This window comes from Methylomonas sp. MgM2, assembly GCF_054172045.1.
This window is the reverse complement of record NZ_JBSYXO010000020.1, coordinates 1-57671: the sequence shown is the minus strand read 5'-3', so window position 1 is coordinate 57671 and position 57671 is coordinate 1. Positions and strand designations below refer to the sequence as shown.

The 57671-nt window shown below is 51.1% G+C and carries 46 protein-coding genes, 3 pseudogenes and 1 other annotated feature (1 of these 50 running past the window's edge); of the genes and pseudogenes, 5 read left to right on the top strand and 44 right to left on the bottom strand.

Translation table 11 applies throughout. From position 1 onward, the window contains the following. The 3 genes from ACW73I_RS15105 to ACW73I_RS15095 all read left to right on the top strand — a co-directional run. Window positions 1-271: the 3' portion of a gamma carbonic anhydrase family protein gene (locus tag ACW73I_RS15105; protein WP_458030240.1), read on the top strand. The gene continues 266 nt to the left of window position 1, outside the view; the window shows 271 of its 537 coding nt (coding positions 267-537); its start codon lies off the left edge, out of view; it ends in the stop codon at window positions 269-271. A gap of 263 nt (window positions 272-534) precedes the next feature. Further along, the gene (locus ACW73I_RS15100) at window positions 535-735 is read left to right on the top strand and encodes a hypothetical protein (RefSeq protein ID WP_458030239.1); all 201 of its coding nucleotides are present in this window, start codon (window positions 535-537) and stop codon (window positions 733-735) included. A 3-nt stretch (window positions 736-738) separates the two neighbouring features. Further along, window positions 739-1095 carry a hypothetical protein gene (locus ACW73I_RS15095; RefSeq protein WP_458030237.1) on the top strand — a complete coding sequence of 119 codons (357 nt, stop codon included), beginning with the start codon at window positions 739-741 and terminating at the stop codon, window positions 1093-1095. Between the two features lie 94 nt (window positions 1096-1189). Here ACW73I_RS15095 and gspD read toward each other — a convergent pair whose 3' ends face one another. The 39 genes and pseudogenes from gspD to ACW73I_RS14900 all read right to left on the bottom strand — a co-directional run. Next, the gene (gene gspD, locus ACW73I_RS15090) at window positions 1190-3469 is read right to left on the bottom strand and encodes a type II secretion system secretin GspD (protein WP_458030236.1); all 2280 of its coding nucleotides are present in this window, start codon (window positions 3467-3469) and stop codon (window positions 1190-1192) included. Next, the gene (locus ACW73I_RS15085) at window positions 3466-4059 is read right to left on the bottom strand and encodes a hypothetical protein (protein ID WP_458030235.1); all 594 of its coding nucleotides are present in this window, start codon (window positions 4057-4059) and stop codon (window positions 3466-3468) included. Before ACW73I_RS15085 ends, gspD begins: the two co-directional genes overlap by 4 nt. Next, window positions 4056-4634: a type II secretion system protein GspM gene (gspM, locus tag ACW73I_RS15080; protein WP_458030234.1), complete on the bottom strand. Its 579-nt coding sequence runs from the start codon at window positions 4632-4634 to the stop codon at window positions 4056-4058. Before gspM ends, ACW73I_RS15085 begins: the two co-directional genes overlap by 4 nt. Beyond that, a complete protein-coding gene (locus ACW73I_RS15075) occupies window positions 4631-5839 on the bottom strand; it encodes a PilN domain-containing protein (protein WP_458030233.1) in 1209 nt (402 codons plus the stop codon). The genes gspM and ACW73I_RS15075 overlap by 4 nt, the downstream gene beginning before the upstream one ends. Continuing rightward, window positions 5811-6797 (bottom strand): general secretion pathway protein GspK, encoded by a 987-nt coding sequence (locus ACW73I_RS15070; RefSeq protein ID WP_458030231.1) that lies wholly within the window; start codon window positions 6795-6797, stop codon window positions 5811-5813. The genes ACW73I_RS15075 and ACW73I_RS15070 overlap by 29 nt, the downstream gene beginning before the upstream one ends. Further along, window positions 6781-7464: a prepilin-type N-terminal cleavage/methylation domain-containing protein gene (locus ACW73I_RS15065; protein WP_458030229.1), complete on the bottom strand. Its 684-nt coding sequence runs from the start codon at window positions 7462-7464 to the stop codon at window positions 6781-6783. Before ACW73I_RS15065 ends, ACW73I_RS15070 begins: the two co-directional genes overlap by 17 nt. A gap of 2 nt (window positions 7465-7466) precedes the next feature. After that, complete coding sequence (locus tag ACW73I_RS15060) at window positions 7467-7853, bottom strand: hypothetical protein (RefSeq protein WP_458030228.1); 387 nt, start codon at window positions 7851-7853, stop codon at window positions 7467-7469. A 25-nt stretch (window positions 7854-7878) separates the two neighbouring features. Next, complete coding sequence (locus tag ACW73I_RS15055) at window positions 7879-8436, bottom strand: GspH/FimT family pseudopilin (RefSeq protein WP_458030275.1); 558 nt, start codon at window positions 8434-8436, stop codon at window positions 7879-7881. A 5-nt stretch (window positions 8437-8441) separates the two neighbouring features. Then, a complete protein-coding gene (gene gspG, locus ACW73I_RS15050; protein WP_458030227.1) occupies window positions 8442-8867 on the bottom strand; it encodes a type II secretion system major pseudopilin GspG in 426 nt (141 codons plus the stop codon). A 13-nt stretch (window positions 8868-8880) separates the two neighbouring features. After that, on the bottom strand, window positions 8881-10098 hold the full coding sequence (locus ACW73I_RS15045; RefSeq protein ID WP_458030226.1) for a type II secretion system F family protein: 1218 nt from the start codon (window positions 10096-10098) through the stop codon (window positions 8881-8883). Window positions 10099-10328: 230 nt separating this feature from the next. After that, complete coding sequence (hflC, locus tag ACW73I_RS15040) at window positions 10329-11291, bottom strand: protease modulator HflC (RefSeq protein WP_458030225.1); 963 nt, start codon at window positions 11289-11291, stop codon at window positions 10329-10331. Next, window positions 11288-12265, bottom strand: a complete 978-nt coding sequence (gene hflK, locus ACW73I_RS15035) for an FtsH protease activity modulator HflK (protein ID WP_458030224.1) — start codon at window positions 12263-12265, stop codon at window positions 11288-11290. The genes hflC and hflK overlap by 4 nt, the downstream gene beginning before the upstream one ends. 358 nt (window positions 12266-12623) lie before the next feature. Continuing rightward, window positions 12624-13103 carry an FKBP-type peptidyl-prolyl cis-trans isomerase gene (locus ACW73I_RS15030; RefSeq protein ID WP_458030222.1) on the bottom strand — a complete coding sequence of 160 codons (480 nt, stop codon included), beginning with the start codon at window positions 13101-13103 and terminating at the stop codon, window positions 12624-12626. A gap of 341 nt (window positions 13104-13444) precedes the next feature. Continuing rightward, on the bottom strand, window positions 13445-14245 hold the full coding sequence (locus ACW73I_RS15025; RefSeq protein ID WP_458030221.1) for an alpha/beta hydrolase: 801 nt from the start codon (window positions 14243-14245) through the stop codon (window positions 13445-13447). 154 nt (window positions 14246-14399) lie between these two features. After that, complete coding sequence (gene dnaE / locus ACW73I_RS15020; RefSeq protein WP_458030220.1) at window positions 14400-17888, bottom strand: DNA polymerase III subunit alpha; 3489 nt, start codon at window positions 17886-17888, stop codon at window positions 14400-14402. A gap of 6 nt (window positions 17889-17894) precedes the next feature. Continuing rightward, complete coding sequence (gene rnhB, locus ACW73I_RS15015) at window positions 17895-18488, bottom strand: ribonuclease HII (RefSeq protein ID WP_458030218.1); 594 nt, start codon at window positions 18486-18488, stop codon at window positions 17895-17897. After that, window positions 18463-19233: an acyl-ACP--UDP-N-acetylglucosamine O-acyltransferase gene (gene lpxA, locus ACW73I_RS15010; RefSeq protein WP_458030217.1), complete on the bottom strand. Its 771-nt coding sequence runs from the start codon at window positions 19231-19233 to the stop codon at window positions 18463-18465. Before lpxA ends, rnhB begins: the two co-directional genes overlap by 26 nt. Further along, on the bottom strand, window positions 19230-19676 hold the full coding sequence (gene fabZ / locus ACW73I_RS15005; RefSeq protein WP_458030274.1) for a 3-hydroxyacyl-ACP dehydratase FabZ: 447 nt from the start codon (window positions 19674-19676) through the stop codon (window positions 19230-19232). Before fabZ ends, lpxA begins: the two co-directional genes overlap by 4 nt. 81 nt (window positions 19677-19757) lie before the next feature. Beyond that, window positions 19758-20258 (bottom strand): OmpH family outer membrane protein, encoded by a 501-nt coding sequence (locus ACW73I_RS15000; RefSeq protein ID WP_458030216.1) that lies wholly within the window; start codon window positions 20256-20258, stop codon window positions 19758-19760. An 80-nt stretch (window positions 20259-20338) separates the two neighbouring features. Next, entirely contained in the window at window positions 20339-22612 is a 2274-nt protein-coding gene (gene bamA, locus ACW73I_RS14995; RefSeq protein ID WP_458030273.1) for an outer membrane protein assembly factor BamA, read from the bottom strand. Between the two features lie 217 nt (window positions 22613-22829). After that, a complete protein-coding gene (locus ACW73I_RS14990; RefSeq protein ID WP_458030215.1) occupies window positions 22830-24125 on the bottom strand; it encodes an FCSD flavin-binding domain-containing protein in 1296 nt (431 codons plus the stop codon). Then, on the bottom strand, window positions 24122-24430 hold the full coding sequence (locus ACW73I_RS14985; RefSeq protein ID WP_458030214.1) for a c-type cytochrome: 309 nt from the start codon (window positions 24428-24430) through the stop codon (window positions 24122-24124). Before ACW73I_RS14985 ends, ACW73I_RS14990 begins: the two co-directional genes overlap by 4 nt. Continuing rightward, window positions 24427-25176, bottom strand: coding sequence for a 23S rRNA (guanosine(2251)-2'-O)-methyltransferase RlmB (rlmB, locus tag ACW73I_RS14980; protein WP_458030213.1), 750 nt, complete (start codon window positions 25174-25176; stop codon window positions 24427-24429). Before rlmB ends, ACW73I_RS14985 begins: the two co-directional genes overlap by 4 nt. After that, window positions 25176-27485 carry a ribonuclease R gene (gene rnr / locus ACW73I_RS14975; protein ID WP_458030211.1) on the bottom strand — a complete coding sequence of 770 codons (2310 nt, stop codon included), beginning with the start codon at window positions 27483-27485 and terminating at the stop codon, window positions 25176-25178. The genes rlmB and rnr overlap by 1 nt, the downstream gene beginning before the upstream one ends. A gap of 51 nt (window positions 27486-27536) precedes the next feature. Beyond that, window positions 27537-29132 carry a hypothetical protein gene (locus ACW73I_RS14970; RefSeq protein ID WP_458030209.1) on the bottom strand — a complete coding sequence of 532 codons (1596 nt, stop codon included), beginning with the start codon at window positions 29130-29132 and terminating at the stop codon, window positions 27537-27539. Between the two features lie 154 nt (window positions 29133-29286). Next, complete coding sequence (locus ACW73I_RS14965; protein WP_458030208.1) at window positions 29287-29739, bottom strand: hypothetical protein; 453 nt, start codon at window positions 29737-29739, stop codon at window positions 29287-29289. A gap of 80 nt (window positions 29740-29819) precedes the next feature. Next, a complete protein-coding gene (locus ACW73I_RS14960) occupies window positions 29820-32744 on the bottom strand; it encodes a DUF748 domain-containing protein (protein WP_458030207.1) in 2925 nt (974 codons plus the stop codon). 15 nt (window positions 32745-32759) lie between these two features. Further along, window positions 32760-34538, bottom strand: a complete 1779-nt coding sequence (locus tag ACW73I_RS14955; protein WP_458030206.1) for a hypothetical protein — start codon at window positions 34536-34538, stop codon at window positions 32760-32762. 119 nt (window positions 34539-34657) lie between these two features. Next, complete coding sequence (locus ACW73I_RS14950; RefSeq protein ID WP_458030205.1) at window positions 34658-35056, bottom strand: RNA-binding S4 domain-containing protein; 399 nt, start codon at window positions 35054-35056, stop codon at window positions 34658-34660. Then, window positions 35049-35408, bottom strand: a complete 360-nt coding sequence (locus ACW73I_RS14945) for a rhodanese-like domain-containing protein (protein ID WP_458030204.1) — start codon at window positions 35406-35408, stop codon at window positions 35049-35051. The genes ACW73I_RS14950 and ACW73I_RS14945 overlap by 8 nt, the downstream gene beginning before the upstream one ends. 41 nt (window positions 35409-35449) lie before the next feature. Continuing rightward, window positions 35450-36406 carry a 4-hydroxy-3-methylbut-2-enyl diphosphate reductase gene (ispH, locus tag ACW73I_RS14940; protein WP_458030203.1) on the bottom strand — a complete coding sequence of 319 codons (957 nt, stop codon included), beginning with the start codon at window positions 36404-36406 and terminating at the stop codon, window positions 35450-35452. Between the two features lie 38 nt (window positions 36407-36444). Further along, window positions 36445-36930, bottom strand: a complete 486-nt coding sequence (gene rraA / locus ACW73I_RS14935; protein WP_458030201.1) for a ribonuclease E activity regulator RraA — start codon at window positions 36928-36930, stop codon at window positions 36445-36447. Between the two features lie 12 nt (window positions 36931-36942). After that, the gene (gene trhP / locus ACW73I_RS14930) at window positions 36943-38301 is read right to left on the bottom strand and encodes a prephenate-dependent tRNA uridine(34) hydroxylase TrhP (protein WP_458030200.1); all 1359 of its coding nucleotides are present in this window, start codon (window positions 38299-38301) and stop codon (window positions 36943-36945) included. A gap of 416 nt (window positions 38302-38717) precedes the next feature. Continuing rightward, window positions 38718-40613, bottom strand: coding sequence for a cation:proton antiporter (locus tag ACW73I_RS14925; RefSeq protein ID WP_458030199.1), 1896 nt, complete (start codon window positions 40611-40613; stop codon window positions 38718-38720). Window positions 40614-41003: 390 nt separating this feature from the next. Beyond that, complete coding sequence (locus ACW73I_RS14920) at window positions 41004-41126, bottom strand: hypothetical protein (protein WP_458030197.1); 123 nt, start codon at window positions 41124-41126, stop codon at window positions 41004-41006. A 78-nt stretch (window positions 41127-41204) separates the two neighbouring features. Next, window positions 41205-45815: an EAL domain-containing protein gene (locus ACW73I_RS14915; protein WP_458030196.1), complete on the bottom strand. Its 4611-nt coding sequence runs from the start codon at window positions 45813-45815 to the stop codon at window positions 41205-41207. Between the two features lie 316 nt (window positions 45816-46131). Beyond that, window positions 46132-46629 (bottom strand): annotated as a pseudogene (locus ACW73I_RS14910) (IS3 family transposase); the annotation flags it as partial. Window positions 46630-46696: 67 nt separating this feature from the next. Then, on the bottom strand, window positions 46697-47938 hold the full coding sequence (gene ltrA / locus ACW73I_RS14905) for a group II intron reverse transcriptase/maturase (RefSeq protein ID WP_458030194.1): 1242 nt from the start codon (window positions 47936-47938) through the stop codon (window positions 46697-46699). Window positions 47939-48450: 512 nt separating this feature from the next. Further along, window positions 48451-49193, bottom strand: a pseudogene (locus tag ACW73I_RS14900) (IS3 family transposase); the annotation flags it as partial. Next, window positions 48793-48909 (bottom strand) — a sequence feature (AL1L pseudoknot). It overlaps the preceding pseudogene by 117 nt. A 50-nt stretch (window positions 49194-49243) precedes the next feature. Between ACW73I_RS14900 and ACW73I_RS14895 the strand changes: the two are divergent. Both ACW73I_RS14895 and ACW73I_RS14890 read left to right on the top strand, forming a co-directional pair. After that, window positions 49244-49714: pseudogene (locus ACW73I_RS14895) on the top strand (IS3 family transposase); the annotation flags it as partial. 38 nt (window positions 49715-49752) lie between these two features. After that, window positions 49753-50151, top strand: coding sequence for a LysR substrate-binding domain-containing protein (locus ACW73I_RS14890; protein WP_458030193.1), 399 nt, complete (start codon window positions 49753-49755; stop codon window positions 50149-50151). A 34-nt stretch (window positions 50152-50185) separates the two neighbouring features. Here the strand turns inward: ACW73I_RS14890 and ACW73I_RS14885 are convergent, their stop codons facing one another. From ACW73I_RS14885 to ACW73I_RS14865, 5 genes are all read right to left on the bottom strand, one after another. Next, window positions 50186-50923 (bottom strand): 4'-phosphopantetheinyl transferase family protein, encoded by a 738-nt coding sequence (locus ACW73I_RS14885; RefSeq protein WP_458030192.1) that lies wholly within the window; start codon window positions 50921-50923, stop codon window positions 50186-50188. Then, the gene (locus tag ACW73I_RS14880) at window positions 50904-54005 is read right to left on the bottom strand and encodes an efflux RND transporter permease subunit (RefSeq protein ID WP_458030190.1); all 3102 of its coding nucleotides are present in this window, start codon (window positions 54003-54005) and stop codon (window positions 50904-50906) included. The genes ACW73I_RS14885 and ACW73I_RS14880 overlap by 20 nt, the downstream gene beginning before the upstream one ends. A 10-nt stretch (window positions 54006-54015) precedes the next feature. Then, entirely contained in the window at window positions 54016-55155 is a 1140-nt protein-coding gene (locus ACW73I_RS14875; RefSeq protein ID WP_458030188.1) for an efflux RND transporter periplasmic adaptor subunit, read from the bottom strand. Then, complete coding sequence (locus tag ACW73I_RS14870) at window positions 55152-56546, bottom strand: efflux transporter outer membrane subunit (RefSeq protein ID WP_458030186.1); 1395 nt, start codon at window positions 56544-56546, stop codon at window positions 55152-55154. Before ACW73I_RS14870 ends, ACW73I_RS14875 begins: the two co-directional genes overlap by 4 nt. A 97-nt stretch (window positions 56547-56643) precedes the next feature. Beyond that, window positions 56644-57671: alpha/beta fold hydrolase (locus ACW73I_RS14865; protein ID WP_458030185.1), on the bottom strand; the 1028-nt coding region annotated here is incomplete at its 5' end.

Here is a 57671-nt window from a genome sequence, read left to right as displayed (position 1 = left end):
CCGGGCAGTCGTGCATGGCTGCACGATTGGAAATCATTGTCTGATCGGCATAGGCGCCATTGTGATGGATGGCGCCGAATTGGCTGACTATGTCATGTTGGGGGCCGGCGCTTTGGTTTCGCCGGGCAAGAAATTGCAAAGCCGCTATCTGTATATCGGCGCTCCGGCCAAGCCTGTCAGGGAATTAAGCGATTCCGAAATCGCCTTTTTGGAATATTCCTATCGACACTATGTTCACCTGAAAAACGAATATTTATCAAGCAGCCGATAAACAGCAAACAAATATCGATACGATACATATTTGACAAGGCGCAAGTTTTCTATTATTGTTTCGACTCGCTACTAACATAAAAAGGGGGTCGAATATGTCAAAGAGCGTTTTTTTAGATATCCGATGGCTTTGGATATCATGCATCCTCCACCATCCGCCGGCTATCAAGGCCGGTCCGGTTTAACACACATCGAATCATTATTTTTGATCCGCTTCGGCAAGGCATTCGAAGCAACCGGGTTCTGAATACAGGGGTAACGAAAATGAGCGAACAAGTAGAACAAGTACAGCAACAGGAAAAAGATCATTTCGTCTTATATCTAGCATTGGCCACGATAGTAATGGTCGGTGCGATATTGGCGGTTAAACTTAACGAAAACGAAAAGTTTGAACCGATCAAACAGCAGATTGAACAAGAACATCGCCTAATGAACATCCGCATCATCGGCGAACGGGAGGGTTAAGTCATGAATAAAACGTTTATCAGCGGGTTCCTATTGGCGTTGGGTTTCGCCAATCCTGTCGGCGCCACCGACTATATTTATCGGGATATTATGGCGAATACGCTACCGGCTCATTGTGAAGTCGAGTCAAAAGCCAGAGAAACGGCGATCAAAGATTACAAAGTAAGAAATTTCAGCAAGCGATTCTGCCAAACGCAAGGATACGGCTGGCATTTGGACGAAATCAAAACATCCGGTAATACTATTTGCAAGCCCTGCGGCGACGATCCGAATCTACAGCAATGCTATCAGGAAGATGTAGTGGTGGCCTGCAAACGCATCAAACCGGGCACGGTCGGCATGTTACCGGGTCAAGGCTAATATCGTTTAATTGTCCGAACAAAGGGAGCGGAAGTATTCCGCTCCCTTTGTTCGAGACATTATCCACCTGATGCCATCCGAGAAACCGTGAGCATTAGTTGATCGTATCCATGTCCACGTTCGGAGGCACATCGTAAATAGACGACAGTTTACGCCTGAACTCGTCGGTGATCGACTGAGCATCCTGGCGACTGTTCACCACGCGCGGCGTAATCAACACGACCAACTCGTTTTTGTCCTTGTTGCGGATGGTACTCCCGAACAGCGGGCCCAGCAGCGGAATTTCATGCAGTAGCGGCACGCCATTTCGATTAAAAGTATTGTCTTCCCTGATCAACCCGCCCAGAACGATGGTTTCGCCACTTTGTATCGCTACGCTGCTTTCGATTTCACGCTTTTGAATCGTGGGCGAATCAATGTCGCTGGATTCCGTTTTAATCGCGTTATTCACCGTCTGCAGTATATCCATCAACACCAAACCGCCTGAATTGACGCGCGGTCTGATTTGCAGATTGACCCCGGTATCCAGCATCTGGATCCCGCTGGTTTGTATCACGCTGTCGTTGTTGTTGTTGACGGTGTTGGTGTTTGTCGATTGCGAAGTACGTATCGGCACCGAATCCCCGACTTTGATCGACGCCTCTTGGTTATTTAAAACCATCAAAGAGGGCGAGGAAACGATATTGATATTATTATTTATGGCGGCCGCTCTTAATATGACATTAATATCTTTAGAGTTGCTCTGAAACGCATAGGTGAAACCGCCGCTAGCGACGCCTTTCGCAATATCGGCAAGATCGATGCCATTGGTATTGGCAATAATATTTTTTCCGCTGTTATTGTGGGTGATATACCACTCTATGCCGTATTCCAAATCATCCTTCAAATTAACTTCCACAATCGTGGCGTCGATCAGCACTTGTAAAGGCAACACATCCAGATCTTTAATCACTTTCTGGATTTTGGCGTATTGCTCCGAATTGGCGACGATGACCAATGCATTGTTACCCTCGTCCGGAATGATTCTGACATTCTGCATTTCCGGGTCGGCGCTGCCCATAGCGCCCCCCATCGCGCCGCCCATAGTGCCGGACATTCCCGAGCTTATTGAGCCGAGCTGACTGCGACCGCCGCCCAGCGACTTGTCCATCCCCGAATCGTTGCTAGCGCCCTGGCCGGTGGCCGCCGACGATATGCCGGCGGAAGGCGTACCCGAAGCGGACATTCCCGACGAACCGGAAGTGGAAGTCGACCTGTTGGTAGCCGATAATCCCCTGCGTCCGGATGCAATAGACGCCGAACGCGAACCGGTCCTTGATACGCCTCCACCGAAAATCTGGCTCAAGGTATAAGCCAAATCCATGGCGCTTACGTGCTGAGCCCGATATACATTAACGCCTCCGCTGGCTTCGGGATTGGTGCGGTCGAGTCGGTAAACCCAGTTTTCGATATCGCGTAAATACTTGGCGTTATGAGTGATCGCCAGCACCGCGTTCAGGCGCTCGATTTCCATGAAACGAAAGAAGCTGTTTCCGCCGTCTTTATCGTCGGTCGAAACGCGGAAAAAAATTTGCCGAAGTTCATCGACGATTTTTGACGCATCGACATGCGCCGGAGTAAACAATGCGAACGAACGGCCTTTCATCACGTCGACGTCGAAGGTGCCGACCACGTCGATGATCCGGTTCAATTCGCTCGCCGATCCCGACACAACCAATATGTTTCGGTTGGGATCGACATGTACCTGTGCATTTTCCGGCATCAGGGGTTTCAATATTTCGGCAATTTCGCCGGCAGCCACGTTCCGGACCGGAATCACTCTGGTCTGATAACCCGACGGTAAACGGCTGCTTCCGATCGACTGAAAAGATGCGCTATAAACCGCTTCATTCGAGGGTTTGATCACGTACATGCCGTCTTCTACGGCCAATGCGGCGTTGTTGACGCTCAACAGCATTTCCAAAGTAGGAATGAGATCGGCTTTAGTTAAAGGCTCGGTGGTTTGCAAAGTGACCTTACCGCTGACTAGCGGGCTAATCGTATAATTTTTGCCGAGTATCTCGCTTAATATGACTTTGGCAACCTCGCCGAGGTCGGCGTCATCGAAATTCAAACTATATTCGCCTTTACCGCTGCTTTTTTTCTCGGACGCACCGGCTTTTCTTGTCCTGACCGCAGATTCGTCATTAGGAAAAAATTCGACTTTAGCGGTTTTATCACTGGTATCCGCAATTGGCGATGTTTCTTGCTCCTGGATTGGCTGGGCTTGAGGCAACGGTAATTTGTGATGAAGCTGGGGGCCGATATACTCGCATCCAGCCACGCTCAAGACTAGCGCTACGAAATGCGGAGCTTTGCTTGTTTTCACTGTCATTGTTGTTTTGTCTCAGGGGAATTATTGGTAGCCGGCTTTGCCGTGGGTGCTACCCGTTTTGGAGGCATGGGCGTTTTAACCTGCTCTCTCGGTTTTCTAAGCATGACGTTTTTTTGCTGTCCACCCAATTGAAGAATGACTCGGTCGGATTGAATCTGTTTTAACAGCCATCCGGAAATCGTTTGTTCTTCATACAGTTTTAAAAATTTTCCGGTTTCTTTTTGATTACGAAACAAAGCCCGCCGCTTGCCTTTGTTTTTATTTTTGTTATAGATGCCGATTAACGCCCAATCATCAAGCTGGCCTTCGTCCGCCGCCGCCTCGGAATCGTCTTCACTCGTGTCTTGCGGTATTGGTTTGCGTCCTTCAATAAATAGCGGACGCTCGACAATACTATTGAAACTGTGCTCTGACAATTTAGGTAGGTTCAAGCTGGGCAAGGGTTCAGACTGATAATCCGAATCGATGTTTTTATTCAATGTGTCTCGCAAGTGGCGACGACCAATCTCGCCTACTCCCCATTCCAACAGCAACACAGTGCCCAATACCCCGCATGCCACTAACTGATATTTAAACAATGTGGCGTTCACTGAGATTCGCTCCGCATAAAGCTAACGACTTGGAAACTGATATTCAATTGTTCGCTAGGCTCTATTTGCCGGGTTTTCCGATTGCGCCTGCCGCGCACGGGATTGATATCCAACTGATCGACGATCAATATGGGTACGGCTGTCTCCAGACTGTGCAGTACACTTACCAAGGACTCCATTGTGGCCGTCATACGAACTTTGACCGCAACACGAAAAAAATCGTCAGTCAACTTACCGGGCAAGCCCTGAGTACTGGTTAACTGACCGCCGGCATCCGACACCGCGGTTTTTACGATGTTTTGCAGTTCGGCTGACGCTAATGCCTCGGTACTGCTGTTGGTAAAATAGCTCTGCTCCAGAAATTGCTGCTTGATCGCCTCAAGCTCCTCGGCCACGAGCGTTTCGCGCCCGGCAATGGCTTGCTGGCGCTGCAGGCGAAACATCAAATCGTTTTTTTCTTCGTAATAATCCAAGCCGGCCGTAATCAAAGGAACAAACAGGGCGAAAATAACGAAAACAAACACCAGTGCCAATAAGCCAATCGCCAACCAGCGGTGAAAACGGGCATCGTTCACTCGTCTCCCCCTTCATCCTTGAATTCCATGTCCAACTCCTCGGTCATCGGCGGTTGGTCGACTTCAGATGCGGACTTTGGTGGTTTAGTCGCGCTGTTTGTAAGGTCTCCGTCCGTAGAAATAGGCATACTGATATCCATACTAATTTGAAAACGTTCTCTTCCGGTAATTTTATCCTGGGTCAATGGCGAGACGAAACTGACATTGCTAAAAAAATCTGATCGTTCCAGAACGCCGATCAGAGCAGAGGCCGCAGGCGACTGCCCTTGAATCTGAATATGCTGGCCTGAATATTGTAAATGTGTCAGCCAAGTGTCGTCGTTCAACAGTTTGGTTAGCTCGCTTAGTACCGGAAGCAATGCCGGCGACTGCTGTTTTATGTCGATCAATTGTTGAGTTTGGGCGCGTAAGGCATCAATCTCGGTTTGTTGGGCATCGACCACGCGATTCTGATTTTCTAGCTGCTTAATGCGCGTTTTTAAATCTGCCACCGCCTGTCCTTGCATCCAAACTGGCAAAATCAACACTGCCAGCAATAACAATATAAGCAAGCCGTTGACTAACCAATACGCCGATTGACTGAACTTGTTAGCGCGTTGCCGAAAACTTTCAGGCAACAAATTATAGGTACGGCGCGTCTGCGGAAATTCGCTATCGGCTGCTTGATAGTCGACCCGGTGAGGTTGAAGGCCTAAAAACGTTTGCAGAAATTTCAGTTGTTCATCGAGACGAACGCGAGGAACCACAATCAGCAAAACGCGCAACTGTCCATATCCGGTATCACCCAGAGAAATCAGACTAAAGTAGACCTGATCCGCTTTAAACGGGGTGTAACGGTCCAATTCGAAACTGACCACTTGTTGCAAGTTTTCTTGCACGGCCGCAGGCAAGAAAACGACTTTTTGCAGGGCTTGATCGGCAGCCAAACGCAACACGATTTCGGCTTTTTCGATTGCCGGATACTGTTGCCTTAAGCTGTGATAAGCGTCGGCCTCAATCGAGTCGATACGCCGCTCCACGATCAGATTATCGTCGTCGTCGAAAAACTCGACGAAAAAACCTTGAGGCAACGGCGTAATGATGATGCAACCTTGATGATCGCGTAACTTTCGGCGCAAGGTCTTGGGAAGCAGAAATACCAGTTCCCGCCCCCACCACCGAAAAAAACCTTTCAGATCAATATCTATCGTCGTATCTAAATTCATCTTGAACCGTAATTACCGGATATCCAATCGCTTCGTCGAACAATGACGGACCTTGTATGTTTTGCTTCCAGTCCAGTATTTGAAACGGTGTATCCGTTTCAAAACCTTGACCCCTCATTATAACTTCCACCCCGGTAGAACCCTCTCCGGGAACCGCCGCCTCCGCAAGAATAGTATAAGTTTGATTTTGAGAACCAAGGTTTGCGCCTGAATCTATCGAATCGTCCGTTTCGGCCGTATTCGTGTCATCCGCGCGATTTTGCAGCGCCACATCGTCGATATTACGTTCCTTAAGTTCCTTCCCGATAATGGCCAATAACTGCGGGCTGGCATAGCGTAAATCGACTTCGGCTTGGCCCGAATACACCGTTATAAACGGTTGCATGGCGCTGAAGATTTGTTCATTCATGCCTAAAACCAGCTGCAATTCCTCCAAACATTGGAAAGCCGAATTGGTCGGCCCATACGGCAATCCCGCCTGCCTGTACTGCCGCCTTTCCGCGCCTAGTGTTCGGGTGTCGTCATCAGCATCGCGCCAATCCAAAACGGCATTTAACAATCGCTGCGCTTGCCATTCGTCGGCGATTACCCAATTGATCAAAGCCGCTAATTGGACTTCGTTGGAGGTGTTGATGTCGATCTTGCCGGATTCCGAAACAACGCGAATGCGAATTTCGCTCTCCCAATTAACCAATCGGTAGACCGCATTGGGCTGCCAACGCAATTCCGGATCAGACTGCGAAAGCATAAATTGCGCCAATATTATTCCGCTTTCGGCGTAAGCCGAGGTTAACGCCCCGGTTTTGATTGCCAGACTGACGCTGTTATCGCGGCGCATGGTCATCGCGAAACTGCCCGCCATCAGCGTTAACAAGGTTAGGATCCAGATAACGATCACCAATGCCAACCCTCGTTGTTTCAGTTGGGCGCATTGTAAACGTCTATTGATTATTCTCATCGAAACCGGGGCCGTTCAAACCGCCGCTAACCGCTGCATCCGGGCCAAGCGCTTGATTGATTTTCAAAGCAAATACCATTTCCGGCCAATAGCTACCGTCCGCGAGTTGTATGGAAACTTTGATTAAACTCGGTAAACGGTCGGCTACCCGCCACTCGTCACGCCATTGTAAAACGTCGATATCCTCGGTTTTGCCGAAATAGGCAAACCTTAAATCGGCGACGTTTTCCAGTAATACTTCCGGTTTGACCGGCTCGAATTCGGTATCGCCTTCGATCTGGCGGTATGGGGTCAAGGTCACCATTAAAACCGAATGATCGGCCGGGTCCAACGCGATATTGAACACCTGCAGCCCCTTGCGGGCCGAAGCCGCAGGTAATGCCGCGACGAATATCAGACTTTGCGGAAGCCCCTGGAATGCTTGTTGATTTTCCGCCAAAAAATTCTGCTCGTTGTTCAGCATCGGCAACGGCCGAATCGTGGTTAGATGGCGTTTGAAAAACTGGTAGACCACTGCTTTGTTGTTGACTTCGGCTACCTTTCTTTCGCCGGCATTCCAACTTTCGGCAGCCGTCTTCAAGCTGCTGAAGAGCAACACCACCATAACGCTCAACAGCGTCATCGCAATCATGACTTCGATTAGAGTAAAGCCGTTACGAGGACGCATGGTCACTGCCTGGGTTCCCGGAATAGCTTTAAGCCGTTCAACTGCAACGAACGTCGGTTATCTTCGCCACCGCCCCAGCTAACCCTGACTTTTACTGCCATTAACATAAGGCTTGCTTGCTCCGGCGCCGGCTGTTGGGACTGAAACCGGCTGGATTTTGGAGGCGGCCCTGCTACCGGAGCGATGCTCACCAACCAATCGTATTTATCCGCTTCAACGCCGGCATATTCACCGGTTTGCAAAGGCGTTTCCACACCGATACGCGCCATCAGCGACTCGGCGATTTGAACCGCCAATGTGTAATCCTCGGAAACAACAGCCGCGTTGACGCCAGAGCCGAAAATACGCAATAGAATGGTTAAGGCCACCGCCATAATGGCGAAGGCCACTAAAATTTCAAGTAAAGAAAAACCCTTATGCTGCTGCACTGGCGAAAGGAATTTGAACAAGCCCCGACTCGCGATGGATCCGATAAACGGCGTATGAGGTATTTGCCGATTGATTATTCGCCCCGTGCCTATTTGCAGAGATGAGTACCGCTCCGGTAATCCAGTTCACGTCGATAGTCCGGCTCTGTGCCCCCGATTCAAGGATTATCCTGCCTCCGGTTGAAGAACCGTCTGCAAAAAAGCGAATGCTTCCCTTCTCGCCTTCGGCAAATTCTTCTTCCGCCACCGTCAGCGAAATAGCGATTTGTTCATCGAGATGATAAATCTTGTGACGATTACTGATGAAATAACTATTGTCGCCTAAATTAATCCCCACGCTGACCGGACTTCGAGTGATTAACGCTTGACCGCGGGCGTAGCGCAAAGCGGAAGCGATATCTGTAGCCGCCGCCTTTAATCGGGTACTTTGATTGCCTGATGAAATATTGCTACCGACCACGGCAAAGCCCAAGACACTAATCAGCAATACGATAATTAGCTCCAATAGGGTAAAGCCGTTTGAGGTTTTGACTGCAGTCGGCACCGCGATTATTCCCAACTATTAATATCCTGGTCTTCGCCGTCGCCGCCTTCTTTTTCGTCGGCACCATAGCTGAACAAATCAAAATTGCCGTGCTGGCCGGGAAACTCATAGTGATAATCGTTCAGCCAAGGGTCCTGCGGTATCTTCTCTTTCCGCAAATAGGGACCGTTCCAACGCCTGGCGTCTGACGGTTTTTGAATCAACGCCTCCAGACCTTGCTGCTGGCTTGGATAACGTCCGACATCCAATTTATACATATCCAACGCCGCTGCCAGATCCTCGATTTGAACTCTGGCGGCTTTGGTTTTGGACGCTCCCATATGCTTCATGACCTGCGGACCGACGATACCGGCCAATAAAGCGATGATTCCCAAAACCACCAACAATTCCAACAAGGTAAAACCGCGCAAGCGGCGAATATTGTGTTGCATGATTGCTCCTCCGTTAAACAGCAAGATCGTTAACACTCAAAATGGCTAATAAAATGGAAACGATGATACCAGCGATCATTAGTCCCAACGAAATAATCAAAGCCGGCTCAAGCAGGGCCAGCATACGCTGAATAGTGGTCTTAAGCTGTTTGTCGTAAATGACGGCCACCCGCATCAGCATTTCTTCCAGTCGCCCGGTTTCCTCGCCCATTTTAATCATCTGCACGGCTAATTTGGGAAACAGGTTTTGCCGGCCCATGGCTTCCGACATGGTACGTCCTTGTTTCAGTTGCTCTTCCGCTTCTGACAGCAAGTCCGCCAACACGCCGTTGGTCACCGTTTCGCGCACGATGCCTAAGGAATTCAAAATCGACACGCCGTTTCCTAACAAGGTACCGAAGGTGCGACTGAAATTGGCCGTCTCCATGTTGACGACAATCTCGCCAAACAAAGGCAATCGCAAAAATCTCCCGTCCCATACTTTTTTGGTTATCGGATCACTCAACTGCGATTTCATAAATTGAACGCAACCCAACACCAACAGCAGCAACAGCCACCAATAGCTTTGTAAAAACTCCGCCAAACCCACTACAATTTGAGTGGGAACGGGTAAAGACTGGCCGGCGCTTTCGAACATTTCTTTGAATTGCGGCACCACGAAAGTGAGCATCACAAACAGCGATACCAATGACATGACTAACAAAATGGTCGGATAAATCATGGCTGTCTTGACCGTATCCTTAAGCTCTTGGCTGCGTTCCAAATAATCGCCCAGTCGCTGCAGCACCCCGCCAAGATTGCCGCCCATTTCGCCGGCCCGAATCATATTCAAATAAAATTTGGAAAAAACCTCGCCCTGGCTTTCCAGCGCATCGGCTAAAGACTTTCCGCCTTTGACCTTCTCCAGCACATTGGTGACCATTTTATTTAATTTGGGATTTTCTTCGGTTAGTTGTTGCAGAATCGTCAACGAGCGGTCCAAGGGCAAACCGGATTCCAGCAAAGTCGCGAGCTCGCCGGTCAGCATACCGATTTCCTTGTGCGACAAACGTAAGCCGACCGATTTCAATCTAAAACCGAGAAAAGTCTTATCCTTGGCAAGTTCGATCCGGATAGGAATTAAACCCTGATTTTGCAATTCGAGTAACAATGCCTGCTCGTCTTTGGCGTCACGCACGCCGTCTTCCATCTGGCCCTGGTTGTTAACAGCCTTGTACGAGAATAATGGCATCTAGTCGTTTAATAATTTAGTTAAAGTGGGTTTCAATTTGCTCGGCAAAAAACATTCCTCTCCCGTAAACAAGCGTTTTGGCGAGAGGTCGATCGCCGCCCTATCGAGATTAGATAGTCTTCTATCACGGCCGTACCAAATTCGCTACTTTACCGTCATGGATTTATTGAATTGATCTTGGCGATTGATTTCTTGTTGAAAAACCGATGAGAGCAATTTTAGACAAGCGCTCAGTGCCGTTTATCGACCCGTTTCAACAGGCCAAACAACTCGCTATCGGTCGACAAAACGATGCTGGCATCCTTGTTTATGACTTTTCGGTAGGTGTCCATGCTTTTTAGGAATTTATAAAACTCGGCCGCCTCCGAATTTTGCGCATAAGCCTTTGCATAGATTTCGGTGGCTTTGGCATCCGCTTCGCCTTGAATTTCCTGTACCCGTTTATAGGCCGTAGAACGAATTTCGTTAAGATCGCGTTCCTTGTTGCCGTTAATGCGCGCCGCCTCGCCTTCGCCTTCCGAGCGGAAACGCTGGGCAATTTGCAGACGTTCGCTAATCATGCGCTGATAAATTCGCTCTAGCACATGTTGATTATAATTGATGCGTTTAAACCGCACTGCCAGCAACTCGATGCCAAATTCTTCCAACTTAGGCGCCGCCGCATCAAACACGCTTTTTTCGATCGCAACTCGGCCGACTCGAATCGGCCTTAACTGTCCCAAAGTGCCTTCGCCGACCAGTTGATCCAGCGCTTCGTCCATAACAGGTTTACGATTCTTGTCCGTGCGTACCGCTTCAATCAACTCGTTACGAGCAATTGCCGTGCGGGTTTCGCTGCCCAAAATATCCTCCAATCGCGATTGCGCGCTGCGCTCGTCCCGTAGGCGCAGATAGTAACGCATCGGATCGCTAATGCGCCAACGGGCAAAAGTGTCGACTTGCACATAGGTTTTATCTTTGGTCGACATTTCCACCATGGGCCCGTCCCAAGCCAGATAGCGCTTGTCAAAACGGTTAACTTGCTGCACCAATGGTAATTTAAAATGCAAGCCCGGATCCTTCACCGGATCGCCGACCGGCCTGCCGAATTGAGTCACAATCACTTGTTCGGTTTGATTGACGGTATAAGCCGAGAGGTAACAGATTAAAGCCAATAGCGCCAACACGATGCCGAATTTTTTCGATAACGTCATGAGCCGGCTCCAAACGTATTGGGCGGAAATGGCAACATCGGCAGGATCTCTTGGATCGTATCGTCAACGATGATTTGCTGTCTGGCATTCGGTAAGACTTCGCCCAACGTTTCCAAATAAATACGGGTTCGGGTTACCTCCGGCGCCTTTGTATATTGTTCCAACACCTGATTAAACGCGGTGACGTCACCCTCGGCTTCGTTAATCCGCTTGAAACGATATCCCTCTGCGGCGCGAATCGCTTGATCAGCCTGGCCCCGTGCTTTCGGTACCGCTTTGTTGTATTCGCCATTCGCGATGTTGATGGCGTTTTCTCTATCCTGTTGCGCCCGGTTAACTTCATTAAACGAAGGCTGCACCGGCACCGGTGGATTGACATTTTTAAGCTGTACCTGGTTAATGGATACACCCAAACTATAGTGCCGTGCCAAATCGCGGGTGCGGAGCAGCACCGCATCTTCGATTTCCTGCCGCCCGATAGTGATGATCTCGTCAACGGTACGGTCGCCTACCACTTCGCGCATCACGGCTTCGGTAATATCGCGCAAGGTCAAGCCGGGATCCCGCACATCGAATAGATATTTCTCCGGATCCGTAATCCTATATTGCACTATCCATTCGACTAAGGCCGAATTCAGATCGCCTGTTACCATGGATTTCTCTAACGCCGGGCTCGCGCCAACCTGATCCGGATTGGTAAAACCGGGGGTGGCAAAGCCGAATTCTAGCTTTTGTTGGCGCTGAGTCGGTACTACGATGACTTCGTCAATACCAAACGGCAATTTGGCGTGTAGGCCTGAGGGCACTTTGTCAATGTATTGGCCAAAGCGCAATACGATGCCTTCCGATTCGGCCGGAATGGTATAAAACGACATGCTGATGCCGACCAACAATAACAGGAATAGTACTATCCATTGAGGCGATAACAAGCAATAAGCGGAGAATCGTTCAAAGAGCGTTTTAGAATCGTCCATTTAAACCTCCCCGTTTTGATACGGCCTATGACACTCTAAATATGGGAACACGCAACGCTCTATGTCTGTTACAGATGAGATTAGCGTACTAAGGATTTGGCCAAAAACCACTTCCCGTTTTGCCGTTGCGAACCCTGGGGCATACCGAATGAGGAACGCCGTGAACCCTTCCATGGGGGCTTGACGGCAGCGTCCTTGCTGCCGACATCCTCACTCGCTACGTCCCCAGTGACTATTGCCATATCGGGAAGTTATTTTGGACGATATCCTAAGGATATTCCAAAAAACCGACGCTATAAAAACCCAATCCGACAGGGTTCAGGATAAATAGACAAATACCCTGAACCAAAATCATGAATTAATGATGATGCCCCCCGGCACCATGAACGTGACCATGCGCTATTTCGTCGGCAGTGGCTGGTCTGACGTCGACTACTTCTACGTCGAAAATAAGCGTTTCCCCGGCTAAAGGATGATTACCGTCGATCGTAACATCATCGCCGTTAATCTCGGTCACCGTAATAATGCCGGCACCGTGACTCACATCGGCATGAAATTGCATGCCGACCTCTACGTCCATGCCTTCAAACATTTGTTTCGAAACCACTTGCACCATATCGGGGACTAACTCGCCGTAAGCGTCGGCTGGCGGAATACTAACATTGAATTTATCACCGGCCGATTTTCCGGCTAACGCAGCTTCCAAACCGGAAATAATATTTCCGGCGCCATGCAAATAAACTAACGGTTCTTCGCCGCGTGAACTGTCTAATTGTTTTCCATCTGCGTTAGTCAGGGTGTAATGAAAGGAAACGGCCGCGCTATCAGTAATTTGCATGTGACTTCTCTTTACAGGGTAAATTCTAATTATAACCTTATCCATCCGGTATCTGTCACGATGAGAGTATTTTTGCACTCCGATCCGAATTATATGAGCGGGTAAAGTTCAGATTCTGTTGAATATGGGAAGCGGGTGATGGAACGATTGGTTATACGGCGGCCGTTGCCGAACATTTTTCGAAACGGACCTATCGGCTTGGTAAAGCATTGGACGCCCGCATCGACCTAGCAATAAATAAAGTTTAATCAACGCGCAACAAATTGCTGCCTTATTCCGGACAAAAGCGACCGGAACAACAGGTAAAAGAACAACGCACTTCTTTAAACCGCCGGCCCGGCTTATTGATCGATGAACAACATGACATCCTTCCACCAAGGCCGCCAAGGCTCCAGCGGCAAAGTGTTATGGCCGGCGTCTTGGAAGCGCCAAAGTTTTTTGGTTTGCGGCAATTTCTCGAATAAAGCCATCGTGCGTCTGTTGGACACGGTTAGGTCTTGTTCGGCCATCAAAATCGCCACATTTCCCTGATAGTTTTGGAGTCTTGCTACATTATCGTATCGGTCCAACAGCAGCCATCGCGGTAGAAAATACCAATAATGCTGTTGGGCCACGGCGGTCATCGAATCAAACGGCGTAATCAACAGCAGACCTTTAATCGGTGTAGCGCCCGACGCCACGATGCCCGCTACCACCCCGCTGCCGAGCGACTCTCCGCATAAGAACAAAGGTCCTTTGAATTCTTGCAGCGCCGTTCGGGTAATCACGATACCGTCTTCAATCAATGCTGCTTCCGACGGCGAACCGGCGCGCGCACCGTAACCCGGGTATTCGGCAATGATGACTCGATACCCGAGGCTTTGGAATCCATCAATGAAATAGGTGCGATGCATTGCCGAGCCGGCATTGCCGTGAAACACGATGATTGTGCCCTTGGCCTGTTTTATTGGGCGTGCGCTGATAAATCCGTGCGGTTCGTCTGCGGACGGCCATGGTCTTAAATTGAGCCCGGCAAGCAGGCTTTCTTGTTGTTTCGACGTAAAACGGGCCGGGAAATACATCATTTTGCGTTGCAGCAAAAAAGCCATGAATAGCAGCGTTAAATAAATCAATAACATTGTCATAATACGCTGGGTCTTCATATAAAGTCCTGACGCGGCATGGCACCAGCCGTTTTTTACATACGGGTGAAGATATCGTTTAATTAACTCAGTCGTTAATCGCTCTGACTGCGATTAATTACGCAGGCGTTAAGTTTCGTATTCGGACACATAGACCATGGTCTATGTCATTCAATCAATTTTGATAACGAACTTCAACCGCTTCGGCGGCCGAGAGTCGCCGCAGGCGAATCAACAGTTCGTCACTCGGCTGCACGCGCCAATCGTCACCCAGTTGTAAGATCGCTTTGTCATTAGCCGTGACATATTCGATCACGATTGGACATTGACCGCCGACATAAGGTTTTAGAATCGCCTTCAACTCGTCGGCAAACGTATTATGAGCCGGACATTGGGCGACATTCCAATTCAGCGTAATGCTACGCGCATACATTTCTCTGGCTTCCTCCATGCTGTATAGTTTTTCCGCGGTCATGCGCAAACTGTTGCTGAAATCGTCAATCGCCAGCGAGCCTTCCGCGACTAGAATGGCATCCTTGGCCAGCAAATTCCGGTATTTTTCGAATACGTTGCTGAACGCAGCGACTTCCAATCGGCCGGTCCTATCGTCCAGCGTAGCAAAGCCCATCGTTTTGCCTTGCTTGGTCTGGCGAGTACGCAATTCCACGACCAAACCGGCTACGCGGGCTTCCAGCTTACCGCGAGCCTTGCCGGCATCGATTTCCAGGCTGCCCAAGGTACCGTGAGTAATGTGCTTGAGTTCGGGTAAATATTCGGCAATCGGATGGCCTGACAGAAATAGCCCTAGCGTTTGCTTTTCCGCTTCCAGCTTTTCCTTTTCGGTCCAGGGTTCGACGATGGCGGAATAGGCTTCGGCCTCCCCTTCATCGATCTCGTCACCCAGACCGAACAAATCGTTCTGGCCGGCCAGCGCCATTTTACCGTGCTGTTCGGCCACGCGTAACGCCGTGGTCAATTCCGCCATATGCGCGGCACGGTTAGGGTCGATGGAATCCAACGCGCCGGCGCGAATCAAGGCCTCTAGTACTCTACGATTGACTTTGCGCAGATCGACGCGCTTGCATAAGTCGTAAAGCCCTGCAAACGGACCATTGGCGCCACGCTCTTTCAGCAAATCCTCAATCGCATTTTCACCGACCCCTTTGATGGCGCCGATGCCGTAGACGATTTGGCCCTTGTCGTTCACCGTGAAACGGAAATCGGAAATATTGATGTCGGGCGGACAGATATCCAGCTTCATTTCCCGGCATTCTTCTATCAACACCACGACTTTATCGGTATTGTCCATATCGGACGACATCACCGCCGCCATGAAAGCGGCCGGAAAATGTGCCTTCAGCCAAGCGGTTTGATAAGCGACCAAGGCATAGGCCGCCGAGTGCGATTTGTTGAAACCGTAGCCGGCGAACTTTTCCATCAAATCGAAGATATAAGTCGCAATGCCTTGGTCTATGCCGTTACTGACCGCGCCCTCGGTGAAAATCTCCCGCTGTTTGGCCATTTCCTCCGGTTTTTTCTTACCCATGGCCCGCCGCAACATGTCGGCGCCGCCCAAGGTGTAGCCGGCCATGTCGCGGGCGATCTGCATGACCTGCTCTTGATACAGGATAACGCCGTTGGTCGGCTTCAGGATGGGTTCCAGCAAGGGATGGGCGTACTCGGCCTTGGCGCCGTGCTTGACGTTGATGTAATCGTCCACCATGCCCGATTCCAGCGGGCCGGGCCGGAACAGCGCGACCAGCGCGATGATGTCGTCGAAGCAGTCGGGTTTCAGTTTTTTGATCAGCGCCTTCATGCCGCTGGACTCCAACTGGAACACGGCGGTGGTCTGGGCGTTTTTCAAGAGTTCGTAACTGGCCGGGTCGTCGCGCGGAATCCGGGCGATGTCGATGGCTTGCTCGCCCTTGGCCGCCCGCCGGCGATTGATGGTCTCTAAAGCCCAGTCGATGATGGTCAATGTTCTCAAGCCCAAGAAGTCGAACTTGACCAGACCGACCGCCTCGACGTCGTCCTTGTCGAACTGGGTAACCAGATTGCCGCCGCCTTGTTCGCAATACAGCGGCGAGAAATCGGTCAGTTTGGTCGGCGATATGACCACGCCGCCGGCGTGCTTGCCGGCGTTGCGGGAAATGCCTTCCAACGCGCGCGCCATGTCGATCAGGGCCTTGACTTCCTCTTCGGTGTCGTAGAGTTCCTTCAACTCCAAACTTTCTTTCAATGCCTTGTCCAGCGTCATGCCGATTTCGAACGGAATCAGTTTGGCTAGCCTATCGACGAACCCGTAGGCGTGGCCCATGACCCGGCCGACGTCGCGGATTACCGCCTTGGCCGCCATCGAACCGTAGGTGATGATCTGCGAGACGTGGTCGCGGCCATAATGCCGCGCCACGTAATCGATGACCTCGTCGCGCCTCTCCATGCAGAAATCGATATCGAAGTCAGGCATCGAGATCCGCTCGGGATTCAGGAAACGCTCGAACAATAGATCGAATTCGATCGGGTCCAGATCGGTGATTTTTAACGCATAGGCCACCAAGGAACCGGCGCCGGAGCCCCGCCCCGGCCCAACCGGGATATTGTTATTCTTTGCCCATTGGATGAAGTCCGAAACGATCATGAAGTAGCCAGGAAAACCCATCTGCACGATCACGTTCAACTCGGTTTCCAGACGCTGATCGTAAACCTTACGGTTTTCCTCGAAGCTGCTCTTGCCGACCGGCGGATGTTGCATCAAGCGTTCCTCCAAACCTCGGCGCGAGGCTTCGATGAAGACTTGGTCCAGCGTCATGCCTTCCGGCACCGGAAAGTCGGGCAAGAAATTCTCACCCAGCCTCAGCTCGACATTGCAGCGCTTGGCGATCTCGACGCTGTTTTCCAGGGCCTCCGGAATATCGGCAAATAGCTGCGCCATTTCCTCGGCGCTGCGCAAATATTGTTGGTCGGTGTAATCCTTGGGTCTTCTGCTGTCATCCAACACCCGGCCCTGATGAATACAAACCCGCACTTCGTGGGCGTCGAAATCGTTTTTATCGAGGAAACGCACATCATTGGTGGCGACCACCGGCAAGCCCAATTCCGCGGCGAGGTCGACGGCCAACTTTATGTAACGCTCTTCGTCCGGCTTGCCGACCCTTTGCAATTCCAGGTAATAACTATCGGGGAACAACCCGGCCCAATGTTCCGCACAAGCCTTGGCTTGAGCCGGATTTTCCGCCAGCAAGGCCGCGCCGACATCGCCTTGCATCGCGCCGGACAGCGCGATCAAACCTTGATGGTTTTGCGCTATCCACCCTCTTTGCAGCATCGGCACACCCTGATGCTGGCCGTGCTGATAGCCTTGCGAGACCAGCTCTGTCAGTGTCACATAACCCCGTTTATCACGGGCTAACAAGGTCATCCGAAAAGGCGAAGCCGGCTCGTCCTCGTTATAAATCAACACGTCGGCGCCGGCGATCGGCTTGATGCCGGCTGCTTGAGCCGCCTTGTAAAACTTGACTAGCGAGAACAGATTGCTCTGCTCGGTGATTGCCGCCGACGGCATTTGAAAGTCGGTCAGCTTTTTGACCAAGGGCTTGATGCGAACGATGCCGTCGACCAGCGAAAACTCGGTGTGTATGCGCAAATGAAGGAATTTTGGCGCCATAAAGCCTTAGTCTAGATATTTTTTCACTGGCGCGTAAGAACGCCGATGCTGCGGAGTCAGACCTAACGCGGCCAACGCTGCGAGATGCACTTTTGTTGGATAACCTTTGTGCTTAGCAAAAGCATAACCGGGATAGAAACGATCCAGCGTCGACATTTCTTCATCACGCGCAACTTTGGCTAAGATAGACGCTGCGGAGATTTCCGCTACCAACACGTCACCGCCGACGACAGCTTCGCCGGGACAGTCGATATCCGGTAAGCGGTTGCCGTCCACCAACACATAATCCGGCCGCACTGAAAGCTGCCCAAAAGCCCTCTGCATTGCGACAAAAGTGGCCTGCAATATATTGATACGGTCAATTTCACTGGCTTCGGCACGCGCCACCGCCCAGCATAACGCCTTGGCCTTGATTTCCGCGGCCAACAGGCTTCGCTGCTTCTCGCTGAGTTTCTTGGAGTCGGTCAAACCGGCGATCGCTTGGTCCGGGTCGAGTATCACCGCCGCCGCAACCACCGGTCCGACGATGCAACCGCGTCCTACTTCGTCAATGCCGGCGATACGTCGTTTTTGATTATCGGAGAATACCGCGCGTGACATTACGCAGAAAACTGACCATATTGGACAATTCGTTACTTTCGCCGGCCATACCTTCCATTTCTTCTATGGCGTCTTCCAGGCGCAGATTGTTTTTGTACAGAATCTTGTAGGCTTGACGGATCTGGCGAATGACCTCGGGCGATTTGCCGTTGCGCTCCATGCCGACCGAATTGATGCCGTGCGGGCGGGTCGGCCTGCCTCCGACCATGACGTAAGGTGGAATATCTTGGGTAATCGCGCTGCCCATGGCCGAAAAACTGTATTCTCCGATTTGGGTAAATTGATGCACTAGCGTAAATCCACCCAATATTGCATGATCGCCGACATGCACATGACCGGCAATGGACGCGCCGTTGGCCATAATCACATGATCACCGATCATACAATCGTGAGCGACATGGGTATAAGCCATGAATAGGTTATCGTTGCCGATTGTGGTCACGCCTTGATCCTGCAATGTTCCCCTATGCATGGTACAAAACTCGCGAATCACATTGCGGTCCCCGATTTGCAAGCGGGTGATTTCGTGAGCGTATTTTTTGTCCTGCGGATCCTCGCCGATCGAAGCGAATTGGTAAATCGTGTTGTCTTTACCTATGGTCGTCGGTCCGTTGATTACAACATGCGGACCGACTTCGGTGCCTGCGTCTATCTGGACATCCGGGCCGATAACGGTGAATGGCCCGACTTTGACGCCTTCCGCCAATTCGGCCTTGGGATGAATAACTGCGCGCGGATCGATCATTTCGACCCCGAAACCGCGCACATGATCTGCGCACTCGCGGCCAATTCGGCGTCGACCTCCGCCCGGCAATCGAAGCTCCACAGATGGCGTTTATGCTTCACGTAAGTCACGTTCAACACCAACTGATCGCCGGGAACAACTTGCCTTTTAAACCGTGCATTGTCGATACCGGCTAAGTAATAAATCGTATCTTCGCTCAGTCCGTCAGTACTTTGCGAAGTCAGTAAAGCGGTCGCTTGCGCCAAGGCTTCCATGATTAAAACACCCGGCATAATCGGCTGATTCGGAAAATGGCCCTGAAAAAATGCTTCATTGAAACTGACGTTTTTTACCCCTATCAAATGGCTACTGGGTTCACACTCAATGACTTTATCAACCAATAAGAATGGATAACGATGAGGCAAAATCTGTTGAATTTGTAATATATCGAGGTTACCGGCCATACAGAATAACGTTTTGATCATGGAGCGCCGTCAACATTCTTCGAGCGCTCCTTTCAGAGAAGAATAACCTTAGAGATTTTGTTACTGCGACAACGTTTCCAGTTTTTGCTGTACTTGACTGGTGACATCGATATCGTCATTCGCGTAGATGACGCCATCGGTCAGCAACAGATCAAAGGATTCTTCTTTAGCAATCGCTCTAACAGCTTCGACTATGCGTTTTTGCAAGTTACCTAACTCTTCGTTTCTGCGCATGTTGAAGTCTTCTTGGAATTCTTGCTGCGCTCTAGCCGCATCGCGTTTTTTGTCGACGATGTCTTTTTCCAAGCGGCGACGCTCTTCTTCGCCCATGATCGCAGAATCACGGTTTAATCTCTCTTCCAAGGCTTTGATATCTTTAACTTGAGCGGCCAACGATTTGTCGCGCGGAGAAAATTCAGTTTCTAACCGGGATTTAGCTTTTGCGGCTTGCGGGGCTTTTTCCAATACTTTAGCCACGTTGACAAAACCGATTTTTAAATCCGCGTGACTCACGCAAGCAGACAACATCAACATTAAAAACAACGAAATTCTATTTTTCATGAGTACAACCATCTCCTGGTTAGTTTTTGAGGGATTAAAACACGACGTTAAATTATAAGGCATAAACGACTCAGCCCAAACTAAAATCCTGAGCCGAAGGTAAACTGAAAGTTTTGAACATTGTCAGTCGGGCTGGCGTTAAAGGGTTGAGCCACACTAACCGCAATTGCGCCGAACGGCGATAACCACTCACCGGACAAACCGGCCGAATAACGCATATAGTCAAAATTAAAGCCATCACTCACGTTACCGGCATCGACGAAGGTGCCAATCCGAACTGATTTAAGATCGCTCAAGAATGGTACCGGAAAAAACAACTCGGCAGAGCCTATTAATTTAAACGACCCCCCGATCGGCCGGGCGGTACTCCCGTTCCTTGGCGTATCTTTCGGCCCCAAGGTGTTTTGCCTAAAACCGCGGACCGACCCGGGGCCGCCGCCGAAATAGTTTTCGAAAAAAGGCAGCCCATCGGTATTGCCGTAGCCGTTGCCGTAAGCCACTTCTCCCAACAAGCGAAAAGTAAAGTCGCTCGACAAAGGAAAGTAATGCTGATGCTTGTAACCGAGTTTGTAATACTCCAGGTCGCTGCCCGGGATGGTGGCCAGCGCCGAGACCCGCTGTTGACCGCCGTCTGTGGCGAATATCGCCCGATTCAATGTATCGTGCGTCCAGCCGACGGCTGTAGAAAATGTTAAAAAAGTCTCGCCGTATTGGTCAATAAAATCAACGACCTCTTGCGGCGAATAATCCGTATCTGAAATATTGGTATTCTTCACGTCGAAATCAAAACCGAGACTATCAAATTCGTCCAACGGAATACCAAAATTAAATCCGGCATTTGCCACATCGGTATTATATCGAGAGATATTGGCTTGATAAGCATTACGTGAAATATAACCCAAATCCCATCCCAAGCTAACACCGTCTATCGTGAAATAAGGATCTCGATAACCGAAATTGTAACGGGTCAAAATATTACTATTATTAAAGGCAAAATTGACTCGTTTGCCCGTACCGAAAATATTATCCTGAGAAATATTAGCGTTAAATATAATCCCTTGTAATTGTGAATACCCGATACCGGCCTGTAAATTGCCCGACGCTCTTTCCTTGATCGAATAATTTACGTCAATCTGATCGGCCGTACCGACCACGGGGGGCGTCTCTACGCCAACTTCTTCGAAATAGCCTAAACGGTCCAAGCGGGTTTTCGATCGCTCGATCTGCCGGCTCGAAGCCCAACTGGACTCCATCTGCCGCATCTCGCGCCGAAGCACTTCATCGCGTGTTTTGGTATTGCCTTTGAAATTGATACGATGCACATAGACCCGTTTACCAGGATCAACGAAAAAAGTCATCACAACCGTTTTAGCTTGTTCGTTTATCTCCGGCACCATATTCACGTTGGCGAAGGTATAGCCTTCGTCTCCTAGGCGTTCGGAAATTGCTTTTGACGTCTCGGTAGCATTTTTGCGCGAAAATATTTCGCCGGGCCCCACTTTGACGAGTCTCACCAGCTCCTCGGGTTCAGCCACTAATTCGCCCGTAAGCTTGACTTTTTCCAATGTATAAACATCGCCTTCCTTGACGTTAATCGTGATGTAAATTTCCTTCTTATCAGCCGTGATGTCGACCTGGGTCGATTCGATGGAAAAGTTTATATAACCGCGGTCCAAATAATACGAGCGCAGCTTTTCCAAGTCGGCGGAGAGTTTTTGCTTTGAATATTGGTCGTCTTTCGAATAAAACGACAAGAAATTAGTGGTGCTCAGCTCGAAATCTTTCTTTAAATCATCATTACTGAAAGCCCGGTTACCGACGATATTAATCTGTTTAATCTTGGCAACCTTGCCTTCCGAAATCTCGATGTGAATGCCAACCCGATTGCGGGTAAGTTCGGTGACATCGGTTTTAATCTTTAAGCCGTATTTTCCGTGACTGAAATATTGTCTGCGCAATTCTTGCTCTACTTTGTCCAAGATCTGCTTATTGTAAACATTGCCTTCGGTCATGCCGACTTTCTTTAATGCTTCCGTCAAATCTTCTTTTTTAATATCCTTGTTGCCCTCGATAACGATCTTGGCCACCGACGGACGCTCTACCACACTGACAATCAAAGTACCGCCGGCTCTTTCCAACGTAATGTCTTTAAAGAACCCGGTATTGAACAACGCACGGATCGCTTTTGCCTGCTTTTCTTCGGTAAAGGTCTCGCCCACAGCGACCGGCAAGTAGTTGTAAACCGTACCCGCGGAAATCCTTTGCAAGCCTTTAACTTGAATATCCTCAACAACAAAGCTGCCGGCATGAGCAAGGTTGATTGCCAACCCACTCACCAACAATACCTGAAACAGCGGATAATTTTTCACTCACTCGACCAAAAAAAATAAACAGCGACAATTGTACCATGGGGGTTGGTAATTCAAGCGCGCTAGTTCGGCAATAAAACTACCAACTTTACACTAGTTTCGGATTTCATGATCGTTTTTAACGACAAGCAGGAACAAGCAAAACAAATTTATAAAATACCGCAACACTCGACGGATAAAAAGCCATAAATCACTGTTTTTTTCATAGAAAGGTATTGCTTACCAAGGCCTGATACGCGGACTTTGCGTAGCGCGCCTCACGTTCGGCAAAGGAGGGTATGGAAACCGGACTCGTGCCGCCGGCCCCCTTGACTGCAGCTATATTATTGCCAGGATCCAACTTGTAGACGCCGGCAATCGAAATACCGTGTGTCGGCGTTATCAAGCTGTAGCAGGTATTCATCCAATTAGGATCTTCGACTATTTGATCGTTCAGTAGCGCAATCACGGCGATAGCGCAGGCTTTCGCGGCCGAATTCGCAGCAAATGCCGATTTGGGTAACGGCGCATAATTGGCGGCGTCTCCGATTACATGTATGAATTCGTCAAACATTGATTGCCCGGTTTGCGGCCTAACCGGACACCAGCCGCTTGAATCGGTCAAATCGGCCTGACCGGCTAATTCAGCGGCTTTTTGCGGCGGAATGATGTTCAGCACGTCGGCACGAAACCGGTCGCCGAAATCCGTGATAAGAGTCTTGCTATTTTTTTCCAATCGGATGATCGGATTGTCGGCCAATGATTGCCATTCAATCAGACTATTGCGTGTACCGTAGCCGTAATGCTTCGCCCAAGCGGCTTCGAATAAGGCCTGTTTAGAAAAACTGCGCTTGGGGTCGAGAATGATAATTTTCGATCGCGGCTTATGCCGTTGCAGCCAGTATGCCATCATACTGGCTCGTTCATAAGGTCCCGGCGGACAGCGATACGGATCCGGCGGCGCTGCAATGATTATCACGCCGCCATCGGGCATGGATTGCAGTTGTTTGATCAGTAAAAAAGTTTGCGGGCCTGCCCGCCAAGCATGCGGAAAAATTTCGGCGACGGCTGAACTGTAACCGTCGATCGCATCCCAGCGAAATGCAATCCCCGGCGATAGAATCAAGCGGTCATAAGCTAAAAATTGCCCGCTCGCCAGCCGGAGTTGGCGCCTGCTGCGATCGATCGCGCTGACGCGGTCGTTACGCACATCAATGCCGTAACGGTCTTTAAGCGCCCGATACTCAACCATCAGCCGATCCGGGTTGATCAATCCGGCAAACAGCCAATTACTGCCCGGACACGTCATGTAACGAGTGACCGGGTCGATCAAGGTAACATGAACATTGACATCCAGCAGACATAAAGTCTTGGCGGCCGTCGCGCCGCCGAAACCGCCGCCGACCACAACTACCCGCGCTTTCGCCGATTTCCGCGGCAAACTTTGACAAGCGGACAAGGACCATGCAGCCGATCCGGCCAAAGCTTTCAGAAAACGTCTTCTGGATGGTAAGGTCATTGTTCGGAACTGTTGCCGGCAAGGAACTCCGCTACCGCAGCCAATTCCCGGTCGCTATAGCCTTTGGCGATGCGCGGCATCAATGTCGCCGGTTTCCCGTCATATTTAAAATCGAACAACATTTGCCGTAATTGCTGCTCCGATAAGCGGTTCAATGCAGGAATTTCAGTATCGGAAAAACTTGGGCCGTAACGGTGACAATTCAAACAGTTCAGCGCAATCGCTCGCGCGCCGACATCGGCTCGACAAGCCGAAGCAGCGATTAGCCATAAAAAAAATGTTCTCGGATGAAAGGGCGTCGTCATGGCGCGGCCAAATGCTTTTGCCGAAACACTTCATACATCAGTACGCCTGCCGCTACTGACACATTGAGACTTTCGACTTGGCCCGACATCGGAATTTTAACTAAAAAATCGCAATGTTTTCGGGTCAGTTGACGTAAGCCCGTACCTTCAGCACCCATGACCAAGGCCAAGGGCATATCGAGCTTCAAGTCATAAATGCTCCGGTCTGCCTCCCCGGCCGTTCCGATAATCCAGATATTCCGTTCCTTCAACCAACGCATTACCCTGGCTAAATTGGTGACTTGATAAACAGGAACGGTTTCAGCCGCGCCACTAGCCACTTTGCACACCGTCGGTGTAATGCTTGCGGAATTATCCTTAGGAAGGATAATGCCGTGGGCACCCGCCGCGTCGGCAGTACGCAAACAGGCACCCAAATTATGCGGATCCTGCACCTGATCCAAAATTAAATAAAAAGCCGGCTCAGCCAAGGTTTCCACCGCCCGCTTCAGATCGTCTTCATTAAACATGGCGGGCAACTCGACCGCAACGACAATGCCTTGATGGTTTTTTCCGTCGGCCAGACGATCGAGTTTTTTACGCTCGGATTTTTCCGGGTGAACCCCCAGCGCCTGCAATTCGTCTGACAGCTGTTTGAGCCGGGCATCCTGCCTTTGATTATCGACCCAGGCACGGCGTATATTCTGAGGCGAATAATCCAGAGCGGCCTGAACGGCGTGAATGCCGAATATATGCGTAGTATTCATTAACGGCGGCGGTTACGCTGTTTGCTTCTGGCTTCGCCCTCTTTGCCCTTAAGCACTTTATTCCGGTCTTTGGGTTTCCTTGAAGTCTTATTAGCGTTTTTTTTACCGCTTTTAATCGATTGGATTAATTCAAAATCTATTTTTTTGTCATCCAGATTGACTCTTACCACCCTAACCTTAACCAGATCGGCCAGACGATAGCGTACACCGGTACGTTCGCCATAGAGTTGATGGCGGCTAGCGTCGTATTCGTAATAGTCGCCATGCAAGGACGCGATATGCACAAGGCCTTCGACGTAAATCGATTGCAACTCGACGAAAAAACCAAAACCGGTCACCGCCGAAATAATCCCATCGAATTCCTCGCCGATTTTGTCCATCATGTATTCGCACTTTAACCACGTCACCACATCGCGGGTCGCGTCGTCGGCTCGGCGCTCATTGGCCGAACAGTGTTCGCCCAATACGACCATGTCAGGATAGGAATAATTGAATTCGGACGGATTTTTACCGGTCAAACAATGCTTTATCGCTCGGTGTACCAGCAAATCAGGATAACGCCGAATCGGCGAGGTAAAATGCGTGTAGGCTTCAAGAGCCAAACCGAAATGACCTTCGGTCTCCGGACTATAGACCGCTTGCGACATCGATCTCAGCAAAACGGTCTGAATCAGATGGGCGTCCTTTCGGTCTTTTACCGACTCCAGCAGATGCATGTAATCCAACGGCGTAGGCTCAGCACCGCCGCCTAAGAACAGCCCCAATTCACCCAGAAAGGTCCTCAACGCCAGCAGTTTCTCCGGACCCGGCCGCTCATGGATTCTTAACAATCGCGGTATTTTTTTTCGGTTTAACAGTTTTGCGGCGGCGGTATTCGCCGTGATCATGCATTCTTCGATCAATTTATGAGCGTCGTTACGCACCAACGGCACGATTTCGGCAATTTTTCGTTCCGAACCGAACACAATGCGGGTTTCCTGTGTGTCGAAATCCAGAGCGCCGCGAATTTCGCGCTGTTCGCGCATGACTTTGTACATGTCGTGCAAAGCCTGCAAATGCGGCACCAAATCGACGTATTTCTTCGCCAATTTTTGATCGCCTTCCACTAATATTTTTGCGACTTCGGTATAGGTCAAGCGCGCATGCGAACGCATTACCGCTTCGTAAAAACGCGAGCGCAGCATTTTGCCTTGCTCGTCGATCACCATTTCGCACGCCATGCACAAGCGATCGACTTTCGGATTCAGCGAACATAAACCATTCGACAGAATCTCGGGAAGCATCGGGATAACGCGTTCGGGAAAGTACACCGAAGTACTTCGGTTCTGAGCTTCCGCGTCCAATGCGGTACCTATCCTTACATAATGCGATACATCGGCGATCGCGACCAATAATTTCCAGCCTTTGCCGGTTTTACGGGCATAAACGGCGTCGTCAAAGTCGCGCGCGTCTTCGCCATCTATGGTCACTAACGGAAGATGCCGGATATCTTCTCTTCCCTGTTTCGCCTCTTCCGGAACTTCCGGCTTAAGCGTTTTGATTTCGTCCAATAAGGCATCCGGCCAATGATTGGGCAAATCGTACGAACGGATGGCCATTTCGATCTCCATGCCGGGCGCCATATGCAGCCCTAAAACCTCGGTAATACGGCCTAGGGGTTGGCAATGCATGGTGGGTTGTTGCACAATTTCGGCGACCACAATTTGGCCTTTCTTGGCCCCGCCGGTATCTTCTTTCGCGACTAATACTTCGTGAGAAATCTTTTTGTTGTCAGGGACGACATAGGCTACCCTGCCCTCGGTGTAAAATCGTCCCACAACATGATGGGTATTGCGTTCTATGATTTCTATCACCGCCGCTTCCCTTCGTCCCTTCCTATCGATACCGACGACTCGGACAATCACCCTGTCGTTCGGCATTAGAGGTTTCATTTCACGCGGCGACAAAAACAAGTCATCGCTACAATCGTCGGGTTTAACAAAACCAAACCCGTCCGGATGACCCAATACCCTTCCGGTGATCGTGTTATGGCCGTGGCCTATATCGTATTTTTGCTTGCTATTGAATATAAGCTGTCCGTCGCGCTCCATTGCTCTCAGTCGCCGGCGTAAGGCTTCCAGCGCATCCGGGGTCTCGAGGCCGAATCGCTGGGCTATTTGGTGGCGTCGCAAGGATTTTCCGCTTTGCTCGATCAGCTGCATGATCAGCTCTCGACTCGGAATGGGGTTTTCGTATTTCTCGGCTTCGCGTTGAGCGAATGGGTCTTCGATGTTTTTAAAATCGGTGGCTTGATCGGTGTTTTCTGTCATTTATTTCCATTTACTGGGTGTATTTTTTATTGAGTAAGCCACATGAAAAGGTTAAATAAAGTCGTATCCTTTTTTTATTTCCTGCAGATGGCTTACTTTTTCCATGATACGCCGGCATTCAAATTGCCAATAGCCCAATCCGATATTTTTTCGACCGTTCAACACGATGGGAAAATTTTCCTTGCCAAGAAACATACGTAACACATCGCCGTCTTTTAACATAAATGAATCTAACACGATGAAACTTTTTTCCTCATTATTTTCCTTTATACCGTATAACAAGGCTTTTCTCGGTTCGGATTCCTCCGCCGCATCGAGTTCTTGATAGTTTACCGCATACATTTGCGGCGCAATCACCGTCACTTCGAAAACTAACTTGTTATCCTGTTTGGGCAATTGTATTTTACACACCACGCCGAGACTACGTTGCTGCAACGGAACATCGGTCTTTCTAAAGCTAACCAGACTGCCGATCGACAAGACCCCTTCCTTTTCAAAACCACAGAACAATGCCCGGTCGGAATAGGTTTCGGTCAATACCTCCAAGGCGTTAGGCTGAACACATTCAGGGTCGAGCAATTCATGGGTCGCATCAAGTCCGATTGCCAGATAACGACTCAATCTATCGGCGAATAGGGCGGTACCTTGGGGCTCTTTGCCTTGCCACCGCTGCATCAGATAGTCGAATAATTCGGCCGATAGTTTTAACCCTTGCCCCCCCTTACGTACTTCCAAGGAACTAAAGCGCGCTTCGTCCTTGCTGCAAAACTTATCCGCTTGCTTAACCAATTGATGCAGCTTGGTTAAATTCAAATAGCTCTTTACCGATTCCGTCCTCCTATCGCCACCTCCCGCCGGAGCCGACGAAAAGCTGGGCGGCAGATCTTCATCCATTAAAATGACGCATTGAACCGTCTGACCCGGCACAGGCTCTTTTTCGATTTCAATTAAGTCGCTGATTTTTTCGATAAATCCGTAAACCAATTGAAATTCTTTTTGCATCAATCCCGATGGGTAAGCCAAGCTCAGCAATAAAATCTGCTTGTAACAGGCCTCTATGGTACTGGACTTATTAAATATCCCGTAAGGATCGTTCACCCGTACGCTTTCCTTTCCAAGCTTAACGGCTAACCTGTTTAGCGAATGCAAGTCGAACCAAATCCAGTCCGGAACCTGATAACCCATCATATAGTGCGTGATTACAATGTTGCTCAATCCCTTTATACAGCGCTGTATGGACAATGAAGTATTCTTTCCCTGCAACCAGCCTATCTCGCGGCGGGTCAAGCTCCGCGCAACTATCCAATAGCCGATGGTAAATTGCTTTTCGATCAGAACAAGCAAATCGAAGATTTTTCTATCAACCTCGCCCTTTGGAAAGCCGGATTTAATCAATCTGGAGCGCAGATAATCTTCAATGGTCACAAACGGTTGTCTAAGTATTTCCAATGCATTCAAGCGATTAGACGTACTCATGTCCAATGAAATCATATCATTGACTAAATCCTGAAATAGACGTGTCGCTAAGCCGGGGTTAGCTGTAGGCAATTCCGCAACCCATTGACGCAAAGCCGGCTCGGTAAAAAGTTTTGCTAATTGCGAGTCGTTTTTTTGTTCAGGAATGACCAGAAAAAAGGAGTTTTTCACACGCTGTCCAAGCTTAATTAATGTAGCTTTCAGGCCGGAAATTTTTTTCGGCCTGACAAGCGGATGTAATTCGATGTGATAAATTTTACATCCGCAGCCGGGCCGGATGCAGCTGAAATTGCTTAGTTGGATCCCAAGCTCATAATCTTCGACATTATCGCGGAGATACCGTTAGCGCCCCTAGGGTTACGCCGAGATCGACGCCACGGCCTTGACCCGACAAAACCAACGAAATTTCGCCTGATGTTAATACTTGTCCGTCTACAGACTTGGTCACTCCGGCGTGCCCACCCAATGAAACATAGTGTCCGTAAATCTCATTCAAATTACGAACTTCCGAAAAGACGCCTGTCCCTTCGATTTCGGACTTACCGATAGTAAATCCTATGCTGTTGGATGAAAGCCCAACCTGTGCACGTTGCCCATTGCTACAGCTAATATGACCGACACCATCATAACGCTTATAAACCAAGGACCAACCGTTCATCTTGTAAGTCATGGTGCATGAGGTCATACCGCCTTGCTGCGCCGTTGCCGGCATTGAAGCGAGGCCAGTGAAAATGGCAATAACTAAACCGTAAAACGCGCGGGAAATTCTTGTTTTCATTATATCTCCGGGTATCCCCACATTAAAACAGGGCTTAACTGAATAAGCCTCCCATTATAGTACAAACCAAGCATTGCCTATCACGACGCCACATTCAAGGACAAATGCACGTCGATGCCGCTGTCGCTATCGGAGGTATTCACCTCGGTTGCCAAAATATAAATCCTGCTTCTGTCGATACCCCCATTATCTGTCAGATACTTTACGATTCGGTTCGCCCTGGAAACGGCTAATTCGTTCAGTCGTTCCGGGTCGGGTTTCATGACGGCTTCCAATTCATCGCGCGCGGCGCTATAAAAATCGGCATCGGGTTTATTTTTAATTCGCGGGGTTCCGAATAAGGAATGATCGATTTTCTGAGGAAAAACCTCGGTATAAAACTTTTCCAATAACCTTTTGTATTCCGCATCGGATAATTCGATGTATTCCGAACGAATTTTCTCGCCTCGATCTCGTAATTCGCCCGATTTCATTTTCTTCAGAATTTCGAGCAAGGCATCGTAGCGCATGACCGGCCAATCTTGCTTCCGATAGGCCGCACCCTTGATTTCCAGGACTAATTCAGGCTTTGCCGCCAAGCCTTTGACTATTTGGTCTAATTTAGCGATTTCGGTTTTAGCCAATTCACTGCTTCCCGCTGCAAAGCTAACCGTGCTTAAATCGTCGGCAGTATCAAACACCGAAGCAAGCGCGTGAAACGGCGCACTGACCGTTTTCTTAACCAAATTGATCAGCACATCCGAGATCAAAGATCCGACACTAAACTCCGGGTCGTCTAAGCTGCCGGTAATCGGAAAATCCAAATTGATTTTCCCGCTCGCATCTTTAAGCAAGGCTACCGCAAACTCCAAGGGTAGCGACACAGCCTTAGGATTTTCCACTTTTTCGCCTAACACAAGCTGATCGATAAAAATTTTATTGTCCGCGATCAACCGATTAGCCTTAATTCCGTATTTCAGGTCGAGTGCCATTTGCCCTTTTTCAATTCTATAACCGGCGAATTCCGCCATATACGGCGTAACCAAGGGTAAGGGCAAATGGCTAAAACTCATTGTGATATCGGAGTCTCCGCTCTTGAGTTGATACTGGCCGCCTATCTTCACGGTCGCCATATCTCGTACCTTGCCTTGTAATCTAAGCTTCAGCGCGTTATCGGTATTTGAAGTAAATCCGTCTATCTCACCTTCCAAATGATTCATTTTGACAACGAACGGCAAAATCAATGAATAGTCCGCAAAGTCCGATTGCCCGTGTTTGAATTCGATCTTTCCAATAGTAACCACCGGCTCGTTCGGGCTTGCGGTTTTCTTGGCTTTATCCGCAACGGCCTTAACCTGATTCGAGTCTTTGCTAACGATAACGTCACTGACATTGTTGCTGCGGTCTTTGTTTATCGTGAATCGGACGTAAGGTTGATCGAAAACAACTTTACCGAATTTAAAATCCTGCTTGGTCACATCCAGCGCTATTTGTTTCAGCTCTAAGTTTCCCCATTTAACGAAATCCAAATTTTTGACCTTATCACGAGTGATTAAACTAGCGATGTTGGCGTCGCCCTGATAATTCACCGAATATTCGTCATTTTCCTGTTTGACCTGCAAATTTCCCTGCGTGTTGAAGTCGCCATCGGTCAATTCCAAGTTTACGTAAGGATCGACATAAGTCTGAAAGGTCTTTAGCTTTACTCCTTGCAAGCCGACCGCAAAATTCGCCGACAGCGGCGCCAAACCGATATTGCCGTCTAGCGTTATTTTTCCGCTATTGTTAAAGCGCGTTTCGAATTTCATCGGCAAAAGCGGGGTGTCGATATTGCGATAGTCGCGTAAGGCAAGGCTCATCTGATCAAACACCATTTCCACAGGTTTGGCCTGACTGAAATCGGTAAATGCAATTCGATAATTGTCCAAGTTCAGCTGATTTAGCGAAAATTGCCAGGGTCTGCCGGAAGCCGAATCGGGCGCCGCCGCTTGTTCACTCTCATCGGCAAACAAACTTTGGTAGTTAATTTGTCCGTCGGCCTGCAGCCACGCTTTAATTTCGGAATTGCTGCCGGATATTTGTTTGATTTCGACGTTCTGATTCAACAAATTCAAACGAATTCCGGTCGCTTCAAGAAACGGCATCCGCAGCAGCGGCTCATCTTCGTTTTTTTCGGCAGCGACGAACTGCCTGACCGTTATGTCGCCGCCGTCGACCAACAGCTGTAAATCAGAGCCCTCGCCGGCATTAAACGCATAATTCGCATTCAGCGATACATATCCATCGGTGATTACTATCGGCAGGAACTCTTGTAAAAACAAAAGCCACGCCTTTCTTAACGCAAGATTGTCGAGCTTTAAATTTCCTTTAGCGCTCAATTTCGATAAATTGAAATCGCCCCGCAAATCTAGTCCGCCACCTGATTTCAGCTTACAGGTAATGGAAAAAGGCCATACCGCGTCTGGCGCCGTACTAAATTCAGTCAACGCAAAGTCGATGGTCTGCAATGACTCCGTTTCTTTCCGACCAAGCGGAAAATCGGTCCAGTCGACTTGTCCTTGCTCAATCACCATCCGGCGAATCAAGATTAACGGGCCGCTGTCAGCAGCATCCGACCGGCTGGCGTCTTCACCCGGTTGCGAAATTTTTTCGAGCACTTGGTCGAAATTAAATCCGCCATTTGCATTTCTCTCGATGTCGACAAACGGCTCACGGAGTGTTACGTAGTTTAAAATCACGGCTCGCCGCTTGATTGACTCGATAACATCAACGTCGACGCTTAATTCGCCGGCACTGATCAAAGGTGTCTCGTCATCTTGTAGCAGGCTAATACCCCGCAAATCGGCTTTTAATTCAAACGGATCGAAATGCGCCGCTTGCAATTTGAACGGCCGTCCGGTCGTTTCGCTAACGATTTCGGGCAATTTGTCTACCGCGAGTTTAGGCAGCAAATAAAATCCTGCAGCGGCATATATGCCTACTAACGAGAGCAATACAACGCAGAAAATCAGGATTTTTTTTAACATTATCGCCGCCTCGTATCAATGCAATTTATTTAACAACTCAGCCTCGATTCTGCACCCCCCCAAGTCAGGGTAATCCCCGATATTCTGTTCGAAATCGCGGAACGACGGATGCTGAAAAGCCAGACGGGAAATTTTGCCGTCAACCAGTTCAAACTCCAACGCCCCGCCTTTTTCGCGCGGGCTACCGGGTCTGGTGATAAACAGAAAAATGCCTATATTCGACAAGGGCTGTCCTTGTTCCTGCCCAGGCCTTACGCAGCTGGTCGAGTCTATCGTTAGGCCGAGTATGATTTGGGCAAATTGCGACGCATTGATCAGAACGCCGTCGTCGGCAATCGCAGGAAGCTGCAACAAATTTTCCAGGCCGAAATTTCCTAAATGATTCTGTAACAGCACACTGCCCTGCCCGCCTTTTTCGTTATGAAACAAAGGATATAGCTGTTTCGCCATTTCTTCCTTCTCCGGATGATTCAACGCCGCCAAAAATTGACGCCCGACGGATTGCACCGAACTGAAAACTCCTTCCTTCTTCTGTCGCTTGCTGATCAAGTCGTCCCAGTCGCCGGCGGTGTTCACGCGCAACTTCATGCTCCGCATGACGCCGAAGTCTTCCGGCGTAAGGCATTCTGAAAAGTCCTTATCTCGATATTGTTCTAAGATGCGCGGACGAATCGCGTCGGCCATCGCTTTCTGCCTGGATATGTTGTAATTTTTCCAATCCTGCGACTTGTCCAAGAAATAAAATAACACCGCGTTGCGATCGAATTTGTTAAACCCCAAATCTTTCAACACGAGTTTTAGGCGTCGACACTGCGTATCCACATCATCAAAATTCTTCCAATCCGGGGTCAAATTCGGCTTTTCCATTTGTTCGACCCGACCGATCAATTGCTGTAATTGAACCTCCCCGGCAGTCGTTTCGATCGGCGTACGCCAAAGTTCTTCTAACGACAAATCGTGCGCATCGGGTATGCCGTCGACTGTCGTTTTAACTAACAGCGACGGCATCAATTGCGGGTATACGCGCAATTCTCCGAGCAGCTTGGTCTCGTCAGCCCAAGCCTTTAAGCCGCCGTCGACGACTTCATAGACCGCAAGTTTGGTTTGATTTAAGGTGCCGCCGCCCTCATCAAACACAATGCTATTTGCTAACGTATGCGTTTCCGAACTGTACTTTGCGGATGTCGCCGGTTTATTGGCAACCGGTGGAGCCGCGTTCGATTCCATCCAGCTTCCGGCCAGCTTCCCCATCACGGCAATGCCGGTGCCGACTCCGGTTAAGGCCATTAAATTGCTGGCCGTATTAATATCGCCCACGACTTGCGAAAGATTGGTTTCGCGGCTATTACTCGTTAAAAAGCGGTATTCGAGCCGGGTATCTTTTGCGAAATCGAGCCTTAGCCACGGCGTTAAATAGGCTTTTTTCGTTTCCAGTTTGTAATTACATTTGCCGGTCGTGGCTTGGTAGAAAAAACCGCTGACTTCACGCCGTAATTTAAGCGGTTCATTTTGGGTATTGAACAACAACGCAGCGGATAAATCTCCCGTTTCATACGATGCACCGACGTCGCTGCAACCGCTTTTTAAGGCGCTGTCTCCTTTGAACTCGAATTCGGAAACCAACTGCATGTAGTAGTCATCGGCCGTCACGACTGATTGGCCTTTTAGCGGGTGCAATGTTGTGCTCTCCGTTTTGGGATAATCGACGATAATTTGTCGACTGGTAGCGCAACCCGCTAATAGACTTCCGCCCAAAAAAATGAAAATCATCGATAAAACGTAACGGATCTGCATTAGGTTCTCGGTTTGTCTGAATCCAATTTCGCGATGCGTTTTCTATATCGCAACAGCATGGGTTGTGGTGATAAATTGACGTGCGCGCTACGGCTACTATTTTTGCAGGATAAGTACGACTAACCTATCTCATGTTTGAAACGGTGAATTTGCCGACGTTGCTTTTTGTTGGGTTTATGCTCTCGTTCGGCGGCAGGCAGCAAAGCATTCTGCCGCTTTTGCAACTCTATCTGTTCGTGCCGCCTTGTCGCGCTTTCTTCGTCTTCTTCATAAAGCAACACGGCCTCTTTAGCCGGCCTGCGCTGTTTGTTTAAATCGGTGACTTGAATGTTCCAGCTATGCCGGTCTTTACTGATAGTCACCCAATCGCCAACTTTGATCTCTTTACCGGGTTTGCAACGGTTTCCGTTAACATGAACTTTACCGCCGCTCACCGCATCGGCCGCCAGGCTGCGGGTCTTAAAAAAACGCGCGGCCCACAGCCATTTATCGATACGAATCGAATGGATTTCAGCCAAGCGGTTGTCCATTGTCGGACCAAGCTTTAAATCCACCCGCCATGCTGACCGCATGTTCGTAACCGAGTTGATTCAGCACCTGGGCAGCCAACGCGGAACGGCCGCCGGTTTGGCAATAAACCACGATAGGGGCTTGTTTTTTGCCTTGAAAATCGGGATGGGCGTCGATTTTAAATTCAAGCACGCCGCGCGGGATGTTGACGGCGCCCGGCAAATGGCCGGCGGCGAATTCCGCGGGCTCCCTGACATCCAGAATCAAGCTGCTGCCCAGTTGAGTCTGGGCGCTAGCCGTATCGATTTCCGTAATCTGTTGTTTCGCCGCGGCGACCAAGTCTTGTGCGGTGATAGCCATAAGCCCTCCTTTATTCGTGTTAATTAGTCGGCCTGATTAAATCAAGCATTCAAATGTTTTTTCAACTCTTTAGGAATCGAAAACACCACTTTCTCTTCGATGCCGTTGTTTTCCCTAATTGTGGTGCTGTCACCGCCCCACTGCTTTAACTGATTGATAACTTCTTGCACTAAGACTTCAGGCGCCGAAGCGCCCGCGGTAACGCCGACGACCTCGATACCTTCGAGCCATTCTTGCTTCAAGTTCTTATAGGTATCGATCAGATAGGCGGGCTTGCCGAGTTGCTCGGCGATTTCGCGCAAACGATTCGAATTGGAACTGTTTGGCGAGCCGACCACCAAGATGAGATCCGATATTTTTGCCAGATCGTGCACGGCATCCTGGCGATTTTGAGTCGCATAGCAAATATCGTCTTTTTTCTGTTCCTTAATCGATGGAAACTGCTCCCGCAAGGCATCGACCATGACTTTGGTATCGGTCATCGACAAGGTGGTTTGCGTCACATAGGCCAAATCGTCCGGATTATTGACTTGCAAGGCTTGCACGTCTTCGGGGGTTTCGACCAGATAAATGCCGCCGCCCTCGGTACATCTTTCGTATTGACCCATAGTACCTTCGACTTCGGGGTGGCCGGCGTGACCGATTAAAATCACTTCACGGCCCTGTTTGGCGTGCTTGGCCACTTGCATATGCACTTTGGTCACCAGGGGACAAGTGGCGTCGAATACTGTCAAATGACGCTCTTCGGCCTGATTTTGTACTTCCTTGGAAACGCCGTGCGCGCTGAAAATCAGATATGAACCAACCGGCACGTCCGTTAACTCCTCAATAAACACCGCACCTTTTTCTTTCAAACCATCAACCACGGTGCGATTATGCACCACTTCGTGGCGGACATAAATCGGAGCGCCGAATGCTTCAAGCGCTTGATCGACAATTTCAATAGCCCGGTCCACGCCGGCACAGAATCCACGAGGGTTTGCGAGTACGATTTGCATAATCTTGAGTATTTTACTAGGTTAGAACGAACTGAATTTTAATCCAATTTTGTGTCCGCGACGATAATTCCATCGCGATCGGCATATAAATAGTGGTCTTTCTTGAAATTAACGCCGGCAAAGGTAATCATGACGTCACGTTCACCATGGCCATGTTTACGGCTACATAGAGGATAGGTATTCAATGCCGCCACGCCTATCGGCATCTGGTCGACCGAAACGGCATTTCGAATACAACCGTAAATAACGATGCCCCGCCAGCCGTTTTCCACGGCCAAGCAGGCCAGGGTCTCGCCAAACAATGCGCAACGGCGGGAGCCGCCGCCGTCCACGACCAGGATCCGGTTATTCCCTGCTTCCTGCAAGACGGATCGAAGCATCGTATTATCTTCAAACACTTTCAATGTCGTAACCTGCCCGCAAAATTGCCGATTGCCACCAAAGAACCGAAATAACGGCTCGGCGATCTGAAAACTTTCCTGGTCGGAATACCGATCGCAAAGATCCGCAGTCGTAAACGCCATCAAAACCTCCCATTACTTGAAATACCGCGCCAGCAAGCCGTACCGACAATCGGCATCGGGCAACGGAATACGTACTTGGTAACCACCGCCTGCCGCTTCCTGCATCACATTACCGTATTTATCGAACATGTGATCTACTGTTATATCCTGATTACCTTCAGGCAAGATCAGTTCCAGCCTGTCTCCGACGCTGAATTTGTTTTTGACGTCAATGTCCGCCAACCCCGTTTCGTCATCATATCCCGTAATTTCTCCGCAGAACTGCTGTTGGTGGCTTTTAGAGTACCCGGAAATATAGTTTTGATGCTCGTGGGTATGATGCCGTTGGTAGAATCCGTCTGTATACCCCCGATTGGCCAAATTATCCAGTACCCCTAATAACTCGGGTTGGAACGGGCGGCCCGCCAGGGCGTCGTCAATCGCCATTCGATAAGCTTGGGCGGTACGGGCCACGTAAAAATGCGATTTGGTTCGGCCTTCGATTTTCAAACTGTCGACCCCGATTTCGACCAAACGCTGCACATGTTCGATGGCCCGCAAGTCCTTCGAGTTCATAATATAAGTGCCATTTTCGTCTTCCATGACCGGCAGCAACTCGCCTTTACGCCCTTCTTCTTCCAAGAAATATATGTTGTCGGCTAAGGGATGGCGTTCGGCTCCTCCGCAACTCGCGGTGTTCATGCTGGCGTTGAAATCCGCCATCGACAATACCGCAGTCTCATCCAAAACGTAGTCACCCTCCGCATTTTCCGCCGCGGGCTTGGTATCGTATTTCCATCGACAGGAATTGGTGCAAGTGCCTTGGTTAGGGTCGCGGTGGTTAAAATAACCGGACAGTAAACAACGTCCGGAATAGGCGATACAGAGCGCGCCGTGCACGAACACCTCTAATTCCATATCGGGACATTGCTGGCGTATTTCCGCAATCTCGTCCAGCGACAACTCGCGCGACAAAATAATGCGCTCCACCCCCATCCGTTGCCAAAATTTAACGCTGGCATAGTTCACCGTGTTGGCCTGCACGGACAAATGAATCGGCATCTGCGGCCATTGTTCGCGCGTCATCATGATCAAACCGGGATCCGCCATGATCAAAGCATCCGGCTGCATGGCGATGATGGGCTCCATGTCTCTGACAAAGGTTTTAATCTTGCTGTTGTGCGGAATCACATTGGCCGCCAAAAAGAATTTTTTACCCAGCTGGTGAGCCTCAACGATGCCTTTGGCCAAATTGTCCGCAAGGAAATCGTTGTTGCGTACCCTGAGGCTGTAGCGCGGCTGCCCCGCATAAACCGCATCGGCACCGAACGCAAACGCGTAACGCATGTTTCTGATGGTGCCGGCGGGAGAAAGAAGTTCGACGTTTTTCATTAGTGCTATCGAGTTACGAATATGGGTACATCTTATCAAAATACCCGTGATCAGATATTCGAAAACCGCCGCTGCCAGCCAAGTCAACAGAAGCCAACGGAACCGGGCCCGACCGTGCGACGTAATCGGCTATTGTCGGATAATCCCGATCATGCGGCTGAATCCGTCCGCCCGTTTGGTATCGGGCCGTTTAAACCTGGAAACCCATGCGAGGAAGATCGTATGCCGATCGCCGGTTTTGGCGTAGAAAAATCCGAAATTCGGCAAACCGCGCGGCAGTGGTTTAACCGATTTTCGTTCCAAGCGGTATCAACGGAAGCCTCTAGCCCTCATTCATTCCCACCGAGCAAGAACGCCAAACATCCTAGGGCTTCTTGGACGGCTGAATCCTGAGTAGCGATCTTTTTCTTTTAGCGTTATCCGGCAGAAGAACCGTGATCAAGAATCGGCACAGCAGAAGAAATCGCTTCCGGGCATACCAAAGAGATTACGGTGCAATTTGTCTTAGGATTTAAGTCTTTATCAACCGTAAAAAACTCGATTTTGCCGTTCGGATCGATCACGCATAATGGAACGGCATTGTGTTGATGGTCGCGCAGAAAATCATCAAAATCGTATTGGTCCCTCAAAACAGTTTTACGCATTCTTGCGCCGTTGTTTAACATGGCCTGTAAACTTTGAAAGTTCACATTTTCCCCAAACAATAACCGGCCTTCCGAATGTAAATATTGCGAGCGCGCGTTGGCCGATTCGTGACTGTCGGATCGAATGGCATAAATTGCGCTTCGCCCGAACTCGGCACGGTAGCGTTGGCAAGCCAGTAAATTCATTTCCGGAAATTCCGATAAAGCCAGCAAATGTCCCATACCGATTAAATCGAGATGTTGATCCGCATGTTCGGAAACGACATTGCCGTAATAGGTTTGCAATCCGTCCATGCGCGCCGCTCGAATATTGACCCAGCTGGTATCGGCAAGTAAGACTTCGAAACCGCATTCTCGCAATATTTTGGCCATTTCCCGCGCCAGACAATTCGCAGACACGATTAAAATACCTCTGGCTTCAGGCTCGCCCACGCCCAACCTCAGGGCAAGAATTCTCGCACTGATACTCTGCAACACAACGGTGCCAATAATGACCATAAACGTTAAAGGGACCAATAATTCAGCCTGAATATATTCTTGATCGCTGAGTACGGCATGAGTGTGGCCGATAGACACCGGATTTACTGCAACGCCATGTTCTTGAAGGCGCAAAGCGAAAACCGCAGCCGTGGCCGCGGCGACGATGCCTCTTGGCGCAATCCATCCGATCAACGTCTTCTCTTGCCAACTCAAAGCCGTGCCTCGCGTCGCCAAAAACACTTTAAGCGGCCGCGCGATAAACTGGATGACTAAAAAAACGCAGGCGGCGGACCAACCCAGCGATAGAAAAAGATCGAAATTGGCACGCGCAGCCAGAATGATGAATAGACCGGATATCAACAGAATGCTCAAGCTTTCCTTAAAGTTCAGAATATCGTCCATGGGTACTCGCTGCATATTGGCCAAACAAATGCCCATCACCGTAACGGCCAATAAACCCGATTCATGTTCCACGAAATTAGCCGTAGTAAAGACAACGAAGACCAAACCCAATGCAAAAAGGTTATGCAAATATTCGGGTAGCCAATGATTGCGGATCAAGACGCCAAAGCCATAACCGGCAATCGCACCAATCATCGAGCTCAGCAGCAAGGTCTTGAAAAATATCAATAATGTTTGACCTATCGCGTCGGCATCGGATTCCGAAATGATGAACTGAAAAACCAAAACCCCCAATAAAGCCCCGATCGGATCGATTACGATACCTTCCCATCGCAAGATGCTGGACACTCGGGCGGTAGGGCGGACCGTACGCAACATCGGCACGACTACGGTAGGTCCGGTAACCACAGTAATCGCGCCAAACAGAAACGACAGTTTCCAAGAAAAATTCAACAGCCAATGTGTCGCTATCGCAATCGTAAGCCAAGTGACCAGTACACCTGTCGTCACCAAACGGCGAACCACCCGCTCCAAGCCCTGTATTTCTTTGAATTTCAGCGTCAAACTACCCTCGAATAGAATGACGGCAACGGCCAAAGAAACCATCGGCATCAGCAATTGTCCGAAAATTTCGTCCGGTTTTAACCAGCCCAGAAGCGGCCCCAAGATAACGCCTATTATCAACAAAAACAGGATCGCCGGCAGTTTCACGCGCCATGCGATCCATTGGCAAACCATACCCATCAAGCCGATGCCGGTTAAGGCGATAAGAATTGCGTCTTCCAAATAGATATCTCCCCGATCAATTCAAACGCCATTATCCTGGAATTTTTGAAACGTGCGGCAGGTAAAAATGCATATCAAGACTTCAAGCGCCATCTCATGTCAGGCTTCTGCCGACCTGCCGTCTGCTCTCGGCAGCCAAAATGATCGCTTCCCAAGGCGGTTGCCAAACAATTACGAATTGTCAGACGCATAACGATCCGATATATCGGTAGATATTAGCTGGGAAAATGCCTTATTCCCGGCAAATAGTAAGGCGGGAGCTATTTAGAATGTGGTAAGAACAGTAGCACCCTGTCTAGCGAAATCGGCGGTCGTCATCTGAAAAATCTGGTGCCGCAAACGAAAACCCTAATGGTTCCACTGCATCCCGCCTTCCTCTGGTAATGCACGCTAACGACCACCGAAGTCGCGGCTTAAATCGGCATTATCGAGCGGATTTATTTGAAAAGTGCGGCCGGGCGGCGTCCGGTTTTTGTTGACCACTACACTGTCGATTAAACTGACAATCGACATGCTGAGAGTCTCTTAGCAGCTTGTCCGGACACGGGAGTGATTGTGCGCAACTAAATGGTCTTTTCCTTCAAAACGGCTTCATTGGCACTTCTTATGCAAAAATTTAACGAACTCTTCGGCCGTCACCGGTCGGCTAAAGAAATAGCCCTGATAACTATCGCAACGATTGTCACGCAGAAAATCCAGATTCGCCTGGGTTTCAACACCCTCGGCCAAAACTTTCTGTCCAAGGTTCTTCGCGAGCGCAATAATTGCAGTGACTATAGCCTCGTTGTTTTTGTCACCGGGAGTATCTTGAATAAAACCCTGATCGATTTTCAACTTATCAATTGGAAAGCGTTTCAGATAAGCTAACGAGGAATAACCGGTTCCGAAATCATCGATCGCTAATTTAATGCCTTGCTCTTTCAGGGATTTTAATAACTCTTCAGCATAAAAGCTTTGCTCCAGCAATGCGCTTTCGGTAATTTCCAGCTCCAAATATTCGCTAAGCAAACCCGTTTCCGAAAGGGCATTCGCAATTTTTGTTTCCAATTCGGCATCCGAAAATTGTTTGGGGGATAAATTGACCGCAATCGTAATTGGCTCATAGCCCTCAATTTGCCATGTACGCGCCTGCTGGCAGGCTGAACGCAAGACCCATTCGCCTAAAGGAATAATCAAACCGACTTCTTCAGCTAAAGGAATAAACTCACTCGGCGGTATCAATCGCTTATTAGCCGCTTGCCAACGGACCAAGACTTCGCAAGCGATGACTTCTTGGGTGAGGATGTCAACCTGCGGTTGGTAGTACAAGACAAATTCTTTAGCGTTTAAGGCCTTGCGCATGGCTACTTCCATTTCCAGGCGTTCGCTAATCATCCGGGTGAATTCGTCGTTATAAAAACAGTAATGACTGCGCCCGCTTTCCTTAGCCAAATGCATGGCGGTATCGGCTTTTTGGATCAAATTGCTCGCTTCTAAGCCGTCTTTGGGATAAACGCTTATGCCTATGCTGGCACTCACGAAAACCTGCTGAACGGAATCGGTTGAAAATGGTTCAGTCAGGATGGCCAGCAATTGTTTGGCTACTGTTTCAATGGTACTGATGTGATCCATATGTTCTAAAATCACACCGAATTCATCGCCACTTAAACGGGCCAAAGTATCTTTTTGCCGTAAGCGTTTTTTAAACCGCTCGGCGGAGGCGACCAGAATTTCATTTCCAATCAAATGTCCATAGCTGTCGTTAATCTGCTTAAAACGATCTAAATTTAAAAATAACACCGCGCAATGGTCGTTATTCCGCCCTACCGCCCGCTCAATGGCTTCATGCAAGCGCTGCTGAAACAGCATTCGGTTCGGCAACCGAGTCAAGATGTCGTAATTTTTAAGATACTCCAACTCCTTGGCTGAGGCCTTGACCGAACCGATATCGGAAAATACGCCGATGTAGTTAATCACTTCGCCTTTGCTGTTTGTGATACAGGTAATACTTAACCATTCCGGAAAAATTTCGCCATTTTTACGTCGGTTGATAATTTCGCCTTGCCAATGGCCATATTGCTTTAAATCGGCCCATAGCCGTTGATAGAATCCAACGTCGTGTCTGCCGGATTGCATAAAGCTAGGATTTTGGCCGATCGCTTCATTTTCCGTATAGCCGGTAATCGCAGTGTAAGCCTGGTTGACTGTTAATATGATGCCCTTGTCGTCCGTGATAATGATGCCTTCGCTGGTATTGTGAAATATGGCTTCCGACCGCACCAGTTGCTGTTCGGTACTGGCAAGTAATTTCTGAATCTTTTTTTGCTCGGTGATATTGTTATTGACGACGATGGTGGCTCTAGGCTTACCATCCGCATCAAAGACGCGGCGCCAATGACTGTTAAGATAAATTGCTTGGCCGGTCTTGGTAAATTGTTTTAATTCGCCTAGCCACTCACCCGTTTTCAAAATTTGGGTATTGATTTTCCTGAGTGGTATCGGAAATTCGGTCTTTAACAACTCGTGGGATATCCTGCCCAAAGCTTCTGCATTACTCCAGCCGTACAGGGTTTCTGCGCCTTTATTCCAGAAGATAATCCTGTCCCGCAAATCGCAAGCCAGGATATGAATCTGAGCCGAATCCAGTAAATCTTGTTGTTCTTGCAGTTGTTGCAAGTACTCTAGGACTTGCTCTTGAGCTTGCTTGATAGCGCTTACATCGGTAAAAGTAACAACAATCCCTTCAATTTGCCCGGTCGTGGTTTTGTACGGCAAAGCTCTTTGAATAAACCAGCGCTTTTTGGAATCGCGGATTTCCTTTTCGATTGTTGTGCCGTTAATTAAAATCTGCTGTGCCGCCAGACATAAATCGGTTTCAATAAAGGGGTGTGCAATATCGGTAATAGGCCGGCCGATATCGCCGGGAATCAGACGGAATAATTTCTCCATTGCCGGCGTGTAACGCTTGATGCAACATTCCTTATCCAGAAACAAGGTTGGTATATCCGCACTGGCCAGGAAATTATTCAGATCATCATTCAGCACGGTTAGCTCGCTGACTTTTTCATCCAGGGTATTATTGGAAAGTTGTAATTCTTCGTTCAAGGACTGCAATTCTTCCTTCGAGCTTTCCAATTCCTCATTCGCGGATTGCAGCTCTTCATTCATCGCGGTGATTTCTTCATTGACCGCTTTGTGTTCTTCATTGGAAACCATCACTTGATTGATAGTCCGGCTCAAATCATCGCGTGTGACTTTTAGTTCTTGTTCCAATTGCTGAATCAGAAAGTTGTTTTCCCCCATTCCGGCCACGCTCACCAGATTGTCTGAATTTTCCAGGTCGAACCATAACAAAACCAACTGTCCCAGTTCCGCTGTATCCTGAAGACAGCCAATCAGCAGCATGGACACGCCATCCGCGTTTGGAGCACCCAGCCCTATGGTTCGCTGCCCGCTGGTTTTTAATTTGGCAATCACCGAGCGCACCAGCGATAAGGTTGCCGGATTTAGCATATCAACCAGATTATTGCTGGGCTTGCCTTTGGGTAGTTTTAGGAATGGGTTGGTGTTGCCCTGGGTATACAACACTTCATAACGCAGATTGATAGCGACCAAAGCCGGGCCAATATTATTAAACAGGTTTTGAAAATAACGTTCGTCGCTAGACGGCAATATCCAGCTGTCGAATTGCTTGGGCAACTGTGGCCGCATTCTTTGCAGATCGTTCCATTGCGATAAGTCCATCCCTTTTTCGAGTTTTTGTTTGGCAATATGCTTGAAAATGCGCCAAGGTTTGGAAACCACTTGAAAATGATCTGGCTGGATGCCAATGGCTTCGGACGTGCCCAAAAATAAAAAGCCATTTGGATTTAACGCAAAGCTGAACACATCTAAGAGCTTGGCTTGTACGCTGGCTTCGATATAGATGAATACATTGCGGCAAACGATTAGATCCAGATGGGGAAAAGGCGGGTCGCAAAGTAAGTTGTGCGTGGCAAAAACAATGCTTTCTCGCACGCTCTTGGCAATCAGGAAGCCGGAGTTCACCGGGATGAAATAACGTTTTAACAATTCGTCGGCTAAACCGTTTACCTCGCTGGCGGTATACAGACCACTACGGGCGATTTCCAGCGCATTGTCATTGATATCGCTAGCAAAAATATGAATCGGATTTTCGCATTGCATGCGGCGCCGGTGTTCGAATAACAACATCGCTACTGAATAGGCTTCTTGCCCCGTCGAACAGCCTGCTATCCAGATTCGAACCGGTTGATCCGCCTGTTTGCCGACAAATAAGGCAGGCAACACTTTTTCATCGAGTTGACGATAGGCTTCGGCATCGCGAAAAAAAGCGGTGACCCCAATCAGCATATCCTTGATGAGTTGTCGCGCTTCCGACCGGTCTTGTTTCAATTGTTCGGCGTAAATACTTAAGTCGGTTTCACCCGCCAGACGCATGCGTCTTTCAATCCGGCGTTTGAGGGTGTTTTTTTTGTAGCCCTGAAAATCTTTATTTTGGCTTTGTTTTAAATAGGCCAGAATATTGGACAACGCATCGCACTCGAGTTCGGATGAGGATCCGTCTTCCTGTCCGGCCTGATGTAGCTGTACCCAATAATCGACTATCGCCTTGGGCATGTTTTCCGGAGCCAGCACTAGGTCGGCTCCGCCGGCCTCAATCGCCGCTTTTGGCATGCTGTCAAACTCAGCCGATTCGGGCGATTGTGCAATACCCAAGCCGCCGTTTTCTTTGATGAGCTGTAGTCCTAAGGCTCCATCATCCAGCATGCCGGACAACACGATGGCGATGGCATTCTCATGTTGGTCCGCCGCCAAGGAGCGAAATAAATAATCAATTGAGTGTTGGCGTTGAGATTTGGTATCCAGAGGGGATAAGCGTATAACCCTATGATGAATGGCCGATAAAAAACCGGGCGGCGCAAGATAGATGTGATCGTTCTTGATCACCATACCGTCTTCGGCATCAAGTACTGGCGTGGTTGTTAACGGCGCTAATACATTGGCTAAGGCACTGTTGTGTTCGGGCAATTGGTGTAAGTTGATTAACACCGCAAAACCAAAGTTGGCCGGCAATGCGGCGATAAAACCACGCAAGGCGTTGATACCGCCCGCTGAAGCGCCAATAGCCACGATCGGTGCAGTTTCAAATGGCGGTATTTTGAATTGAGGCGGTTCCCATTTCGATTCAGGAAGGTCGTGCATGGCGGAAATTACCCTAATAACAGAGATGGAAATTATAGCTTACCGAGCTTACACAATACCGGAGGGTGTCCTGAATTTAGTATAAATGGGTAAATTATCGATTTGGCATCCGCTCTTCAAACCGAATGCCGGACCGGTTCAAAGCGGCTTTTCAGTCATGCTTGGGAATGCAGAGCAAACGACACGGCGCTGTGTCAAACTGAGATATAATACGACAACACATGAAATCACAAATACTTTAAGACTTTAGTACAAATTTTATACTTTAAAGAATTATTGAACCGCCCCGGGAATATCGGAGGCCATTTGTTCTGAATCATGCTGCCTGAGCAGACTCGGAAAGTTGTTGATAATAGATTGCTTCGGCTTCAACGGGGGGAATATTACCAATAGGTCCCAGTAGACGTCGATGATTAAACCAATCGACCCAAGTCAGTGTAGCGAGCTCGACAGCTTCACGATTCTTCCAGGATTGCCGATGAATCACCTCGGCTTTATACAAGCCATTGATCGTTTCAGCCAAGGCATTGTCATAGGAATCGCCGACGCTACCCACTGAAGCCTCAACGCCGGCTTCTGCCAAACGCTCGGTATAGCGGATCGAAACGTACTGCGCACCTCGATCACTGTGATGAATCAAGCCGCCGTCCCGATCGGGTTGACGGTCATGTAGTCCCTGTTCCAGGGCATCCAGAACAAAGTCGGTGTGAGCGGAAGACGAGACCTTCCAGCCGACAATGTAACGGGCAAACACATCGATCACAAAAGCGACGTAGACAAAGCCTTGCCAGGTGTTGACATAGGGGTGAGTAGACCGAGGGAATTTCACCCTCAGCCCCTCGCAGAACCGGACATGAACCTCTCAGCTCATCCGGCTCCCATCATCCAGCCATAGGGGCATAGCCCGCTTCCCAATGCACGAATGCGTGTGGCAAACTTGCCGCTAGCTGACCCAGCGTTCGCCAAGCTCGGGTTTTATGCCGAGCAAGTCTTTTGCATTTACGCATCAACCAACGCACCAAATAAGCATTCAGGTGTCGCCAAATTGCGGCCATAGCCGAACCGTAGAATCGACCGTAATAGCCTTGCCATCCTCGAAGAACCGGGTTGAACATTTGGGACAGGTCCCGCAACGTCTTATCGCATTTCAACTGGAGATGCCAGCCTCGTATGGTTTGCCGCATAGCCTTAAGGGCATCGCGACTGACCGCCGGCGCGAAATTCACATAAACACGACCGTACTTGTCCACCGCTTTGCGCGGCCGAAAGGTATAGCCGAGAAACGTAAAAGCCGTGATCGGATAGTTTTCCTGCCGGTTAATGTCTTTGCAGTACACGATCCGCGTCTTATCGGGATGCAGTTCCAAACCGCATGCCCGAAAGCGCTCGTCGATTTTCCGCAATGCCAACTGGGCTTGCACTAAGCTCTTGCAGTGAACAACGCCGTCATCGGCATAGCGGCAGAATCGCACGCTGCGCAAATGCTCGCTAATCCAACGGTCGAAGGCATAATGCAAGAACAGATTAGCCAACAACGGACTGACGACACCGCCTTGCGGCGTGCCTTGGGTACGTTCGATTCGTTGACCGTCCGCTGTGACCAGCGGCGCTTTAAGCCATCGTTCGATATACAACAGCACCCAAGGAATCTGACAATGCTTACGCACTGCACGCATCAACAGTTCATGATCGATATTGTCGAACAGTCCTTTGATGTCAAATTCGATCACCCAGTCATAGTCCCAACAACGTCGCCTAACTAACGCAATGGCATCGTGAGCGGAGCGGCCTGGCCGATACCCATAAGAATTCCGATGAAACACCGGTTCGAGTTTCGGCTCTAGCACCCGCTTTACCACGGTTTGCGCCACGCGATCCGCAACGGTTGGAATCCCCAGCAAGCGCGTGCCTCCTGATTTCTTCGGTATCGGCACGCCCCTGACTGGCGGCGGAAAATAACTGCCAGAGCAAAGCCGATTCCAAAGTTTGTAGAGGTTGTCTCCCAATCGTCGTTCGAAGATTTCGATGGTTTCCCGGTCGATGCCGGCTGATCCTCCATTGGCTTTCACACATTGATAAGCTTCCCAAACCCATGATTTGGGAATGTCATATGGCTTGTTCATGACACTAAGCTCCTCCTGCTAACGCAGTTGGCCCAGTCCCATGACCGGATGACGCGACTCCTTCGCTCCACCGCCATTACAGCGGCTTCAACACTACTACAAGTCGCTCCGCCCCTTGACGGCACATTGGTATTATCGGCCTTGCCTTTCGAGCTTGTGCCTTTCCCTTTGCATTGCCGTCGAAGGTTCCCGCAGTTCAACGTAAGAGCCCGGATCACGCTCGCGCTGCCTCTATGCCGGACACCGCAAAGGCCGTAAGCAGGTTTCGCCTTTACTGATCCCGGAGCAACATCACTCCCCGGTTTTGATGTCATCTGAGTGGTTTCGACACTTGAACGGCAGTTCACGGTTGTTCGCCTTCGTTGATCCATACCTGACGCCTCAAGACGCCTTTTCCGTAACGCTCACGACCTGCGCTTTTGACACACGCCGCTTACGGTGGTTTGCCACCTGCTCCTGCAAGCCGATGGCGAGGGACCTACCCTCATCTCTTACGCCGCTTGCTGCGGCACACTAAAATCCGCCACCCACAAGGCATTCGGTCGTTCGGTGCTGAATTGGCGATTGACACGATCCAATGGACAGACTGCATTGGCGTCGCTGATCGTCGTCTTAATCCCTTTACCGCGTACGACGCCTTTAAGCCCCATTTGGCGCATGAGGCGTTCCACGGTACAACGCGCCACGTTCAAACCTTCGCGCAGCAACTGGCGCCAGACTTTTCGAGCACCGTAATTTTGGAAATTTTCATCCCAAACCCGACGAATTTCCTGCTTCAGGACCTCATCACGCTTAGCACGGTTAGATCGCAATTCGGGATTAGCCTGGCGCGCCGCATGCCGATAATACGTCGACGGGGCAATCGGCAATATCTTGCAGATTGGCTCGACCCCGTAAACCTCGCGATGCTCATCAATAAACGCTTTCATCGTTTGAACGGGCGGTCGAGCTCCGCCTGAGCAAAATAAGCCGACGCCTTGCGCAGAATCTCGTTGGCCTGACGTAATTCTCGGACTTCACGCTCCAATGCTTTGATCCGTTCTGATTCGCTACTGACCGGTTCTTTCGGCATTCCGGTGGCGGTTTGCGATCGCCTAATCCAGCAACGCAAGGTTTCCGCAGTACAGCCAATCTTGGCGGCTATCGATTGAATGGCCGCCCATTCCGATGAATATTCGCTTTGATGCTCATGCACCATGCGTATGGCTCGCTCCCTTATTTCCGGGGAATAGTGTTTTATGGTTTTCTCTTTCATTGCTCCATTCTCTCAAAGGTTGGAGCCTCCGAGAAATCCGGGGCGATTCAGTTTCGGATATTACCTATATCTGGACAGATGAAGGCTGGCTTTATCTGGCGGTTGTCTTAGAACTTTATTCACGCAAAGTCATGAGCTGGGCTATGGCGGAGCGCATGACTGCCGGTCTGGTTTGCGATGCTTTGACCATGGCATTGTGGCGGCGGAAATTACCGAAAGGCGTCATCATCCGCTCGGATCGCGGCAGCCAATATTGCTCGGCGGCTTATCAAACCTTGTTCAAAAAACACCAATTGATTTGCAGTATGAGCAAAAAAGGCGACTGCTACGATAACGCCGCCATGGAATGTTGGAATCACAGCTTTAAGGTCGAGGCCATCCATGGTGAACGGCTACCAACACGTGCTATTGCCAAGCAGCATGTCTTCGAATACATCGAAGTGTATTACAATCGTAAACGGCTTCATTCCAAGTTGGGATATCTATCTCCCGAAGCCTTTGAACTTAAACAAGTCTCTTAGCTATCTGTCCGTGAAACGCGGGCAAGATCAATCGGACGTTGTTCGAGGATCCATTCACGCTAGCCGTGAGCGCCGACCATCCCCTTGCCGATCTAAAAGAAGTCGACTTGAACACGGCGGCCAAAGAGAATTTGTTGTTATTGGATAAGGGCCATTGTTTGAGGGATCAGGCGCTGAAGTTATGCAACCCTTCTCGTTTCGTAGAACACGACTTCCGGGCGTCTAGCCTGGAAACCCTGCGTTTCATGGTCAAGAACGGCGTCGGTGTCACACTAATGCTGTCCGTTGCCATTCAGCCGGAGGATAGCGACATTCGCTACGTCAACATCCGTCAGCGACCCAGCCGTACCATCGCGCTCGTCTGGGTGCGGACTCATCCCCGGGGCGAACTACTGGAAACCTTGGCCAAATTGCTGGCATATAAGCCGTTGCCATGAAACTCATTGATTAATCCGGTATCGAATGCCGAATTTAATCGGCGATGTTATCCGGGCAATTCAGTTGGCATGATTCGAGAGCAGTTCCAGTCGCCAGGGCTATTGTTCCGCTGATTCCCTGCCCCAAATCGAGATCGATCAAATACCAATCATCAGGGAAGCCGCAATCCGCGGGCAAACTTAAACATTTCGCTTCACCGCTTGTCGATGTCTCGATCAGTTTGACGCCAAAGCCAATGCCTGAACCGACCGCTTTCGCCAGGCTCTCCTTGCGCGTCCAAAAACGGTAAAAGGCTGCAGTATGCTCGGCGGGCGGCAGAGTTTGCCAATATTCCAATTCTTTTGGCGCCAGAATTTCGCCGGCCAAACTTTCCGGGTCGTGCCGCGGGTCCCATACTTCGATATCCACGCCCAACTCGCGCGGACCCGCGGCCAGCAGCATCCAATCCCCCGAATGCGACAGATTGAAACGCAAGGCATGGGGGCCGCCATTCGCATCCGGCAAAAACGGCTTGCCCAGCGCCTGACGCTCGAAGCGGATCGCTTGCGGAGCAATCCTGAGATAATTGCTCAACAGCAAGCGCACTTTACCGTGGCAAACCGCGTAACGGCGCCGGTGCAACTCGCGAACGAAACCTTGCGCGGTTTGCCGCTCCGCTTCCGACAGCCAGCTCCAATATTGCCGGTATTCGCCCTCGTCGGCCTGCAAAGACTCGAACCAAACACCGGTGTCTGCAATAGTCAGGAACGGTTTACCCGCTACCGGCATCATCGCCTCGCTGTTGAAAATCCTGCAACACCGCATAACAAACCGGCGTCAGCAGCAGACTGGCGAACATGCCGAACAGTAGGCCGGACGCCAGCGACAAGGTCATCGGCACCAGAAATTGCGCCTGCTCGCTCGTTTCCAGCAGCGTCGGCAGGAAACCGGCAAAGTTAGTGACGAAGGCTAGAAAGATCGGCCGGAAACGCGCCGAACAGGCTTCGGCGATCAGCGTCAAGCGATTGACAACGCTCGCTTCGTGTTCGTGTATGTAATCCAGCAACACCATGCTGTCGTTGACCACGACACCGCTGGCCGCGATCATGCCAACCAAAGACTCCATCGACAACGGCATGCCCAGCGCGGCATGCGCCAGCACCGCGCCGCACCAGGCCATAGGCGCCGCCAGCAAAAACACCAAAGGCAACGCATAAGAACGGAACGCTACCGCGATGATCGCGTAAATCACGCACAAGGCAATCGCGGTATTGCGCGTCAGTGCTTGCAGGGTTTGCTGTTGCTCCAGGCGTTCGCGGCCCGTATCGGCGTTCAGACCGCTGAAACGAGCTTGCAAGTCCGGCAGCACCTGATGCTCCAGGTCGGCATAAATCCGGTTCAAATCGGCTAGGGCCGGATCGACCCGCGCCGCCACTTCCAAGACCCGCTGCCGGTCGCGGCGGGTCATTTGCGCCACACCGGCCTCGAATTCGAGCTTGGCCACCTGCGACAACACGGTGTTTTTGCCGTCGGGCAGCGCCACCGGGAAGGTATAAAGCCGGTCCAACGCGCGACGCTGTTCGAGCGGCAAGCGCACCATGACTTTGACCTCGCTGCGGCCGCGCTGAAAACGCTTCGCTTCGACGCCGTAATAAGCATGACGCACCTGTTCGGCCAGATCGGCCGCTTTCAGCCCCATCGCCTCGCCGGCCGCGGTCAAGTGCAAACGCAGTTGCGGCTTGCCGGCAAGATTGGAATCCAGCACGTCGTAAACGCCGGGATAGGCCGCCAAACGCTGTTTCAAGGCCGCGCCGGCATCGCGTAACGTTTGTGGATCGTCGGCGGACAAATTCAACACGATGTCGTACGGCACGTCGCCTTCGCGGACGATGAAATCCAGCCGCGCCACGCCGAGTTCGCCGATGCGCCGCCGCCATTCGCGCACGAAGTCGTCGACTTTGATGCGTTGCCTGGCGGCGTTGGACAATTCCAGCCACAGACCGGCTTCCTGCTCCCAAATCAGAGTTTCCTGGCCGACCAGCAATGCAAATCCCGGCTCGGCCTGTTCCAGTTCGTCGCGGTAATCCAGCAGGGCCTTTTCCACCCGTTCCGCCAGGCGCTTGGTTTGCGCCGGCGCGGTGCCCGGCGGCACGCTCAAGCGGGCCCAGAAAGCATCCTTGCTGATGTCCGGATTCATTGCCTTGCGCACGTGGCCGCCGGCGTATAACCCGCCGGTCAGCAGCAGCAAGGCCACGAACAGCGACAACACCAGGTAGCGCCAAGCCAAGGCTTTTTCCAGCAGCGGCCGGTAACGGCCGGCGACCCAGGTGTCCAACGCCCGATTCATGCCTTCGCGCCGGCGCGCCCATTTCGCGTTGTCCGCGGACTTTGCCGCCGGTACCGCCAGATGCGCCGGCAAAATCAACAATGCTTCCGCCAACGAAAACACCAAAGTCAAAATCATCACCCAAACGATGGGCCGCATCATTGCCCCGCTCCAGCCCGGCAGAAACAGACCGGGCAGGAACGCCGCCACTGCAATCGCAATCGACAGCAACACCGGCAACGCCACCTTGCCGACGCCGGCCGCGGCGGCGCGCAGCGGATCGGCGCCCGGCTTTTGTTGCTCGCTGTGCACGCTTTCGCCGATGATGATGGCGTCGTCCACCAAAATGCCCATCGCCAACAAAAAACCGAACAATGAAAGCATGTTCAACGACAATCCCAGCAGCGGCATCCACCACAAGGTGCCGAGCACAGAGGTCAAAATGCCCATACCGGCCCACCAGGCCACCCGGGCGTGTAAAAACAGGGTCAACACCAACCAGACCAGGATAAAACCGCTCAGACCGTCTTCCAGCAAAGTGTCGATGCGCTGGTCGTAGGCGATGGAATCGTCCCACCAGGTTTTCAAGTGCAAACCGGGCGGCAGCCGAGTTTGCGCACGTGCCACGTATTCCCGCACGGCTTGAGCGACGGCGATGCCGCCGGATTCGGCGTGAATCTCCCAGCCTTGCGCCGGCAGGCCGTCGTGACGCCATTGCAATACTTTTTCGCCCAAGCCGTCGCTGACGGTCGCCACGTCGCCGACCGTCAGCGTGCCGCCGTCGGCCAAACTAAGTAAGGGCAATGCGGCCACCGCGTCGCCGCTAACCGCGCCCGCCCGCACGTGCAACAATAAATCGCCGCTCGGCGTCTTGACCGGCCCCGCGGCCAATACCGGCGAAGCTCGCCGGATCGCCGCCGCGACTTGTTCCAGCGTCAGGCCGTATTGCTGCAAACGCTCGGCGCGCACCTCCACGCCGATTTCGTATTGCATGCGGCCGTAATCGACCGCCTGAGTCACGCCGGGCAAGGCCGACAATTCGGCGCGTATCCGCTCGCCCAGGTCTTTCAGGCGCAACGGTTCCAGGTCGCCGTACAAAGCCACCCAGATCACGCCGTCGTCGCCGTCGCGCTGCGCCTCGCGCAGGTCGATTTTGTCCACGGCCGCCGGCAAGCGGGTCAAGGCATCGATACGGCCGCGCGCCGCGCTCATCACCGCGTCGCGTTCATGGCCCGGCAATACGCTGACCTTGATCTGGCATTCGCCTTCGAACACGCCGGTATCCAGGTGCTCTATGCCGGGCAAATCGTGTATGGCTTCTTCCAGCGGGATACACAATGCGGTTTCCACGTCTTCCGGCCCGGCGCCGGGATAGATCGCGGCGATTTCGAAACGGCCGGGGCTGAAACGCGGATAGACGTCGCGCTCCAAGGTCAGCAAACCGCTCAGGCCACCGAGCCAAATCAGCAACATGAGCAAATTGGCCGCAACCGGATTGGCGGCGAACCAAGCCAATAGCGAGCGAGGGCGAAAGGCCGGCAATTTCATCGCGCCTCCGCTACAGCAAGTCGTCGTCCGCTTCGGCGACGACCCTCTGCCCGGAAACCGGCGTTTCGATGCCGGACACCACCACCCGCTCGCCGGCCTGCAAACCGCCGACCCAAACCCGATCCGCATCGCCGCGCAGCACCTGTAAACGGCGGATTTCCAGTTTGCCGTCGGCATCGACCAGCACCGCTTCCTGGGCCGCGTTCAACGCGCCGCGCGGCAATTCGAACACGCCGTCCAATTCCCTGCCTTCGATTTCCGCCGTCAAAAAAGTGCCGGGCAACAAGGCCGGCGTGCGTTCCGGGTCGTCCAGACGCGCCACCCAATATTCCATTCCCGTGGCCTGATCGACAATGCCTTCGCGGCGCACGATCACGGCCTCCCGCCGCACGGTTTCCGCGCCGCGTTCGGCGGTCAATGCCACCTTGGGGCGATTCGCCTTGCTCACCCTGAGTTCAGGTAAGTAGCCGATTTGCGCCTGGCTCAAGGGCAAACGCACCTCGGCGGCATCGTCGGCGTAAATTCGACCCAAGACTTTGCCGATTTCGGCCATTTGCCCGACGCCGGTCAGCTTTTCCTTGACCCGGCCGCCGAACGGCGCGCGTATCTCGCAGCGGCTCAAATGCCGCTTGGCGGCGGCCAGTTCGGCTTCCGCCTGTTTCAGTCTGGCCCTGGCTTCCTGCACCTGCGGTTCGTGTAGCGACAACGGCGTCGGCGCGCCTTGCCCCAGCACCTTCCATTCCCGTTGCGCTTGTTGCTCCGCCGCCTGTTCCTCCGCCAGTTTTCGCTTGGCTTCGGCCAGTTGCGTCTCGGCGCGGACCACAGCCAATTGGTATTCGTGCGGCGCCACTTTGACTAATACCTCTCCGGACTTGAAGCGCCCTCCTACCACGAAACTGTCGTGCAAGGCCTCCACCCTGCCCTGCACCTCTGCAGTCAAATCGATTTCCCGCACCGGCCGCAACACGCCCTGACTGCGCACCGGCACGCGCAGGCGTCGCGCTTGCACGCGTACCACTTTGACGATGGGCGCGGGTTCGACCCGCTCGGCGGATACAGGTGCCGAGCCTGCAGCCAACAACCAAGTGCAGACAACCGCCGCCAGCAACACCAAAACCGGCAAGACGATACGCCATCGGGCTGTCGTCATACGCCGCCGCCGAGAGCCAAATATAAATCCAGCCGGTTGTTCAACAATTTAAGCCGCGCATCCAGCAGCGCGGTTTGCGCGATCAGGGTGCTACGGTAGCTATCCAATAAAGTCAAAATATCCACGGTGCCGTTTCGGTAGGAATAAATCGCCAGCGCGCGGCTGGTTTCGGTTTGTTTGACGGTAACATCCAACACCTGTTCACGGCCGCGCAGCCAATTTTCGGCGGCCAGACTTTGCTCGACCTCGCGCAAGGCCTGCAACACCGTTTCCCGGTAACTGTGCAGAGCTTCGTCGCTTTGCGCCGCCCGCAAATCGATGTCGGCTTGCAGCCTGTCGCCGGCGTACAAAGGCTGGGTCAAACCCAAGGCCAGGTTCCAGGCCGCCGAGCGCGGATCGCTCAAATCGGCCAGCGTACTGCCCAGGCTCCCGCCCGAGGCCGCCAAGGTCACGCGCGGCAACAAGGCCTTGCGGGCGCTGCTCAAGCGCTGGTCTTGGGCGCGCAAGCGGGCGAATGCGGCCACGATGTCCGGCCGGCGGCTCAATAATTCGGCAGGCAAACCGGCCGGCATCGCCGCCGGCAATTCGGGCAATTGGCCGCAACGCTCGACGCTCCCGGCCGGATATTGCCCCAGCAACACTTCCAGCCGCCGTTGCGCAAGCTGTACCTGGTTAGACGCATCGTTTAACTCGGCGCGGGCATCGCTAAGATCGGTCAGCGCCAGGCTCAAATCCAGACCTTGCGCCAATCCCAAATTGAAGCGGCCTTGCAGCAATTCAACCAACGCGCCGCGGTCGTCGATGGAAGACTGCACCACGGTCACCCGCTGGCGGGCCTCGGCCAGTTCGAAGCAAGTCTGCACGGTACGCGCCGCCAGCGACAACACCGCCCCACGCCAATCGGCCTCTGCGGCATCGGCGGCCAGCTCGGCGGCTCGACGGGCATCGCCGATGCGACCCCAAACGTCCCATTCCCAACTGAAATTGAACGGCACTCTCCAGACGTTGCCGTCGGCCGCATAGGCCCGCGCATCCCGGCCAACGTCGACATGCTCAAATCCGGGCGCCAGATCGAGTTGCGGTTTGGCCGCGGCGCCTTCGATGCGCGCCAGCGCGCGGGCCTGCGGCACGCGCGCGGCAGCAGCCCGTAAATCGTTATTGCCGTCCAGCGCAGCCGCGATCAGGACTTTAAGGTCGTCATCATTGAAGCTCGCCAGCCAAGCCGATACTTCGGCTTGATATTCCTCGGCCGGACGCGCTGCCCAAGCCGCAGGCAAAGCCACGGCATCCAAGACCGGGTCGCGTCCAGGCACTTCAACGCAGGCGACCGTCAACAGGAGCGGACAGAGCCAGGCGACACGAAACCGGCATCGCTCCGCATAATGAATCACAAGTTCGCAGGAGCGATGCTTTCGTCGCGACGAAGGCGTCGCTCCCACAATGAATTTCCCAATAACATCCGCGTGTTTCAAGTTTTTCTGAATAGGCTCAGCGCCGCGCATCCGCCTTCCCTTGCAATATCGCAACCACGTCGGCAATGAAATCCGCATCGCGCACGATGCCGGCATGATCGCTGTCGACCCGCGCCGAACCCAGCAAACGGTTGTCGCAGGCCTGCTCCAGAATGTCCTGAGCCAACTCCGCCGCATCGCCGGCCGCACGCGACCACCAACAATACATGCCGGCACGGACGGGCTCGATACGGTAATGCTCGCTCAACTCGGTCAGGTGTTGCATGATCGCCAGACCATTTTGCAAATCCAGCAATTTTAGCCAATCGGCCGCCGGATGCGTAGCAGCGGCGGATTCCGGCTCCACGTCCGCCAGCTGCGGCGCCATGTCGCGCAATAGTTCCCGCAGACTATCGCCGTCGTCCGGCGTTTCATCATCATTTTCGAAACCGGGCACGAAGCAATCGGCCAAACCCAAGAATCCGATCTCGCGCCCGGACTGCTCCAAAATGCGCGCAATGCTCAAGGCCAACGCGCCGCCCAGCGACCAGCCCAGCAAATGAATCGGACCTTCCGACTGGCTTTGCGCAATCGCATCGGCATAATCGCGTGCCATGCTTTCCAGCGAAGCGTCGCGCCAATTCGCATCCAGAAAGCTGCGGCACAACAGGCCTATCACCGGCCGCTGTCCGGCCAACGCGCGGGCCAGCGGATAATAGCCGAACACCGTGCCGCCGGCCGGATGCAGACAAAACAACGGTGGCAACGGATCAGCGGCATGGTTCAGCGCCACCAGCGGGGACAAGGACGTTGACTTATATTGCGTTGCCAGCTCGGCGATGGTCGGTTGCTGCAACAAACGTGTGAGCGGCAAATCCCATCCCAGCTCACGGTTGATCATCGAGAGTAAACGCAAAGCCAACAAGGAATGCCCCCCCAACTCGAAGAAATTATCCTGGATGCCGACCGTTTGCAGTCCGAGCACCTTCTGCCAAATCTGTGCAAGTCGCCGCTCGGTGTCGTTACGCGGTTCGATGCGGGTTTGGGCCATCCGCTCGGGTTCCG

What these genes read in the sequence shown, in the direction of transcription:
- ACW73I_RS15100 (WP_458030239.1), top strand. Translation starts at nt 535, where the DNA reads ATGAGCGAACAAGTAGAACAAGTACAGCAACAGGAAAAAGATCATTTC.
- ACW73I_RS15095 (WP_458030237.1), top strand. Translation starts at nt 739, where the DNA reads ATGAATAAAACGTTTATCAGCGGGTTCCTATTGGCGTTGGGTTTCGCC.
- gspD (WP_458030236.1), bottom strand. Translation starts at nt 3,469, where the DNA reads ATGACAGTGAAAACAAGCAAAGCTCCGCATTTCGTAGCGCTAGTCTTG.
- ACW73I_RS15075 (WP_458030233.1), bottom strand. Translation starts at nt 5,839, where the DNA reads ATGAATTTAGATACGACGATAGATATTGATCTGAAAGGTTTTTTTCGG.
- ACW73I_RS15070 (WP_458030231.1), bottom strand. Translation starts at nt 6,797, where the DNA reads ATGAGAATAATCAATAGACGTTTACAATGCGCCCAACTGAAACAACGA.
- ACW73I_RS15065 (WP_458030229.1), bottom strand. Translation starts at nt 7,464, where the DNA reads ATGCGTCCTCGTAACGGCTTTACTCTAATCGAAGTCATGATTGCGATG.
- gspG (WP_458030227.1), bottom strand. Translation starts at nt 8,867, where the DNA reads ATGCAACACAATATTCGCCGCTTGCGCGGTTTTACCTTGTTGGAATTG.
- ACW73I_RS15045 (WP_458030226.1), bottom strand. Translation starts at nt 10,098, where the DNA reads ATGCCATTATTCTCGTACAAGGCTGTTAACAACCAGGGCCAGATGGAA.
- hflC (WP_458030225.1), bottom strand. Translation starts at nt 11,291, where the DNA reads ATGACGTTATCGAAAAAATTCGGCATCGTGTTGGCGCTATTGGCTTTA.
- hflK (WP_458030224.1), bottom strand. Translation starts at nt 12,265, where the DNA reads ATGGACGATTCTAAAACGCTCTTTGAACGATTCTCCGCTTATTGCTTG.
- ACW73I_RS15030 (WP_458030222.1), bottom strand. Translation starts at nt 13,103, where the DNA reads ATGCAAATTACTGATAGCGCGGCCGTTTCCTTTCATTACACCCTGACT.
- ACW73I_RS15025 (WP_458030221.1), bottom strand. Translation starts at nt 14,245, where the DNA reads ATGAAGACCCAGCGTATTATGACAATGTTATTGATTTATTTAACGCTG.
- dnaE (WP_458030220.1), bottom strand. Translation starts at nt 17,888, where the DNA reads ATGGCGCCAAAATTCCTTCATTTGCGCATACACACCGAGTTTTCGCTG.
- rnhB (WP_458030218.1), bottom strand. Translation starts at nt 18,488, where the DNA reads ATGTCACGCGCGGTATTCTCCGATAATCAAAAACGACGTATCGCCGGC.
- lpxA (WP_458030217.1), bottom strand. Translation starts at nt 19,233, where the DNA reads ATGATCGATCCGCGCGCAGTTATTCATCCCAAGGCCGAATTGGCGGAA.
- fabZ (WP_458030274.1), bottom strand. Translation starts at nt 19,676, where the DNA reads ATGGCCGGTAACCTCGATATATTACAAATTCAACAGATTTTGCCTCAT.
- ACW73I_RS15000 (WP_458030216.1), bottom strand. Translation starts at nt 20,258, where the DNA reads ATGAAAAATAGAATTTCGTTGTTTTTAATGTTGATGTTGTCTGCTTGC.
- ACW73I_RS14990 (WP_458030215.1), bottom strand. Translation starts at nt 24,125, where the DNA reads ATGACCTTACCATCCAGAAGACGTTTTCTGAAAGCTTTGGCCGGATCG.
- ACW73I_RS14985 (WP_458030214.1), bottom strand. Translation starts at nt 24,430, where the DNA reads ATGACGACGCCCTTTCATCCGAGAACATTTTTTTTATGGCTAATCGCT.
- rlmB (WP_458030213.1), bottom strand. Translation starts at nt 25,176, where the DNA reads ATGAATACTACGCATATATTCGGCATTCACGCCGTTCAGGCCGCTCTG.
- rnr (WP_458030211.1), bottom strand. Translation starts at nt 27,485, where the DNA reads ATGACAGAAAACACCGATCAAGCCACCGATTTTAAAAACATCGAAGAC.
- ACW73I_RS14965 (WP_458030208.1), bottom strand. Translation starts at nt 29,739, where the DNA reads ATGAAAACAAGAATTTCCCGCGCGTTTTACGGTTTAGTTATTGCCATT.
- ACW73I_RS14960 (WP_458030207.1), bottom strand. Translation starts at nt 32,744, where the DNA reads ATGTTAAAAAAAATCCTGATTTTCTGCGTTGTATTGCTCTCGTTAGTA.
- ACW73I_RS14955 (WP_458030206.1), bottom strand. Translation starts at nt 34,538, where the DNA reads ATGCAGATCCGTTACGTTTTATCGATGATTTTCATTTTTTTGGGCGGA.
- ACW73I_RS14945 (WP_458030204.1), bottom strand. Translation starts at nt 35,408, where the DNA reads ATGGCTATCACCGCACAAGACTTGGTCGCCGCGGCGAAACAACAGATT.
- ispH (WP_458030203.1), bottom strand. Translation starts at nt 36,406, where the DNA reads ATGCAAATCGTACTCGCAAACCCTCGTGGATTCTGTGCCGGCGTGGAC.
- rraA (WP_458030201.1), bottom strand. Translation starts at nt 36,930, where the DNA reads ATGGCGTTTACGACTGCGGATCTTTGCGATCGGTATTCCGACCAGGAA.
- trhP (WP_458030200.1), bottom strand. Translation starts at nt 38,301, where the DNA reads ATGAAAAACGTCGAACTTCTTTCTCCCGCCGGCACCATCAGAAACATG.
- ACW73I_RS14920 (WP_458030197.1), bottom strand. Translation starts at nt 41,126, where the DNA reads ATGTCGATTGTCAGTTTAATCGACAGTGTAGTGGTCAACAAAAACCGG.
- ACW73I_RS14915 (WP_458030196.1), bottom strand. Translation starts at nt 45,815, where the DNA reads ATGCACGACCTTCCTGAATCGAAATGGGAACCGCCTCAATTCAAAATA.
- ltrA (WP_458030194.1), bottom strand. Translation starts at nt 47,938, where the DNA reads ATGAACAAGCCATATGACATTCCCAAATCATGGGTTTGGGAAGCTTAT.
- ACW73I_RS14885 (WP_458030192.1), bottom strand. Translation starts at nt 50,923, where the DNA reads ATGATGCCGGTAGCGGGTAAACCGTTCCTGACTATTGCAGACACCGGT.
- ACW73I_RS14880 (WP_458030190.1), bottom strand. Translation starts at nt 54,005, where the DNA reads ATGAAATTGCCGGCCTTTCGCCCTCGCTCGCTATTGGCTTGGTTCGCC.
- ACW73I_RS14875 (WP_458030188.1), bottom strand. Translation starts at nt 55,155, where the DNA reads ATGACGACAGCCCGATGGCGTATCGTCTTGCCGGTTTTGGTGTTGCTG.